Source organism: Oerskovia sp. Root918, assembly GCF_001428945.1.
Classification (GTDB): Bacteria; Actinomycetota; Actinomycetes; order Actinomycetales; family Cellulomonadaceae; genus Oerskovia; species Oerskovia enterophila.
In genome coordinates this window covers 57,672-115,342 of sequence record NZ_LMJG01000004.1, presented here as the reverse complement: position 1 = coordinate 115,342, position 57,671 = coordinate 57,672, and the positions used below count along the sequence as shown (strand labels likewise).

Here is a 57,671-nt window from a genome sequence, read left to right as displayed (position 1 = left end):
TGGGCGGCGGCTCGCCGATCGCGGCCGCGCGCGCACGCAGGACCGCGAAGGCCGCGGCCGCGGCCGTGCGCACCATGGGCGCGCTGACCGTCCGGTCCGCGCGCGCCGACAGCCTGTCCCGCACCTCGGCCGCCGAGCGTCGGGACGCCGCGATCACCAGGACGCGTGCCGGGTCGACGCCCTCGCTCAGCGCCTGCGCGGCGACCTCGATGGCCACGGTCGTCTTGCCCGTCCCGGGAGCCCCGACGACCAGGGTCGCCGGTTCCGTGCGCGCCGCGTCGAGCGCGGCCCGCTGGGTCGCGTCGAGCCGGACGGGCGCCGTGGAGGCGGTGTCCGGCAGGACGAGGCGGAGGTCCGGGTGGTGCAGCACGGGAAGATCTCATCACGAGCCACCCACACTCCGGTGCCCCCGGCGAGGGCCCCACCCGAGCCCGCTCCGGCGTCCCGGGCGGCGCCACCGGCAGCCGCTGGAAGAACACCCTGCCCGGCTACCCGAGCGTCGGCCACCCGTTGGGCAGGCAGCCCTCGGTCGACATCGACTGCTGCACCATGACGGGGGCGAGCGTCCCGGGCGCGGGGCAGCTCACGTGCCGGTGACCCAGCACGTGCCCGACCTCGTGGTTCACCAGGTAGTGCCGGTAGAGCCCCATGTCGCCGTCGAAGTCGGAGGCCCCCTCGACCCAGCGCGAGAAGTTGAGGATCGCCGCACCCGTCACACCGCACGAGTACGTCCCGCCGGTCTTGAGCGGGGCGCACATCCGGTCGGTCGTCGCCGGGCTCGCCAGGACCACGCGGATGCTCGCGTCACCTCCCGTCCGGGCGAACGTCACACCGTCGACCGGTCCCCAGCCCCGTGGGTCGTTGAGGGTCGCCATGACGGCCGCCGCGAACGTCTCGCCGTCCACGGGCAGCCCCGCCTCGACCTCGATCCGCACGGTCTTGACCGTCCCGGCCCCCGGCGCCGCGACCTCCGCGGGCACGACCACGAGCGCGCCGCCCAGGTCCGGCACCACCTCGGTCCCGACCAGGCCCGACCCCGCCTCGATCTCCCGTTCGAGCACGAGAGGAAGCGACCCGGGTCCGTCGAGCCCCAGCTGGGGGTCGCGGACGGACCGGCTCGCGACGTCCTCACCCCGGGGCTCGGGCGCCCCGCCGGTCGCGTCGCCGGCATCCTCCGTCGTGTCGCCCGCCGCGGGGGTCCCGTCGCCCGCCTGCCCGACGGCGCCGCTCACCGGGGCATCCGGCCCGCCGTCCGCCACCGCGCCGGCGGCGGCACCGGGCGCTCCCGGCAGGAGCGCCCCCGCACCGAGCCCCCCGGCCCCGAGTCCCGCCAGCAGCCCGACCGACGCGAGGACGAGAGCAGGACCACGCCGCATCCCGCGTCTGCGGACCCGTCCCAGACGCGCCCGGGCGCGCGACCTGCGCGAGGTGCGCGGCGCCGTCGGGCTGGAGAACGAGTCCTGACCTGCACCTTCATGCCACTGCGGGGCGCCCTCCGGGCGTCCCCTCGATCCGTCGTGGGGGGCTTCCGGGGGCATCACGTGTCCATGATCGCACCGCCCGTCACGGCCCGTCGCCGCTGCCCGTACTATCGCCGCATGTCGGGGGTCGCAGAGAAGTCGAGAACCACACGGTCCATACCCGTGCGCATGCCGCGGGACGAACGGCGCGCGCAGCTGCTCGCCGTCGCCGAGCGTCTGTTCTCCGACCACGGCTACCACCACATCACCATGGACGACATCGCGGACGGCGCCGGGGTCAGCAAGCCCGTGCTCTACCGGCACTTCCCGTCCAAGCTCGACCTCTACATGGCCCTGGTCGACGAGCAGGGCGCGGCCCTGGTCCGCTCGGTGCGGGCCGTCCTGGCGCCGTTCCGCTCCGCGGCCCCCGGCACGTCGTCCGAGGACCTCGACGCCCTCGCGGTCGACGGGCTCGCCGTGATCGAGGGGATCGTGCGGGCCTACGTCGACTACGCGCGGTCGGCCGGCCCGTCGGCCGGGCTCCTGTTCGAGTCCGACGTCATGCGCGACCCGGGTGTCCGGGCCCGCGTGCTCGAACCCGACGAGGTCAACGCGCGCGAGTTCGCCGAGGTCCTCGGCCGGCTCACGTCGCTCACCGAGCAGGAGGCGCTCGTGGTCGCCCGGACCTGCACCGCGATCGCCCGGACCGCGGCGACCGAGGCCGTCCGCGCCGGGAGCGACGTGACGACCGCCGAGCTCACCCGCCTGCTGCCCGCGCTCGCCTGGCGAGGCGTCCACGGGATGCTCCGCCGCGACGCCTGACGGGTCGGGGTCGCGGGAGGCCCTCAGCAGGGCCCGCGCGCGCCCTCACCAGCGCGGGAGCACCGGAGGTCCTCGGGAATCTCGTTAGTATCGGAGGAGTTGTCGACCAGTGGCCGGCGGGATCACCCGCGGGCGACGCTCGCGAAGGAGAATCACGTGGAAGTCACCATCGGTGTGCAGAACTTGGCCCGCGAGCTCGTGATCGAGACGGAGGAGACCACGGAGGCTGTCGCCGCCGCCGTCTCGGCCGCCCTGGCGGGCGGTCCGGCACTCGAGCTGCTCGACTCGCGCGGTCGCCGCGTCATCGTCCCGACGTCGTCGATCGGCTACGTGGAGATCGGTACCGAGGAGCAGCGTCGGGTGGGCTTCGGCTCCCTCTGAGAGCTCACGCAGAACGAGGGCGGTGCCCCGGCCGGTCGGCCGGGGCACCGCCCTCGTTCTGCGTCGCGACGGTCGCTGGGCGCTCAGGCCGCGAGGCTGTGCACCACCCGCTCAGGCCGCGAGGCCGACCCGGACCGCTCAGGCCGCGAGGCCCAACCGCCCCATCCTGCGCGTGTGCTCCGCCGTCAGCTGCGAGAAGACCCACGCCTGGCGGTCAGCGGCCGTCCCCGTCGCGTCTGCGGCTCCCGGGGTCCCCGCCTCGGTACGGTGCCCCGCGCCGTCCGCGAGGAGCCTGCTCAGCCCCTCACGCTCGGAGAGCAGCGTCTGCACCAGCCCGAGCGCCTCGCCCACGAGCCGCCGTCCCCACAGGGCGAGCCGCGACGCGAGCACGGGGTCCGCCGCCGCGGCGTCCGCGATGACGGTGGCCGAACGCTCGGAGTCGACGCCGTCCGAGAGGATCTCGAGGACCAGGTCGCGCGACTCGTCGTCGAGCCCGTCCGCAGCGAGGCGGCAGAAGTCGTCGGCGACACCGTGACCGACGTACCCCTTGAGCACGCCTTCCCACCAGGTGCTCGACGGCGTCCGCGCCTCGAAGTCGTCGAAGATGCCGTCGAACGCGCCCATCTCGGCCTCGGGGTCGGCGCCCAGGTCGGCGATGCGCTCGAGGACGCGCTCGTGGCGCGCGAGCATCTTGCCTGCGTGGCGCGAGAGCTGGTGGCGCTGCGCGAGGGTCGGAGCGTGCGCCGCGTCGGCCGCGAGACGGCCGAAGGTCGCGAGCTCGGTGTAGGCGATGAGGCCCAGCAGACCGATCGCGTCACGGTCCGTGGCGAGCTTCTCGGTAGCGACGGACGGGTCGTGGTGCTGCGGCTCGCTCATCGGGTCAGGATAGTCGAGTCACGCCGAGCGTCCCCGTCGTGGGACGCGACATGACGGGCAATGATCGGCTTGACGGGTGCCGTCCGATAGTATGGGGGGGTACATCGGTTGCCCGGTCGTCCGAATCCCCGGTCCCCGGTGGGTGCTCGTGAGCCCCACCCCGTGCCGAAAGACTTGCGAACGACACTGCACGACGCCGACCTCGGTCGGTGCGCGCGGGCGGAACCGGGGTTCGCGCCTCACGGCCGACGACCCCCGACGACGTCTTCGCGGCGAATACCCACGATCGGCTGCCGGCCACTAGGCGCGAGAGACCGTACCTGCCTGGGATCTTCCCGGAGCATCGTGGACCCGCCAACCGTCGGGTCGATCACGCACGTGCGGGGCCTCGCGCCAGACATCAGAACCACGAGGCACCAGTGACCACCACCGAAACACCTGTCGAGCCCACCGAGCTCGACCTCACCCCTGCCGAGGCCCCTGTCGACGACGCACAGGGCACGCTCTCGTCGAGCGTCCAGGCCAAGGACGTCTCCTTCGCGGACTTCGGTGTCCGCCCGGAGATCGTCGAGGCGCTGGCCGACGCCGGCATCACCCACCCGTTCCCCATCCAGGCCATGACCCTGCCCGTCGCGATGTCGGGGCACGACATCATCGGCCAGGCCAAGACCGGCACCGGCAAGACGCTGGGCTTCGGCGTGCCGCTGCTGCACCGCGTCATCGCCCCGGGCGAGGAGGGCTTCGACCAGCTCCCCGCACCGGGCAAGCCGCAGGCCCTCGTCATCGTGCCGACCCGTGAGCTCGCCGTCCAGGTCGCCGGCGACCTCGAGGCCGCCTCGGCCAAGCGCAGCGTCCGCATCATCCAGCTCTACGGCGGCCGTGCGTACGAGCCGCAGATCGCGACGCTCAACGCGGGCGTCGAGGTCGTCGTCGGCACCCCCGGGCGCATGATCGACCTCATGAACCAGGGCCACCTCAACCTCACGCGCGCTCGCTGCGTCGTGCTCGACGAGGCCGACGAGATGCTCGACCTGGGCTTCCTGCCCGACGTCGAGAAGCTCCTCTCCCGCACGCCCGCGGCCCGCCACACCATGCTCTTCTCGGCGACCATGCCGGGCGCGGTCGTCTCGATGGCCCGCCGCTACATGACGCAGCCGACGCACATCCGGGCCAACGACCCGGACGACGGCGGCCAGACCGTCAAGAACATCAAGCAGGTCGTCTACCGCGCGCACGCGCTCGACAAGGTCGAGGTCCTCGCGCGCATCCTCCAGTCGGAGGGCCGCGGCCTGACGATCGTATTCGCGCGCACCAAGCGCACGGCCGCCAAGGTCGCCGACGAGCTCGCCGACCGCGGTTTCGCGTCAGGCGCGATCCACGGCGACCTGGGCCAGGGCGCCCGCGAGCAGGCGCTGCGCGCCTTCCGCTCGGGCAAGATCGACGTGCTCGTCGCGACCGACGTCGCGGCCCGTGGCATCGACGTCGACGACGTCACGCACGTCGTGAACTACCAGTGCCCCGAGGACGAGAAGACCTACCTGCACCGCACGGGCCGTACGGGCCGCGCGGGTAACAAGGGCACGGCCGTCACGTTCGTCGACTGGGACGACGTGCCCCGCTGGTCGCTCATCAACAAGGCCCTGGACCTGAACATCCCGGAGCCCGTCGAGACGTACTCGACCTCCCCGCACCTGTACTCGGACCTGAACATCCCCGAGGGCACCAAGGGCCGACTGCCCAAGTCCGCGCAGACCCGCGCGGGCCTGGACGCCGAGAAGCTCGAGGACCTGGGCGAGACCGGCAAGCGCGGCGGCTCGCCGTCGTCCGCGCGCGGCGGTCGCGACGCAGGCCGCGACGCGGGCCGCTCGGGCTCGCGCGACGCCGGCCGGTCGGGTGGCCGCGACAGCGGTCGCAGCAGCTCGCGCGACGCCGGCCGGTCCGGTGGACGTGAGGGTGGCCGCAGCTCCGAGGGCGCGCAGCGTTCCTCGGCACCGGCCGTCTCCACGGGTGCGGAGCAGGCTCCGCGCGCCGAGGCTCCGGCCGCCGGGGCGTCCGCGGACGGCGCTCCGTCGCGTCCCCGCCGCCAGCGCAACCGTCGCCGCACGCACGGCGGCTCGGGCGCCGGCACCACGGGGGCGCCGGCTCCGGCCGAGTGACCCTCGACGCACGACACCGACGGCGGGCCGTCGCTCCTCGGAGCGGCGGCCCGCCGTCGTCCCGGGAACCGTCACGCGCGCGGGCGCAGCGGCGGCGTGCCCGACGCGTCGGGGCTAGCGTGGATCCATGGAACCTCGCGTCAGCCTGATCACCCTGGGGGTGCGCGACGTCGCCCGGGCACGCGCCTTCTACGTCGACGGGCTGGGCTGGGCACCCGTCAACGAGGTGCTGGGCGAGGTCGTCTTCCTCCAGGTCGGTCACGGCCTGCTGCTGTCGCTGTGGCGCCGGGCCGACCTCCTCGAAGAGGCCGGTCCCGGCATCCACGAGGGGCACCACGGTCCCGAGCCCGTGACGCCCGTCGCGCTCGCGCACAACGTCGGCTCGCCCGCCGAGGTGGACGACGTCCTAGCGAGCGCGCTCGCCGCAGGAGGCTCCGTCGTCGTGCACGCGCAGGTGCGCGCCTGGGGCGGCTACTCGGGGTACTTCGCGGACCCGGACGGGTTCCGCTGGGAGGTCGCCCACAACCCGGGCCTCGTGGTGTCCGACGACGGACGGGTCACGTTCGTCGCGGCCGAGCCCGACCCCGGGGCCTGGTAGGTCCCGGCGGGACGCCTCAGCCGAGGCGGGTGCGGCCCCTCACGCCGTCACGGGGCCCAGTCCACGTCGGCGACCTGGTTCCACCCGATGCCCGCTGCGGTCCAGCGCGGGGACACCTGGACGAGCCGGTCACGGAAGTCCGGATAGCTACGGTCGGCCTGCTCCGACCACGCGACCTCTGCCGTCGCCGGCAGCCGAGGGAAGAGCATGAAGTCGGTGTACGTGTCGACGGGCACGAACACGTCGGTGCTCGTCGGCAGGCCCGCGAGGCTGTCGGGGTAGGAGCGGTCGGACCACAGCAGCACCTCGACGCCCGCCATGTCGGACTCGTCCGCCAGGGTGCTCTTTCCGTCGGGCGAGGTGAGCTCGGTCGCGGGGTCCCAGTCGTACGCCTCCTCGAGCGTGATGCGCGAGGCCCACTCCAGGCCGTACGGGGTGTCCTCGTCGTACTTCATGTCGAGGTACGTGCGGTCGGCGGGCGACATGATGAGCCGGGCGCCCTTGTCGAGCGCGGCCTGGACGTCGACCAGGTCCGCGTTCGTCGCCTCCCCGCCGATGACCCCGCGCAGCCGCTCCCCCACGCCCCAGTACTGGATCAGCGCGCCGGGAGGCAGCTCCTCGGACGCCCCCCACTGGTGCCAGCCGATCACGGTCTTGCCGTGGCCTGTCGCGATCTCGTTCGCGGCCTCGGCGTAGCTCTGGTACCAGCCGGGCGGGCTGGGCGCCTCGTCGCCGCCCAGGTGCAGGTACGGGCCGGGGTTCTGCCCCGCGACGGACGCGAGGACCGTCTCGAGGAAGCCCTGGACGTTGCCCAGGTTCTCGTCGCTCGCGCAGACGATCGGGTTGTTGACCTCGGGGCCCCAGTACAGCGGGGTCGGGACGCCGTCGCAGGTGAGCGAGCCGAGCGACGCCTGCGCCGCGAGGGTGTGCCCCGGCCCGTCGATCTCCGGGACGACCGTCATGTACTTGTCGCGCGCGTACGCGACGATCTCCGCGTACTCGTCCGCGGTGTAGTACCAGCGCTCACCGTCCCCCGTCCCGGGCTCCCACCCCTCCTGCGTGGTGGAGCCGACCTCGGTGAGCTCGGGCAGTGCGTCGACCGCGATGCGCCACCCCTGGTCGTCCGTCAGGTGCAGGTGGAGCGCGTTGAGCTTGTACGTCGACGCGTGGTCGACGAACCGCTTGACGGACTCGACCGGGTAGAAGCGGCGCGCGACGTCGAGCATCGCGCCGCGGTAGGCGAACCGGGGCTCGTCGGAGATGGTGACCGCCGGGGCGGTCCACCCGCCCGCAGGCGCCTCCTGGACCGTGGTCGCCTCGAGCTCCGGCGGGAAGAGCTGGCGCAACGTCTGCACGCCACGGAACAGACCGGGAGGCGACGTGGCGGTCAGGACGATCTGCTCGTCGTCGACCGTGAGCTCGTAGGCGTCGACACCCGTGTCGTCGAGCAGGCCGTCCCGCTCCCAGACGACCTCGGTGTCCGGCACGAGCTCGAGACGGATCTCACCCACGGCGCCGTCGACCGCCGGGCCGAGCGGCAGGTCGAAACCCGTCGCGGTCCCGAGGCGCTCGGCGAGCTCCTCACCGACGTGGTGGACGTCCGGGGCCATGACCTCGGGCGTGACCAGCGCAATCGTGGAGTCCGCGTCGAGCACGAACGCGCCTCCCCCGTCGACCCTCACGTCCGTGGGCACCGGCACGAGCCCGAGGCCGGCCGAGGCGACGTCCTTCTCCTCGGGAGTGCATCCCGCGACGAGCGAGACGGTCAGGACGGCGAGGGCGATCCCGGTCGTGAGGGCGACGGGTCGACGGCGACGCGGTGAGTTCACCAGCACTCCTTCGATACTCATGACGGAAGGATGCGGCGCCCCTCCGGGGCTCACCCTAGGACGTGGGTGCGATACCAGGACGGGGACGTCCGTACCGATCGGGTAACGCCCGTCGGGCTCGCGGATCGTCGCGCGTCGACGCGCCTGGACGCGCCTGGACAGCACGACGCCCGCGAGACCTGATGGTCTCGCGGGCGTCGGGGCGCTACGGTCGGCCGGGCGTCAGCTGGCCGCCTGGACGAACGCGGTGACGGCGTCCGCGACGAGCTGCACCGCGATGGCCGCGAGCAGCAGACCCGCGATGCGGGTCACGAGGATCGTGCCCGAGTCCCCGAGGACACGGTGGATGACGTTCGCGAAGCGCATGGCCAGGAAGAGCGTGATGTGGACCGCGACGACGCCCGCCGCGATCGCGACCCAGTCCGCAGCGGACCCGTCGGCTCGCTGGACGAACACCATGGTCGCGACGATCGCACCGGGGCCCGCGAGGAGCGGCGTGCCGAGCGGGACCAGGGCGACGTTGACGCCCTTGTTGCCCGACGGCGTCGGCTCCTCCATCTTTCCCGTGAGCAGCTCCATCGCGACCAGCAGCAGGAGGAGCCCGCCGGACGCCTTGAGCGCCGGGAGCGAGATGCCCATGTAGTTGAGGATCTGCTGGCCGAACACCGCGAACGACACGATCACGCCGAACGCGACGAGGATCGCGGTCCTGGCGGCCTGGTTGCGCTGCTTGGCACCCATGGCGCTCGTCAGGCCCAGGAAGATCGGTACCGTCCCGGGAGGGTCCATGATCACGAACAGCGTGATGAACACCTCGGTGAAGAGGCGGAGGTCCATGATGTCGTTCACGACATCACCGCCCGCGCCGTCATCGGATCACGTCCAACGTGCCTAGCTCCTCGATCGTCTCCAGCACTCGTGGTGCTGTCGTGTTCTCGCCGAGCCGGTTCGGTTTGCCGGCTCCGTGGTAGTCGCTCGAACCCGTCACGAAGAGGCCCAGGGTGTGGGCGATGTCCTCGAGACGGGCAACTTGCTGTGCGCTGTGGTCGCGGTGGTGCACCTCGAGCCCCAGCAGTCCTGCGTCGGCCATCTGCTCGATGACCGCGTCCGGCACCACGCGTCCTCGCCCGTCGGCGCCCGGGTGGGCGAAGACGGGCACCCCACCGGCCGCGCGCACCGCGCGCACGGCGTCCAGGACGTCAGGGGCGTAGTGCGGCACGTAGTAGCCCGTGCCGGGGTGCAGGATCGTGGCGAATGCCGCCGAACGGTCGCTGACGTGGCCGGTGGCCACCAGGGCGTCCGCGATGTGCGGGCGTCCGATCGTGGTCCCCTCCTCGGTCTGCGACAGGACATCTTCCCACGTCAGCGGGTAGTCCTCGCCGATCCGCTCGACCATGCGCCGGGCCCGCGAGACGCGGTCGACACGCGTGCGCTCGGTCTCGGCCAGCAGGTCGGGGTGCGTGGGGTCGTGCAGGTAGCTCAGCAGGTGCACCGAGACGTGCCCCGAGCGGGCCGAGATCTCCGCGCCCCGCACCAGCGCGATGCCGCTGCGGGTGGCCGCTTGCGCGGCGTCTGCCCAGCCCGCGGTCGTGTCGTGGTCGGTGAGGGCCACGACGTCGAGCCCTGCGGCGGCTGCGTCCTCGACGACCTGCGCCGGGGCGTCGGTCCCGTCGGACGCCGTGGAGTGGGTGTGGAGGTCGATGAGCACCCCCTCAGGATAGTGAGCGCGCGCGTCGAGGCCCGCCGGGAGGGGCCCGACGACGGCGCTCACCGAGGCGGACGGGTCCGGCGGGTCTGCTGCGGCCTGCGTGCCGCACGGCACCGCGAGGCCACCTAGAGAGGCAGGGCCCTGTCCTCGACGACGCTCTTCATGACGAGCGTCGAGCTGAGGCGCATCACGCCGGGCAGGGTCGAGAGCCGTTCGTCGTACAGCACCTGGAAGCCCGGCAGGTCGCTCGCGACGACGCGCAGGAGGTAGTCGGGGTCGCCGAAGAGGCGCTGGGCCTGCAGGACGTTCGGCACCTCGACGACCGCGGTCTCGAACGCCTCGAGCGTCTCCCGGGTCGCAGACTGCATGGTCACGAAGAGGAGCGCCTCGAAGGTCAGCCCGACCGAGCTCGCGTCGAGGTGCGCGCGGTAGCCGCTGATGACCCCGGAGCGCTCGAGCGCCCGCAGCCGCCGGTGGCACGGCGAGACGCTCAGGCGGACCCGTTCGGCGAGCTCGGTGAGCGTGAGCCGGCCGTCCTGCTGCAGCTCGGCAAGAATCTGCCGGTCGATGTCGTCCATGCACGAGATCTTTCCACCTCATCGTGATTCAGAGCAAGAAGTTGGAAGCACCTTTGCCCGGTTCCGACCTAACGTTGCTCTCGCGCCGGAGGTCGGCGCCCATGCCCCTGGAGGAACGATGCCCGTCGCCACGATCGCCGCTTTCTGGGCGGTGTCGCTCGTCTTCGTCGTGACACCCGGGGCCGACTGGGCGTACGCGATCACGGCCGGCCTGCGCCACCGGTCGGTCCTGCCCGCTGTGGGTGGGATGCTGGCCGGCCACCTCGCGGCCGCGCTCGTCGTCGCCGCCGGGGTCGGCGTCCTGGTGTCCCGCTCCCCGGCTCTCCTGACGGTCCTGACGATGCTCGGTGCGGCGTACATCGCGTGGCTCGGCGTGACGATGCTCGCCCGCCCGGGTGGTCCTGTCACCGAGAGGGAAGACGTCGCCGGGTCGTGGGTACGCCAGGCCGCGAAAGGACTCGGGACGAGCGGGCTCAACCCCAAGGTCCTCCTGCTGTTCCTGGCGCTGCTGCCGCAGTTCACCGACCCGGCGGGGCGCTGGCCCGTCGGCGCGCAGATCGCGGCGCTGGGCGCGGTGCACATGGTCGGCTGCGCAGTCGTCTACCTGCTCGTGGCGTTCGGGGCACGGCACGTCCTGCGCTCCCGTCCCGGCGCGGCGCGCGTCGTCACGCGGGTCTCGGGCGTCGCGATGATCCTGATCGGTACCGCGCTCGTCCTCGAGCAGGCGATCGGCTGACGGCCTCGTCCCAAGGCCCGCACAGGACGTTCACGGGAGGCTCCCCGTGCTTTCGCACTGCTCCCAGGTGGCGCTGGCAGCATCCGAAGCGATGCGAAACAGCCAGCCCTCCCTCCGGGCCTCCGCCTTCCCGTCCGACCCGTCGATCGACCTCCTCCCGAGCCTCGCGCAGGCGTCCTCGGCCGGGACCCCTGCCGCCGTCGTGTTCGTGCACGGCGTGCGCACCTCGAACGCGATCTGGGGGCGTCAGCTCGCCCACGTGCGCGAGGCGGGCCACCTCGCGGTCGCGGTCGACCTGCCGGGGCACGGCGAGCGCAGCGACGAGCGGTTCACGCTCGCACGGGCCTTCGAGATCCTGGACGATGCCGTCGCGTCCTTCCCCGACGACGTCCCCGTCGTCGTGGTCGGGATGTCGCTCGGCGGCTACACGTCGCTCGCGTACGCGGCGAGCCACCCCGACCGGCTCGCGGGCATCGTGGCGTGCGCGTGCAGCGCCGACCCGCGCGGCAAGCCCGTCGCGCTCTTCCGCGAGGCCGCGAGCCTCATGGACGCTGCGGGCACCGCGACCCGTCGCGCGCTGGGCCGCGTCCAGGACGTGCTGCGCGCCGGAAGGTCGCTGCCGGGTGGAGCACGCGCCTCGGCCCAGCTCACCGGGGCCGGCACGTTCGCCGACCCGCGGCTCCCCGGCCGGCCCGCGTGGCAGGTCGTGACCGACGTGCTGCACGAGCTCGCGGGCCGCTCCTCGCGCGCCGACCTCCGCGCCGCCAAGGTGCCGGTCTGGCTCATCAACGGCCAGCGCGACCACCTGCGCCTCGACGAGAAGCGCTACCTCGACACGGCCCCCGACACAGCCCTCGTGGTCGTGCCGCGCGCGGGCCACGACGTCAACCTCGACGCCCCCGACGCGTTCAACGACGCGCTCTCGCGGGCGCTGGGCGACCTCACGAGCCGCTGGTCCCCCGCTCGACGCCTCGAGCCGGTCGGCGCGGCCGCGTGACACGACCGTCCTGAGCGCCACGCCCGGCGACCCCGGGCCGTGACGACCCAGGACCGACAAGGCCCCAGGCACCCGAGGCGAGAACCGCCGTCGGGCACCTGGGGCCTTCTTCTTGCTTCCTGCTCACCTCCCGCACCGGCACGTGCGGGCCGGCGTCAGCCGCAGGACGTCGCCGGGTAGGCGACCTCCACCGTGCGCGGCTCGGCGCCCGGGAGCGTCACCGTGACGCTCGCCGTCCCGGCCTCGACCGAGCCCGAGCGCGCGTTGAACGTCTGCGCGGCGCTCTTGCCGGGCTGCAGCCCGTGGAACGACTTCGTCCCGAACGGCGTCGCCAGGACGACGTCGACCGCGGTGTCGGCCGAGCTCGTGGCCTTGACCGACACCTGGGCGTTCTTGCCCGCGCAGCGCACCGTCGCGGTGACCTCGACGGGCAGCGGCGGGAGCGGCGCCGACAGGCTCGGGATGCGGTCCGCGGGCGCGGTGCCCCACGTGAGGCCCGCGCTCGAGTCGGCCAGGTCGAACTCGAGCGTGCCGCCGTCCTGGATCGCCGAGGCGTCCATCCACGCGGCCGTGTGCTCGGCACCGTCGAGCGTGACGCCCGAGACGTAGCTCGGCAGGTCCTCGTTGGCCCCCTCGGCCGAGATGGCGAACGTCGTGCCCGCGTCGGTCGTGACGGTCGCGGACTGGACCTTGGGCGCGTTGAGCGCGAGCATGCCCGAGCCCGGCAGGACGGGCTCGAACCCGAGCGCGGCCATGACGTACCAGGCGGCCAGGGTGCCCAGGTCGTCGTTGCCGACGCCCCCGCCCGGCGTGTTCGGGAACCGGTTGAGGTTCGCAGCCAGCACGTCGTTCGTCTTCCACGGCTGCCCGACGTACCCGTAGAGCCACGCGTTGGTGATCGTCGGCTCGTTGCCCGGGTTGTAGCGGATCGTCTGGTAGTACGAGCTGCCACCGCGCGCCCACGTCGAGGGCGAGACGCCCGGCTTCGCCGCGAGCGCCGGCATGTCGAAGTAGTAGTCGAGACGCTCGACGAACGCGTCCTCACCACCCATCGCCTCGGCCAGACCAGTGACGTCCTGCGGGACCATCCACTGGTACTGCCACGGGACACCCTCGTGGAAGCCCGTGCGCGTGACGTCGGTCAGCTCGGGGAGAGTGACGAACGTACCATCGGGGCGCTTGGCGTTGACCATGCCCTGGAAACCGCCCGAGAGCTGGACGTCCGGGTTCCACAGCGTCTGCCAGTTGCGGCCCTTGGCGAGGAAGGCCTCGGCGTCCTCGGTCTTGCCGAGGCGCTGAGCAGCCGCCCCCAGGCCCGCGTCGGACAGCGCGAACTCGAGCGTCGACGAGCCGCCGTGACGGTACTCCTCGTACTGCCCGCCCAGGCCGCCCTCGTTCTCGGGGTAGAACGGGATGTGGCCGTTCTCGTTGTAGAAGGCCGCGCTCTGGCGACCCACCGACGCGACGCCGGCAGGCGGGGCCGTCGTGGCGTTCTCCACGAGGTAGCCCCAGAGCTCGTCCGAGATGTCGTCGGGCACGGTGCCCATGGCGAAGTTCTCCGCGAGCCACGGCGTGACCGGGTCGCCGGCCATGATGTTGGTCTCGAGCGCGCCCAGCGACCAGCGGGGCAGCCAGCCGCCCTCGACGCGGTGCTGGTACATCGAGCGGACGATGTCCTCGGCGCGCTCGGGGAGCAGCAGGGCGTGCAGCGTCGCCTGGGTGCGGTACGTGTCCCAGAGCGAGAAGTTCTGGTAGTAGTCCCAGCCGTCGGCCTGGTGCTCCTCGAGGTCCATGCCGCGGTACCGGCCGTCGACGTCGTTGCCGATCGTCGGGGACAGCAGCGTCTTGTAGAGCTGGGTGTAGAAGATCGTGCGCTTCTCGGGCGAGGCCTCGATGTCGACGCGGCCCAGCTCGGTGTTCCAGGCGTCGCGCGCCTCCTCGCGGATCTCGTCGAACCCGACCTGGACGCCGTCGCGCACGGCCTCGGCCTCACGGTTGCCGCGAGCGCCGTCTACGCTCACGAAGGACACGCCCACGCTCACCTCGACGTCGCGGTCCGTGGTCGTGTCGAACACCGCGACGGCGCCGTTGCGGCCCGTCGTGACCTGGCTCGTGGTCGAGCCCGCGGTGTAGGCGCCGGTGGTGCCCCACGTGCCCGACGAGGACACGGGGCGGTCGAACGTGGCACTGAAGAAGTAGCGCTGCTTGGCGGGCGTGCCGCCGCAGAAGCCGCCGTTGTCGACCCAGCCCTCGAGCGTGTGGTCGTCGACCCACGTGACCGAGCTGGCGCCCGCGTCGCGCAGCGTCTGCCCGACGTTGAACGACAGGTGCGACGTGGTCGAGGCCGGGAACGTGTACCGGTGCGCACCCACGCGGGTGGTCGCGGTGAGCTCTGCGTGCACGTCGTTGGCGAGCGTGACCTCGTAGAAGCCGGCGACCGCCTTCTCGGTGCTCGCCTGGTCCTTGATCGCGATGGGGGTCCGGGCCGTGCGCGGGGCCGCGGTGGTGTCCGGGGTCACGAGCAGCTCGCCCGCCGCGGGGCAGCCTGCGCTGTTGACGTGCCGGTGGCTGAAGCCCCAGACCCGCCCGGCGTTCTTGCTGTAGGAGGTCGAGGCGTAGGAGTTGGAGTTGTCCGGGCTGAGCTGGACCATGCCGAACGGGACCGTGGCGCCGGGGTAGGCGTTGCCCTCGCTCTCCGTCCCGACGAAGGGGTTCACCTCGAGGGAGTGGTCCACGGGCGGGCGCGGTTCAGACGGGTCCTGCGGAACTGCGGCGACCGGGGAGGCGATGCCCGCCCCGATCAGCAGCGCGAGCCCCGCGGAGAGCGTGGCGAGTCGTGATCGTCTCATGTGTGTTCGTCCTCTTCGACGTCCGAGCGGGCAGCGATGCCCACGACGCTCAGGCCTCGTCCGGCGCGCACCGGTGCGCGGTCCGGCGCCCGTCCGACGACGACGTGGGGTCGCGAGAGCGGCTGGCACCGGTGCCGGACGACGAGCGTCCGCGGCCCAGCATTCCCGCGAATGACTGCGCTGTCAATTATGAATGACAGCGCAGTCATCTTTTGCTGCGGCAGGGCTGCTCGACGGCCGCACGCGCTCCCCGACAGCACCCGGAGCACACCCGAGCGCCGTCCGGGGTGCGCCACGCGTCACGCCACCTCTGCGCCCGAGGGGTGCTCCGCCGTCGGGCCGCACGCGCCCTCCCAGCGACCGATGGGAGACTGGTGGCCATGAGCAACGACACCACCCCCGTCAGCGCCCCGGCCGCGGAGTCCGAGCAGGAGATCGCCGCCCGGAACGACAACCGGTCGCACCGGCCCGACTCCGAGGCCTTCAAGGCGTTCATCACGAGCGGCTGGGCGCCGCGCGCGAGCAGCGACGTCGAGGCCGGCGCCGCCGCCCCGTACACCGCCGCCCGCCGCGCCGAGCTGTCCGCAGGCTTCGCGGGTGCGCGCCTCGTGATCCCCGCCGGCCCGCTCAAGGTCCGCTCGAACGACACCGACTACCGGTTCCGCCCGCACTCGGCGTTCGCGCACCTCACGGGCCTCGGCACCGACCAGGAGCCCGACGCGGTCCTGGTCCTGCACCCCGTCGAGCCCGGCACGGGCGACGACGGCTCGAACCACCACGCCGTCCTCTACGTGCGCCCCCTCGCGGCGCGCGACACCGACGAGTTCTACGCCGACTCGCGCTACGGCGAGTTCTGGGTCGGGGCCCGCCCCAGCCTCGACGACGTCACGACCCTCACCGGGATCGAGGCGGCTCACGTCGACGAGCTGCGCGACGCGCTGGCCAAGGACGTCGGCGAGCACGTGGTGCTGCTCGTCGTCACGGGGGCGGACGAGAACATCGAGGCCCTGGTCGAGGCCATCCGCCTCGAGAACGGCCAGGCCGACGACGCCGCCGCGGACGCCACGCTCGTCGAGGCCGCCTCCGAGCTGCGCCTGGTCAAGGACGCGCTCGAGGTCGCGCACATGCGCGAGGCCGTCGACGCGACGATCGCGGGCTTCGCGGAGGTCGTACGCAACCTGCCGCGCGCGACCGGGCACCGCCGCGGCGAGCGCGTCATCGAGACGACGTTCGACGCGCACGCCCGCCTCGAGGGCAACACGGTCGGCTACGAGACCATCGCCGCCGCGGGCGAGCACGCCACGACGCTCCACTGGATCCGCAACGACGGCCAGGTCCGCACGGGCGAGCTCGTGCTGCTCGACGCCGGCGTCGAGGTCGACTCGCTCTACACGGCCGACGTCACGCGCACGCTGCCCGTCGACGGCACCTACACCGACGTCCAGCGCCGCATCTACACCGCGGTGCTCGACGCCGCCGACGCGGCCTTCGCGGTCGCCGTCCCCGGGGCCCGCTTCCGCGACATCCACGCGGCCGCGATGGAGGTCATCGCCGAGCGTCTCGCCGAGTGGGGCCTGCTGCCCGCGACCGCCGAGGAGTCCCTCGCCCCCGAGGGCCAGTTCCACCGCCGCTGGATGGTGCACGGCACGAGCCACCACCTGGGCCTCGACGTGCACGACTGCGCGCAGGCGCGCCGCGACCTGTACGTCGACGGCGTCCTGGAGCCCGGCATGGTCTTCACGATCGAGCCCGGCCTGTACTTCAAGAGCGACGACCTGACGGTCCCCGAGGAGTACCGCGGGATCGGCATCCGCATCGAGGACGACGTCCTGATCACGCAGGACGGCAACGAGAACCTCTCGGCGGCGCTCCCCCGCCGCCCCGAGGACATCGAGGCGTGGATGGCGTCGCTGCGCGACTGAGCGCGGCCAGGCTGTCAGAAGGGGGCCGGGGTACACCCCGGCCCCCTTCTGACGCCCCAGCGTCGCGGGCCGCTCGCGTCCGACCCCGGTACGGCGTCGACACCCCGCGGCTCAGACGGCGCGCGCGACGACGAGCAGCTCGCCGGCCCCCTCTCCGACGGCCTCGCGCCCCCACCCGCCATCGACCTGCTCGACGGCGAACCCCGCCGCCTCGACGCTCCGACGCACCACGTCCTCGGCGCGGAACCGCAGCGTCGCGGTGCTCGTGAGCTCGTCCCCCTCGGGCATCTCGTAGCCGAGCGTGAAGTCGACGACGCCGTCACGCTCGCCCGTGACCTCGCTCCAGGTCTGCACGACGCGGCCGTCGCTCAGCGTCACCGGGTCGCGGTCGTCGGGGGCGTGCCACGCCTCCCAACCACGGTCACGGGGGTCGCGGGTGTCGAAGACGAGGAGCCCGCCCGGCACGAGGGCCTTCCGGAGGTCGGCAAGGACGCCCGCCCACTCGTCGTCGGCGACGAAGAACTGGGCCACGTGGCTCGTCATGAGGGCGACGTCGAACGCGTCCGCGGGCGCGTCGGCGGACGTCCCGTGGACCCAGGTCACGGCCTCACCACCGGGACGTCGCCGGGCCGCGTCGAGAGCCGCGCCCGCGGGGTCGATGCCCGTCACCTCGTGCCCGGCGTCCGCGAGCGCCACGGTCAGCCGACCCGTGCCGCACCCGAGGTCGAGCACCCGCCCGCCCGGGCCCTCGGCCGCGCGGGCGAGGAAGTAGTCGTCGTCCGGACCCCAGGTGTTCTGGGCGTCGTAGACCTCGACGAGGCGGGCGTGACGGAACTCGGCCTGGTGCGTGGCGGGCTGCATGCCGTCACGGTATCCGGCCGTCCGTGCGCGGGTCACGGGAAATCCACCTCTTGTGTACGTCACACACAGTGCGTATGGTCTACACAGTGTAGGAGGTACACAACAGTCTGCGACGCACACGGAGGTAGCGATGCCCGACCCGATGATCGACGTCCGGGGACTCACGAGGTCCTACGGATCCCACGCCGTCCTGCAGGGCGTGGACCTGTCCGTCCGACGAGGCGAGATCTTCGCCCTCCTCGGACCCAACGGCGCGGGCAAGACGACCGCCGTCAACATCCTCACGACCCTCGTCCGCCCCGACGCCGGGACCGCGACCATCGCGGGGCACGACGTCGTCCGCCAGGCCGCGCGGGTCCGCGAGGTCATCGCGCTCACGGGCCAGTACGCCTCGGTCGACGAGTTCCAGACCGGCGAGGAGAACCTCGCGATGATGGCCAGGCTCGCGCACCTGCCGCGAGCAGCCGTCAGGGCCCGCACGGCCGAGCTCCTCGACCGCTTCGACCTCACGGACGCCGCCCGGCGCCGCGTCGAGACGTACTCGGGCGGCATGCGCCGGCGTCTCGACCTCGCGATCAGCCTGGTCGCGAGCCCGCAGGTCCTGATCCTCGACGAGCCGACCACCGGTCTGGACCCGCAGTCTCGTTCCGAGCTCTGGGACGTGGTCCGCGAGCTCGCGGCCGACGGCATCACGGTCCTGCTCACGACCCAGTACCTCGAGGAGGCGGACCGGCTCGCCGACACCATCGCGGTGCTCGACGGCGGGCGGATCGTCGCCCGCGGGACCGCGAGCGAGCTCAAGGCCCTCGTCCCCGGCCAGCACGTGCGGGTCGACGTCGAGGACTCCCACGCGCTCGCGTCCGTCCAGCAGATCGGCCTCGAGATCTCCGGGGTCGACGAGAAGGACCTCGCGGCGCTGGTCCCGACGACGGACCCGCTCCGCACGGTCCGCGACGTCCTGGCGCGGGCCGACGAGCGCGGCATCCCCGTGACGGGCGTGTCCGTGGTCAAGCCCTCGCTCGACGACGTGTTCCTCGCCCTCACGGGATCACGCGCCGCGCGGGCCACGATCCAGGCGCAGGGCACCCCGACCACCCCGTCCGCCCCCACCCAGCCCGCGGTCTCCCCCGCGACGACGAAGGCAGGCCTGCGATGAGCACCACGGCACCGACCACCACGCGGCGCCCCGCACCGGGACGCCCCTCGCGCACGGCACCGGCCCGCGTCGGCCAGTCCCCCACGACCGCGCTGCGCGACGTCTCGGCCATGACGGGCCGCGAGCTGCGGCGCACGCTGCGCAGCGTCGACGGGCTGGTCACGGCCCTCATGCTGCCCGTCCTCATCATGCTCGTGTTCGTCATCGTGTTCGGCGGGGCGATCGAGGACGACGGGAGCTACGTCGACTACGTCGTGCCCGGGATCCTGGTCCTGTGCCTGGGCTTCGGTTCGGCGACGGCCGCGCTCTCGGTGGCCCAGGACATGACGAGCGGCACGATCAACCGCTTCAAGACCCTGCCGATCTTCGGCCCCTCGGTCCTGTGGGCGCACGTCCTGGCCAGCACGGTCCGCAACCTCGTGTCGGCCACGCTCGTCCTGCTCGTGGCCGTCGCGCTCGGTTTCAGTCCCGGGGCCGACCTGGGCGGCTGGGTGGGCGTCGCGGGCTACCTCGCCCTCATGGTCCTCGCGTTCACGTGGCTGAGCTGCCTCGCCGGCCTGGTCCTGAGCGTCGACGCCGCGGCGAGCTTCAACATGTTCTTCCTGTTCGTGCCGTACCTGTCGAGCGGGTTCGTGCCGGTCGAGACCATGCCGACGTGGCTGCACGGCTTCGCGATGCACCAGCCGTTCACACCCATCATCGAGACGTTGCGCGCGCTGCTCTCGGGGACATCGACCGCGGGGCAGCTCGGGCCGGCGCTCGCGTGGCTCGTGGGCATGTTCGCGGTCTCGTGCGCCGCGGCGTCGATCCTCTACCGGCGCCGGACGGCGCACTGAGGGCGCTCGACCCGTGCGGCCGACGCCGTTCCCGCCCGTCTCCGCCCGGGCGGCGATCACGACCGGAGCAGCGATGATGTACCCATGACGGACACCACCGATCCCGGCCTGCCCCACGCCATCGCCCTGGCGTGGGGCGTGGCCGAGAACCCGCAGCGCGGCCCTCGTCGCGAGCTGAGCATCGAGCGGATCGTCGAGCAGGCCATCGAGATCGCCGACGCCGAGGGGCTCGGGGCGCTCTCGATGAGCAAGCTCGCGGCGGCCCTGGGGTACACGACCATGTCGCTGTACCGGTACGTCACGAGCAAGGACGACCTGCTGCTCCTCATGCAGGAGCAGGCGATCGACGTCGACCTCCCCTCGGGGGCGCAACCCGAGCTCACCGCGGTCCTGGAGGGGCGGATCCCCGCAGGGGACGAACCCACGTGGCGGCGTGGCCTGCGCGAGTTCGCGCTCGCGTCGCTCGCGGTCTACGAGGCCCACCCCTGGTTCCTCGACGTCGCGGTCCAGGGGGTCCCGCTCACGCCCAACAACCTCCGGTTCGTCGACCTGGGCCTGCGCGCGATGCACGGCACCTCGCTGTCCGACGCCGACAAGCTCGCGATGATCATGCTCGTCACGAGCTACGCGCAGAGCGCCGCCCGGATCCAGCGCGAGCTGCGCGGGGCCCGGCAGGACCCGGCAGGGCGCGACGTGAGCGGGGCCGCGTACGCCGAGGTCTTCTCCGAGCTCGTGACGCCCGAACGCTTCCCGTACCTGCACCCCGTGGTCGCCTCGGGCGCCTACCTGAGCGAGGACGACGGGGTCGACGACGTCGTGTTCGGCCTCGAGCGGGTCCTCGACGGGATCGGGGTCTACGTCGAGCGGACGCCCGCCGAGCGCGCCGAGTCCCCGCTCCCCCCGCACGAGGAGCGCGAGGCCGCCGAGCTCTATGCGCGCGACGCCAAGGTGAAGGAGGCGTCCAAGGCTCGTCGCGAGGCCGAGAAGGCCGTGCGCGAGGCCGAGAAGCGCCTCAAGGAGGCACGCAAGCGCGAGCGGGACGCCGCGAAGGCCGCCGCGGAACGGGCAGCCCGCGACTGAGCCCCGCTGAGTTGTCAGAAGGTGGCCGGGGTATGCCCCGGCCACCTTCTGACAACTCAGCGATCGTGGGTGACCGCGGCTACCCCGGGGACGACGCCCCGCGAACGCGGGTTCGGGCCGTCATGCGCTGCGCGGTCTCGCCCCCTGGCTCGGATCACCGTGCCTCCACGCGAGCAAGCGGACCTACCGCGTGCCCGACGACGTCTCGTCGGTCGCGCCGTCGGCCGCAGCCTGGGCGTCGGTCGCCGGAGCGGGGTGCCCCTCGACTGGCGCGCCGTCGGCAGGAGCGGGGGGCGTGAGGTCGCTGCGCATGGCCCCGTAGCGCGGCGCGCCCGAGGGCGTCGTCCAGCGCGGGTCGGGCGTCCTGGCCGGAGGTGCCGGCTGGGCCGGCGCGTCGGCCGGCTGGACCGGCGTCGCGACGGGAGCCGGAGCGTGCGGGGCCGTCGGCTGCTGGGTCCCCCACGTCTGCCCCGGCTGCCCCGGCTGCTGGCCGGGAGCCTGGCCCCACTGGCCCGGCTGCGCGGGCGGACCCGCGACCGGCGGGACCTGGCGCGCGATGGCCGCGGCGCCGTCGGGCATCTGGGACAGGAGGCGGCGTGCGTCGCCCGCGCGCTCCGCGAGGCACAGCAGCGAGTACGACGAGGCGACGATCTGGCTCGACGAGGTGAAGTCACGCTTGCCGCCCGTGAGCGAGTACGACAGCACCGAGAACAGCAGGCCGAAGCCCGCACCCAGTCCGATCGCCGCGAGCATCAGGCCGCCGCCGCTGTTGAACATGTAGAGCAGCAGGCCCACGAACAGGCCGAACCACGCACCGGACGCGAGGCCCGCGAGCGCCACCCGACCGTACGTGAGGCGGCCCATGACGCGCTCGACCATGCGCAGGTCGGTGCCGACGATGGTCACGTACTCGACGGCGAACTTGTTGTCGGAGAGGTAGTCGACGGCCTTCTGCGCCTCGAGGTAGGTCGCGTAGGACGCGATCTGCTCCCCGCTCGGCGGCGTCGGGACCTTGGGCGCGGAATTGGGACGAGTCATGCTCATCTGCCCAGTCTCCCGTACAAGTCGGCAGGAGGCGAGGGCGTTCACTCAGGGGGTATCAGCGAGGCAGAGGGCGGACGTCGGGGAAGAGGGCCGGCACCCTCTCCCCCGACGACGCCCCTCGGCCTCCCGGGAGAACCCCGTCAGGCCGCGTTCAGCACACCCAGCAGCCGCACGACCTCGTCGCGCATCGCGTCGCGGCCCGCACCGAGGTACTTGCGCGGGTCGACGACGGTCGGGTTCTGCTCGAGATAGGTGCGCAGCGCCCGCGTCAGGGTGTTGTTGAGGTGGGTCGAGATGTTGATCTTGGTCATCCCCTCCTCGACGGCACGCGTGAGGTCGGCGTCGGCGACGCCCGAGGACCCGTGCAGCACGAGGGGCACCGGCACGACCGCCCGCAGCTCGGCGATCCGCTCGAAGTCGAGCGAGGCCGTGCGATCCGTCATGGCGTGCGACGAGCCGACCGCGACCGCGAGCGCGTCGACGCCGGTCGCGGCGACGAACGCGACGGCCTCGGTCGGGTCGGTGCGCACGCCCGGGGCGTGCACCCCGTCCTTGCCCCCGACCTTGCCGAGCTCGGCCTCGACGAAGACCCCGCGGGCGTGGGCCTCGCGCACGACGTCGGCGGTCGCCTCGACGTTCGCCTCGTAGTCGAGGGCCGAACCGTCGTACATGACCGAGCCCATGCCCAGCTCGATGGCCTCGCTCACGAGGGCGCGGTCCTCGGCGTGGTCCAGGTGCACCACGACGGGTGCGCTCGACGCACGGGCGATCGCGAGCGTCGCGAGCGCGATCGGCTCGAGCCCGCCGTGGTACTTCGCGGCGTTCTGGCTGATCTGCAGGACGACGCCCGTGCCGGCGCGTGCGGCCGCGGCCACGAAGGCCTCGGCGTGCTCGACCTGGATCACGTTGAAGGCGCCGACCCCCCGGCGCTCGGCGCGGGCTCGGTCGATCAGCTGGCTGGCGGTGACGAGCGGCATTCAGTCCTCCGTGGTTCTCGGGGTGTCGTTCACGTTCTCGGTCAGGACGCGGTCGGCGAGCCGCCGCACGTCCTCGGGGTCGACCTCGCCCGCGACCGGCTGCAGCACGGCTGCGGCCGACGTGGCGACGGTCAGGGCGAGGCGCTCGGCCCAGGGCAGTCCGACGCTCACCGCGAGGGCCGCCATGGCGGCGTCGCCGGCTCCCGTCGGGTTGCCGTGCACGGGGGCGTCGAGCCGGGCCCTCGCCGCAGGGGCCGTGGAGCCCGGCGCGAACGCCGCGAGCCCCTTCTCACCGTCGGTCACGACGACGTCCCGCGCGCCCAGCGCCTGGAGCGCGGCCACGCCCTGTGTCAGGTCGTGCGTCCCGGTCGCCTCGGCGAGCTCGGCCCGGTTGGGCTTGATCAGGTCGGCGCCCGCCTCGGCGGCCCAGAGCAGACCCGGCCCCGAGACGTCGACGTGGACCGGGCAGCCGGCCTCGTGCAGCGCGCGCACCAGGTCGGTGAACCGGGCCTGCGTCGTGCCCGGTGGGAGCGAGCCGGAGATCGTCACGACCGGACGGTCCGCCCCGAGGGCGACCGCGGTGCGGACGAGCAGACCCCACTCCTCCTCGGTGAGCACGGCCCCCGGCTCGTTGAGGACCGTGGGGTGACCTCCGTCGTCGGGCCCCGCGTGCTCGGGGACGACCGCGACCGCCTGCCGCAGCGCGCCCGCGACCGGCACGAGCGACGCGGGCTGGCCCGCGGCCTCGAGGTCCGCCGCGAACGCTGGCGCGAGGAGGCCACCCACGGGGGCGACCGCGACCGAGTCCCCGCCCAGCGCGCGCACGACGCGCGCGACGTTGACCCCCTTGCCGCCCGCGCGGGCGGCGACCGACCGGACGCGCAGCGCCTCGCCCGGGTCCAGGCGGTCGACCCCGTACGTGACGTCCCACGCGGGGTTGGGCGTGAGGCACAGGACGCGGACCTGCCCGGGGCCCGTCACAGCGACTCCAGCGCGGCCGCGCTCACGGCGTCCCACGCGAGGACCGTCGCACCGTACGTGCCGGCCGCCGGTCCCAGCGTGGCCGGGACGAGCCGGGGCGCCGGGTGGATCGTGAGGTACGAGCGCACCGCGGCGTCGAGCGGGACCATGAGGTCGTCGCCCGCGCGCACGAGCCCTCCACCGATCACCACGACGGGCAGCGCCAGGACACGGACCATCTCGGCGACGAGCTCGCCGAGGCGGTCGACCGCGCGGTCCCAGACCTCGCGGGCCACCGCGTCGCCCGCGTGGGCGCGCGCCAGGACCTCGGCGGAGCCGGGCACCTCGTCGGTCGTCGCGCCCGTGAGCTCGCGATAGCTGCGCGCCATGCCCGCGGCCGACGCGAACGTCTCCGCGCACCCGGTGCCGCCGCACGGGCATGGCGCCCCGCCGTGCGCGCCACCGTGCCCGATCTCGCCCGCGTACCCGCCGCCCACGTAGACCTGACCGTGCAGGACGACCGCCGCAGCGATGCCCGTGCCGATCGACACGTAGGCGTGGTCGGGCGCTCCGCGGCCCGCGCCCAGGCGGGCCTCGGCGAGGCCCCCCGCGCGCACGTCGTGGCCGAAGCCCACGGGCAGGCCCGTCGCGTCCGCGACGACCTGCCGCAGCGGCAGGTCGACCCAGTCGAGGTTCTCGGCGCTCACCACGAGGCCCGCCGACTCGTCGACCGTGCCCGGCACCGCGAGGCCCACGCCCAGGACCTGGTACCCCGCGGGTACCTCGGCGCGCAGGGCCTCGACGGCCGCCAGGACCGCGGCGAGCGAGGCCTCGGGGCCCTCGGCCGCACGGGTGGGGGTGACCCGCTCGACGAGGATCTGGTCGAGCCCGTCCGGGTCGGTGCCGCGCGTGACGAGCACGGACTTGATGTCGGTCCCGCCGACGTCGAGCGCGATCACCGCCGGGCGCAGGCCTGCCCCCGTCGCTCCCGCCGCCGCCCCTCCGTGGGACGGCGACAGGAGCTCCGGGACGGCGGGGAAGGCGACCTGCTCTTCCCCGACCATCATGATGCCGAGTCCTCCAGGATGATCGAGCGCGTCAGGTGACGCGGGGCGTCGGGGTCCAGGCCCTTGCGCTCGGCGTTCGCGACAGACAGGAGCTGGCAGCGCACGAGCGTGAGCTGCGCGTCCTCGTCGAAGCGCACCACGAGGGCCCCCGTGCGCTCGATGTCCTCGACCAGGCCCGGGACCTCGGCGCCGAGCAGGATCACGGCGCTCGTCTCGTCGGAGATGCTGATGGGCCCGTGGCGGTAGTCCATGGCGGGGTACGCCTCGGCCCAGGCGAGCGACGCCTCGCGCATCTTGAGCCCAGCCTCGTTCGCGAGCCCCACGGCCATGCCGCGACCCAGGAACGTGAACTGGGTACGGGCCAGCACGGCCTCGGGGACCTCCCAGCCCACGACCTCCTCGGCTGCGGTCGCGAGAGACTCGATGTCGTCGCCCAGGCCTGCGCGCAGGAGCGTGAGCGCGGCCGTCGCGAACCGGGTCTGGACCACGGACTGCTCGTCGGCGAAGGGCATCACGACCACGTCGTCCGCTGCGCTCGCGCCGGGCGAGGTCGGGTCGCCGACGATCGCCAGGGTGCGCTGCTTGCCGTCGAGCACCTCGAGGAGGTGCAGGATCTCGGTGGTCGTCCCGGAACGGGTGATCGCCACCACGCGGTCGTACTCACGGCCCACCGGGTACTCGCTGCCGGCGAACGCGTCCGTGACCCCCTGACCCAGCTCCTCGCGGCGGGCCGCGTAGGCCTGGGCGATGAACCAGGACGTGCCGCAACCGACGATCGCGACGCGCTCGCCCGGCTGCGGGAGGACCGCGGAGCTCTCGGCGGCGAGGCGGGCCGCCTCGCGCCAGACCTGGGGCTGGCTCGCGATCTCGACGCTGACGTGGGAGGTGCTCATGGTGATGTCAAACCCTTCTGGTGTGGCCACCGGGCTGCGCGGTCGGCGCGGTCCGGCGTCCGTCGTGGTGCGGACGTGTGAGGCGGGAGCGGCGGGGTCTCGTCCTAGACGACGATGACCTCGACGCCTGCGTCCCGCAGGGGCGCGAGCTGTTCCTCGGTCGCGCCCGAGTCGGTGACGAGCGTGGTGATCCGGGAGATGTCGCAGATCTGCGCGAACGAGCGCTCGCCGACCTTGTCGGAGGTCCCGACGGCGATCACGTGGCGCGAGTGCTCGACGAGCGCGGACGTGACCCCGGCCTCGTCGGGGTCACCGCACGTGAGCCCCGCCTGGGCGTCGATGCCGACCATGCCGAGCACGAGCACGTCGAGCCACAGGGTGCGGGCCATGCTCACGGCCATGGGGCCCGTGAGCTCGTAGGACTGGGCGCGCGCCGTGCCGCCCAGGCACACCGTGCGCAGCTGCGGGCGCAGGACGAGCTCAGCGGCGATGTTGAGCGCGCTCGTCACGATCGTGTAGACGTGCTCGCCGTTGCGGGCCGCGTGCTCGGACCCCTGGTCCGAGAGCTCGCCGAGCGCCTTGGCGACCAGGGTCGTGGTGCGCCCGCCGTTGAACCCGATGACGGCCTGGTCCGCGTGGCGCTGCGTGACCAGGTGGGCCGCCGCCTCCGCGAGACGCTGACGGTCGTCGAGCTGCTTGCCGTACCGGCCGGGCAGGCCGTACGCGACCGAGGCCGCGACGATCCCCCCGTGGGTACGGTGCGCGAGCTGCCGGTCCGCCATCTGGTCGAAGTCCCGGCGCACGGTCGACTCCGAGGTGCCGAACAGCTCTGCCACCTCGGTGACAGAGAGGCGGCGGCGGTCCGCCAGGAGCGCGAGCATGCGCTCCCAGCGGACCGACTTGCTGAGTCCGCCCGACGGCTCCGCGGCAGCGCCGCCGAGCTCGTGGGTCGCGTCCTCGATGCGTGTCACTTGATGCTCCCTGCGGTCAGACCTCCGACGAGACGCTTCTCGATGATCGCGAAGAGGATGATGACAGGCACGATGGCGACGATCGAGACGCCGAACACGTACTGCCACGCCGAGTCGTACTGACCCACGAACTTCGTCAGCGCCACGGACAGCGGCTGGTTGCCGGCCGTCGAGAGAATGACGAGGCTGGCGGCGAACTCGTTCCACGCAGCGACGAAGGTGAAGATGATCGCCGTCACGATACCGGGCCAGACCAACGGCAGGTTGATGCGGAACAGCGTCGCCCACCGCCCCGCTCCGTCGATCTGCGCGGCCTCGTCGATCTCCTGCGGGACGCTCGCGAAGAAGCTGTGCATGATCCACACCGCGAACGCCAGGTTGAAGGCCGCGTTGACCAGGATCATCGCGAGCCAGGTGTCGACGATCCCGAACGCGAGGAACTGCCGGAAGAGGCCCGCGACGAGCACTGCGGGCTGGAGCATCTGCGTGACCAGCACGAGGAACAGGAAGGCCATGCGCCCCGGGAACCGGAAGCGTGCCGTGAAGTACGCGGCCGGCAGGGCCACGATCAGGACCAGGACCGTCGCCGCGACCGAGATGACGATCGTGGAGACGAGGTTCTGCGGGAGCGGCGTCTCCGGGGTGGACCACATGGTGACGTAGTTGTCGGGGTGCCACTGCTCGGGGAAGTACGTCGGCGGGATCCGCAGGATCTCCGCCCGGCTCTTGAGCGAGCCGAACAGCATGATGCCGTAGGGCAGCAGGAAGAGCAGCGCCACGAGGATGCCCGCGACGACCCGTCCGGGGATCGACCCGCCCGAGCCGGGGCCCCCGGTCGCATACCTCGACGGCTTCTTGAGGGGCTGCGCGGGGCGAGCGTCCGGCTCGCGCGTCAGGACTCCGTTGCTCACTCGTCCACTCCCTTCATCGGCTTGACGATGCGCATGTAGAGCGCGATGACCGCGATCACGATCACGAAGTTCACGACCGACAGCGCGCTCGCCTGGTCGACCGCGCGGTCGGACTGGATGAGCTTGAAGATGAGCGTGGTCGTGGTGTCCGCGTCGTATCCCGGGATCGACCCCGTCATGAGGCGCAGGATCGGCAGCGAGTTGAAGACGTTGATGATGTTGATGATCGCGGCGACCGCGAGAGCGGGCTTGAGCTGCGGCAGGATGATCGAGAAGTAGACCTGCCGGTGCGAGGCGCCGTCCATGCGTGCCGCCTCGACCACGTCGCTCGGGATCGACTGGAGCCCCGCGAGGAGCGTGTACGTGGTGAAGGGCAGCGAGACGAACACCGCGACGACGATCGCGACGACGAACGCGGACGTCGCGTTCTTGGTGAAGCCGAAGTCCGGGCTGTCGAGGATGCCCACGTCCGCCAGGAACTGGTTGATGATGCCGTAGTTGGGCTGGAGCCCGTAGTAGACGACGGTCGTGGTCATCACGACGCTCGCGGCCCACGGCACGATGACCGCGAGGCGGACGATCTGCCGGCCGGGGAACTGCTTGTTGAGGAAGTTGGACAGCGCGAGCGACAGGACGACCGTGAGGGCGACGACGGCGACGACCCACACCGCGGTGTTCGCGAGCACGCGAGGCAGCGCGGGGATCGCGAAGACGTCCAGGTAGTTCTGGAACCCGGCGCTCCCCCGGTCGATGCCCGACTGCGAGATGTCACGGGTCGAGCTGAAGACCATGTACCCCGCAGGGAACAGGACGATCAGGATGATCAGCGCGAGGCTGGGGCCGATCCAGGGAAGCGCGGAGAGCAGCTCCCGGAACGAGCGGCGCGGCCGCTCGGGTGAACCGGCGGCGGGCGCCGGGGCGGTGGTGGTGGTCGAGCTCATCGAGGTCCTTCGGTGCCGGGTCCCTGGTCCCCGCGGCACGGGCGACGCCTCGGCCCCCACCCCGCGCACAGGCCTGCCCCGCTCCCTCGTGGTCACGGTGTCCGACGACGGAGCCGCCCCCGCGGACCGGCGGCCGCTCGGGTGAACCGGCGGCGGGCGCCGGGGCGGTGGTGGTGGTCGAGCTCATCGAGGTCCTTCGGTGCCGGGTCCCTGGTCCCCGCGGCACGGGCCGGTCGAGCCGGCCGTGCCGCGGGGACCAGGGACTGCTGGACGGGCAGTTACCGGTCCGGGGTCAGGAGTCGCCCTTGGCCTGGATCTCCTGGAGGACCGCCGCTGCGTCCTTGCCCTGCGCGACCTGGCCGATGAGCGACTGGATCGCGCCCTGCGTGGCCGACCACTTCGGGTTCGTCGACGGGTAGAACTGCGCGTCGGGCAGCAGAGCGAGGAACGGCGCGATGGACTCCTTGGTCGCGAGCTCCTCCGAGCCGGACTTCGTCACGGGGATGAAGCCCTCGGCGTCGACCCACGGCACGTACACGTCGGGCGTGTAGTAGTAGTCGAGGAACTTCTTGATCGCGTCCTGCTTCTTGCCGTCGTTCTTGAAGGCCATCAGGTGGTCGGCGACGCCCAGCGTCACGGGCGAGCCGTCCTTGGTGGCGATCGGCGCGGTGCCGTAGTTCAGGTCGGGGTTCTTCTCGGCGATCTGACCGATCGTGGGCGGCAGGCCGACGATCATGCCGATCTTGCCCTGGATGAACGTGTCGATGAGGGGCGTGCGGTCGGACGCACCGGCGTCGGGCTGCGTGAGGCCGCTCGTGGCGAGCTTCTGGAAGAACTGGGTCGCCTCGAGGTTCTCGGGGGTGTCGACCGTGATCTCCGACGCGTCGCCGTAGCCGCCACCGCCGCCGAAGAACCAGATGCCGGCCTCGGCCTGGGCCTCCTCCGAGCCGAGCGGCAGGCCGTAGCCGTACACGTCGCCCAGCGCCGAGATCTTGGTCGCGGCGGCCTCGAGCTCGTCCCACGTGGTGGGGGGCGCCGTGACGCCCGCCTTCTCGAAGATGTCCTTGTTGTAGAACATGGTGCGGGCCGAGGCGATGAGCGGCAGGCCGTACTGCGTGCCGTCGATCGAGGCGTTCTCGACGAAGGACTCCTGGAAGTCCGCGACGGTGTCGGGCGAGAGGACCTCGTCGGCCGAGTAGAGCAGGTCGTCCTCGACGAACCCGGCGAAGGCGTCGATGTTGAGGATGTCGGGGGCCTGGTTCGACTGGACCTTGGTCCGGACCACGTCGTTGATGTTGTCCCAGGACTGGACCTCGAGCTTGACGTCGATGTCCGTGTTCTCTGCCTCGAAGCCCTTGATCACGTCCTCCCAGAGCGACTTCGTCTGGTCGGAGTAGGTGGGAACCAGGAGGTTCAGGGTCGTGGCGCCGTCGGCCGCCGTGCTGTCGCTGCCGCTGTCGCCGCCGAAGCCGCACGCCGAGAGGGCGAGGCCCGCGACGATCGTCATGCTGACGAGCCGGATCGGGTTCTTCATGAGTACTTCCTCCGCTTCATTGCATTGAGGTGTTGCTCGAGCTGTGTCGCGGCAGGGTGCTCTGCCGCGATGAGGGCTCCGTCACGTTCCGTCACCAAGAATGACAGATCATGATCGATTGCGCCTCGTTGGTTCCAGATTCAAGCAGGTTGCACTCGTCTAGTCCAGTGGTCTCCGCGAGAATCAGGTCACGACTTGGCCACGGTCCGCGGGTTCCCCGGCTCGCCCGCTCCGTCCGGCCCGTCGGGGCGCCACCCCGACGGGCGGTGCGTAGTCTTGCGACGTGAGTGCAACTACCCGCGTCTTCGTCGCGCGCCTGGCCGGTACGGCGGTGTTCGATCCCCTCGGTGACCAGGTCGGACGCGTGCGCGACGTCGTCGTCCTCCTCCGCCCCAAGGGGGCTCCCCGCGCGGTGGGCCTCGTGGTCGAGGTCCCCGGGCGACGGCGCGTGTTCCTGCCCCTGACCCGCGTCACGAGCATCGACGCCGGGCAGGTCATCAGCACCGGTCTCGTCAACATGCGCCGCTTCGAGCAGCGCGCCATGGAGACCCTCGCGGTCAGCGAGCTCCTCGACCGCACCGTGCAGTTCGTCGACGGGTCGGGTTCCGCGACCGTCGAGGACCTCTCGATCGAGAAGCAGCGCACGGGCGACTGGCTCGTCAACCAGCTCTTCGTGCGCCGTCACACGACCCCCAACGCGCTCGGCATCCGGCGGCGGGGCGACGCGTTCGTGGTCGAGATCGGCGCGGTCACGGGGCTCGCCGGCACACCCGAGACCCAGGGGGCCGCCCGCCTGCTCGCGGCCTACGACGACCTCAAGCCCGCCGACCTCGCCGACGTCCTGCACGACCTGGGCGACACGCGCCGCCTCGAGGTCGCCACGGCCCTCGACAACGAGCGTCTCGCCGACGTCCTGGAGGAGCTCCCCGAGGACGACCAGGTCGCGATCCTCTCCGGCCTCGACACCGACCGCGCCGCCGACGTCCTGGAGGCCATGCAGCCCGACGACGCCGCCGACCTCCTCCACGAGCTCCCGCAGGAGCAGGCCGCCGAGCTCCTCGAGCTCATGGAGCCCGAGGAGGCGCGGGACGTGCGCCGCCTGCTCGCCTACGGCGAGGACACCGCGGGCGGTCTCATGACGACCGAGCCCGTGATCCTGGGCCCCGAGACCACGATCGCCACGGCGCTCGCCCAGATCCGCCGCAAGGACGTGCCCCCGGCGCTCGCCGCGATGGTGTTCGTCGTGCGCCCGCCGCTCGAGACCCCCACGGGCCGCTTCCTCGGCATCGTGCACTTCCAGAAGCTCCTGCGAGAGCCCCCGCACGTCTCGGTCGGGTCGGTGCTCGACTCGGACATCGAGTGGGTGCGCCCCGACGCGCCGCTCGGGCGCGTCACGCGTCTGCTCGCGGCCTACGACCTGCTGGCACTGCCCGTGCTCGACGACGAGAAGCGCCTGCTGGGCGCGATCAGCGTCGACGACGTGCTCGACCACATGCTCCCGGACGACTGGCGTGAGACCGACGACGAGTCCGAGGAGACGAGCCTGGGCACCCAGACCCCCGCGTCGTCCGCGTTCCCCGTCCGCCGAGGAGGTCACCGTGGCTGAGCGCCTCGACACCCCCAAGGCCGCGCGCCGCACCCTGCTGCCCCGCGTGCGGGTCGAGCAGGACGCGTTCGGCAAGATCTCCGAGGGCATCGCCCGTTTCATGGGCACCCCGCGGTTCCTGCTCTACATGACGGTCTTCTGCCTCCTGTGGCTCGGGTTCAACACGTGGGGACCCGAGTCCCTGCGGTTCGACTCGGCCGCGCTGGGCTTCACGGCGCTGACCCTGATGCTCTCGCTCCAGGCGTCCTACTCGGCACCGCTCATCCTGCTCGCGCAGAACCGCCAGACGGACCGCGACCGCGTGAGCGCCGAGCAGGACCGCCAGCGCGGCGAGCGCAACCTCGCGGACACCGAGTACCTCGCACGGGAGATGGCGGCCCTGCGTATCGCGCTGAGCGAGGTCGCGACGCGCGACTTCGTCCGCTCCGAGATCCGCAACCTGCTCGAGGAGCTCGACGAGAAGGAGACCGAGCGCGCGGAGGCCGCCCGCGCCGACGGGGCGGAGCGCCCGGGGCTCGACTCGCCGCTCCCCCGGACCGCGCAGCCACCGCGGAGCGGGACGCGCGACGCGCGCCGGTCCTCGGGAGGCGCCCGTCGCGCGGACGCCCCGCCCGAGCCGCGCTGACGCGACCGGCCGTGCGGTGATCCCGCTACCTGCAGGTCCGGTCCGCCCCGACGCGAGCGGACGGGCGTCTACTGCGTCTCCTGCCCCGCGACCGCGCGCAGGCGGTCCGCGAGCGCCGCGTCCCCGCGGACGACCAGACCGTCCCGCTCTCCGCGTCCCCAGAGCCACAGGTCGAGGTCCCACGCCGCGCCCGAGACCTGCGTGGTCGTCGATCCCGGCAGGTCCACGAGCTGCGCCGAGTCGAGGTCGTACGCGGTGCCCGACTCGGGCCCGGTGCCCGTGAGGCGCCCGAACGCGAGCTCCCACGAGCGGGGCGTCTCGCCGGGGCCGTCGACCGCGACAGCGACCGTGCTCCCGTCGGGGGTGAAGGTCGCCCACTCGGGGATGCCGTCGACCAGCACGCGCAGGATCTCGTCGACCCCGTCCGCGGCCACCTCGGGGTCGGCGCTCGTGATGTCCCGGCCGGCGGTCTGCTCGGCGTCCACCCGGTGGACGAGCGCCTCGTGCGCCTGCCGGCGAGCGACCCACCCGACGGTGCGGCCCGCGTCGTGCCACGACCAGCACGGCTCGGCGGGGTCACGGCCCGCGAGCGCGGCGAGCAGCCTGGCGGTGGCCTCGGCGGCGAGCGTCGGCAGGGCCGCGTCGTCGTCGGGCCGCGGGAGCGTGCGCACGTCGTCGCCGTCGAGCCCGCGCCCTTCCGCGGGCCCGACGACGGCGCTCCAGAAGTCCTGCACCTCGGCCAGGTGGTACGTCAGGTCCGCCGCGCCCCACTCGGGACAGGCCGGTACGCGGGCGTCCGGCCGTGCCGCGCGGACGGCGTCGAGGAAGAGTGCCGAGTCACGGGCGATCGAGGCGAGGGCGTCCATCCTCGAACGCTAGACGCCCGCTTAGGATGGGGCCATGGCTGGCGGCTCCGCAACACCCACGACCGATGCACTCGAGGACCTCGTCCGGACGGCTCTGACCCAGGTCATGGACCCGGAGATCCGGCGCCCCGTGACCGAGCTGGGGATGGTGCGCTCGGTCGACGTGAGCATCGACGCGGCTGCCGCGGGGGGTGCGCACGTCGTGGTCGGCATCGACCTGACGGTCGCGGGCTGCCCCATGAAGTCGACCCTGGTCAAGGACGTCACGGCCGCTGCGCAGACCGTGGCGGGCGTCGGGAAGGTCGACGTCGACCTGGGCGTCATGAGCGCCGAGCAGCGGACGGCGCTGCGCACCATGCTGCGCGGGGGCGTCGGCGAGCCCGAGATCCCCTTCGCCAAGCCGGACTCGTTGACCAAGGTCTACGCGATCGCCTCGGGCAAGGGCGGCGTGGGCAAGTCGTCGGTGACAGCCAACCTCGCGGTCGCGCTCGCCGCGGACGGCCTCAACGTGGGCGTGGTCGACGCCGACATCTACGGTTTCTCGATCCCGCGCATGCTGGGCGTGGACCGGGCTCCGACGCGCGTGGACAACATGCTGCTGCCGCCCGTCGCGCACGGGGTCAAGGTCGTCTCGATCGGCATGTTCGTGCCGCAGGGGCAGCCCGTGATCTGGCGCGGTCCCATGCTGCACCGTGCGCTCCAGCAGTTCCTCGCGGACGTCTACTGGGGCGACCTGGACGTGCTCCTGCTCGACCTGCCGCCGGGCACGGGCGACATCGCGATCTCGGTCGCCCAGCTCCTGCCGTCGAGCGAGATCGTGGTGGTCACCACGCCGCAGGTCGCTGCCGCGGAGGTCGCCGAGCGCGCGGGGTCGATCGCGACGCAGACGCAGCAGGGCGTGCTCGGCGTCGTCGAGAACATGTCGTGGCTCGAGCAGCCGGACGGGTCCCGGCTCGAGCTGTTCGGGTCCGGCGGCGGGGCGAGGGTCGCCGAGAACCTCTCGAAGGCGACGGGCAGCCCCGTCGAGCTCCTCGGGCAGGTCCCGCTCGACGTGACCCTGCGCGAGGCCGGTGACGCCGGTACACCTGTCGTGCTGACGAACCCCTCGTCGCCGGCCGCGGTCGCGCTGCGCCAGGTCGCGACGCACCTCGCGACGCGCAGCCGCGGGCTCGCCGGCCGCCGCCTCGGGCTCTCGCCCGTCTAGGTCGCAGCGCACCCGAGAGCACACCCTGCGCGCACGGGCCCGGTCCGCACGGACCGGGCCCGTCGTCGTCGGACCTCCGGCCGACCGCGCGCACCGGCTGCCGGACGGCCGTCCCGCGACACGGGACGGCTGCCCTCGCGGAACACTCCGCGAAACGGCGACCGGACGTCTGGACACCCCTCGTCTCGACCGGTGTATGGTGCGCAGATCGTTTGTCAGAAGTGCGACCAATGAGGGTTGTCCAGGGGGACGCAGGCAGACATCACGGCAGGAACCTGACCTGATCGTGATCTTTCGCGCATCCATCTCATACCTGAGGTGGATACGTGGGCGCTCGCCCACCCCCTAGTCTTCCCAGAGCATGCCTGGACCTTGAGCTGTCGGCTCATCGGATTTCACCTGGAGACCTGCCGTGGGCGTCACACGCCGGATCATCTTTCCTACCCTTCGTCTCGTGATCTGGGCGGTGATCGCGGTGACCCTGGTGGTGATCGCGTTCAAGTCGGCCCCCCAGGCGGCGGGCGACGCCGAGTTCCCGTCGGCCGTCGTGACCCTTCCGCAGGTGGAGGTCGCCAAGGGCCCCATCACCAACACCGTGACCCTCACGGGCTCGGTCGTCGCGGACCCTGCCGGCCAGGAGAAGGTGACCCAGGTCGGCAAGGTCACCGCCGTGCACGCCAAGGTCGGTGACGTCGTCGAGGCCGGTGCCCCGCTCCTCGAGGTCACGCTCGAGACGCCGCAGGACCCTCTCGTCACCACGAACAAGGAGACGGGCGAGGAGAAGGTCACCGAGCGCAAGCCCAAGGTCACCCGGACCACCATGAAGGCCGGCTCGGCCGGGACCGTCGCGACGTTCACCGCGATCAAGGACCAGGAGGTGAGCGTCGGCGAGACGTTCGCCTCGGTGTCCCCCGGGACGTTGTCGGTGACCGCGTCCATGCTCCCCGAGCAGCAGTTCCGTCTCCTGACGATCCCCACCGAGGCGACGGTCACGGTCACGGGTGGCCCCGCCCCGTTCACCTGCACCGCGCTGCGCATGGGCACGGCGGCAGCCGCCCCGGCGGCGGGCACCGAGGAGCCGGGCACCGAGCCCGGCGCGACGCCCTCGGCGTCGATCACGTGCGCCGTCCCGGCAGGCACGGTCGTGTTCGCGGGACTGGCCGCCAAGCTCGAGGTGACCGCGGGCTCGGCCGAGGACGCCCTGCTGGTCCCCATCACCGCGGTCCAGGGCTCGGTCGAGACGGGCAACGTGTGGGTCGTCGCCGAGGACGGTACGAACACCGAGAAGGCCGTGAAGCTCGGCATCACCGACGGCACGCAGGTGCAGATCGTCGAGGGGCTCGCCGAGGGCGACCTGGTCCTCGAGTTCGTGCCCGGCCAGGACGTCGCGCCGGTCGACGAGGGCATGATGTACGGGGGCTCGGCCGGATGAGCCTGCTCGAGCTGCACGGCGTGACCCGGTCGGTCCGCCTGCCCGACGACCGGATCCTGGAGATCCTGCGCGGGATCGACCTCACGGTCGACGCGGGCGAGCACGTCTCGATCGTCGGGCGTTCGGGGACCGGCAAGTCGACCCTCCTGAACATCCTGGGCTTGCTGGACACGCCCACGGCAGGCGAGTTCCTGCTCGACGGCGTCCCGATCGGCCGCCTGTCCGGCCGGGTCCGCGCGCGCCGGCGCGGGGCGGACTTCGGTTTCGTGTTCCAGCAGTTCAACCTGCTCCAGGCGCGCACCGCGCTGGAGAACGTCGCCGCGCCCCTGCTCTACGCGCAGGGCAAGCAGTTCTGGAACCGCAAGACGCTCGCCGCCGAGATGCTCGAGCGCGTGGGCCTGGGCGACCGTCTCGACACCATGCCCGAGAAGCTCTCGGGCGGCGAGCAGCAGCGCGTGGCCATCGCCCGCGCGCTCGTCCGCGGCCCCCGCGTGATCCTCGCCGACGAGCCCACGGGCGCGCTCGACGTGGTCCGCCCTCATCGCCATCACCCACGACCTCGCGGTCGCCTCGCGCGCCAAGCGCCACTTCCGCCTCGCGGAGGGCGTCCTCACTCCCATCGCGATCGGCGCCCGCAGCGCGGGTTCGCTCGACGGGCTGGGCACGGCCGTGGAGCACGTGCCCGACGGCGAGGACCACCAGGCCGAGCACGTCGCCGTCCCGCTGGGCACGGTGGCGTCGTCCGCGCCCCTCGCCGACGCGACCGGGGTCCGCGCGCCCTCCGGCGCGGGCGACTCGATCGACGACCTCTTCGGCGACTCGGTGGTGGCCTCGTGACCGGATTCTTCGGAGCCCTGGCGGAAGCCTGGGACGAGCTGCGGGTCCACAAGCTCCGCGTGCTTCTCGCCCTGGTCGGCGTCGCCGTGGCGGTCTGCGCCATCACGACCATCACCGCGGCAGGCGACATGCTGCGCCAGGTCTCGGCCGAGTCCAACGAGCGCTGGAGCGGACGCCCCGCGACGCTCAACGTCAGTGCGTACCCGACGGGACAGGAGATGCCGGGGATCGAGGAGTACGTCGCGGCGTACGACGACATCGTGGCCCGGTACGAGGTCGAGTACTCGTCCATGGTCATGTGGACCCAGACCCCGTTCCGTTTCCCCGGCGGGACCCTCCAGGCCCAGACCAACGCCGTCAGCGCCGACTGGGCGACCATGCACCGGTTCGTGGTAGACGGCGGCCGGTGGTTCACCGAGGCCGACGAGGAGAACCTGTCCCCCGCCCTCGTGGTCAACCAGTCGTTCCTCGATACCCTCGGCCAGCGCATCGAGGACCACCCGACCATCGTGATCGGGGGCGAGAACCCGGTCCTGGCGACGGTCGTCGGCTCCTACCCGGACAGCTGGCCCGGCGAAGGCCCGTCCGCCTACATGCTCGTGGAGTCCCACCTGCGGTGGGCCTCCCCCGAGGCGCTCATGAGCTCCGGCGTGCCGTCGCTCGAGCTCTGGGTCCCCCCGGACACGGTCGACGTGCTCACCGACGCCGTCCGCCGCGACCTGACGGGGGCGATCCCCGGGACGCAGGTCGACGTCAACCGCATGGACAGCCCCGACATGAGCATGATCGACGGCGCGACCAAGTGGGTCATCCTCGGGGTCAGTGCGATCGCCCTGCTGCTCGGCGGGCTGGGGCTCGTCAACATCGCGCTCGTGACCGTCCGGTACCGGATCCGTGAGATCGGCATCCGACGCAGCTTCGGCGCCTCGTCCGGCCGGGTCTTCTTCTCGGTGCTCATGGAGAGCGTCGTCGCCACGGTCGTGGCCGGGGTCGTGGGCGTCTCGCTCGCGGTCGTGATCCTGCACAACGTCCCGCTCGACACGCTCATGGGCTCGACGGTCCAGGACCGTCCCGGCTTCCCGGTCTCGGCGGCCGTCACGGGCATGGTCGCCGCGGTGAGCGTCGGTGCGCTCGCCGGGCTGATCCCCGCGCTCGTCGCGGTCCGGGTCAAGGTGATCGACGCCATCCGGTACTGATCCACGCGGGCCCCACGAGTCCACGGCCGTCCACCGTCCTGGTGGACGGCCGTCACGCGTCCCGGCCCACGACGCCGAAAGCGCTCACCATCGAGCATGTTCGCTCTTGTTGCTTTCTGTTCGAATGTGTCACCATGGCAGCATGCTCGCCTCCCAGCGCCACGAACGCATCCTCGCGGGGCTCCGCGACCACGGAGCCGTCAGGATCGCCGACCTGACCCAGGAGCTCGGCGTCTCGGACATGACCGTGCGCCGCGACCTCCTCGAGCTCGCCGAGCAGGGACTGCTCCGCAAGGTCCACGGAGGCGCGGTCTCCCCGCAGGCCACGTCGCACGAGCCCGGGTTCGAGGCCAAGAGCGCGCTCGCTCTCGACGAGAAGCGCGCGATCGCCCGCGCCGCCGTCCGCCTCGTCTCCCCCGGCTCCTCGATCGCCCTGTCGGCAGGCACCACGACGCACCTGCTCGCTGTCGAGATCGCCGCAGACCCGCGGCTGCGCCCCCTGACCGTCGTGACCAACTCGCTCCCGGTCGCCGAAGCCCTGCACCGCGCGGGCGACCCGCAGCTCGAGACCGTGCTCACGGGCGGGTCGCGCACGCCGTCGGACGCTCTGGTCGGTCCCCTCACCGAGGCCGCGCTCGCGAGCCTGCGCGTCGACCAGACCTTCCTGGGCGCGCACGGCGTGAGCGTCGAGGCGGGGCTGACGACGCCCAACCTCGACGAGGCCGCGACCGACCGCGCCCTCGTCGCGATCGCGGGACGCACCGTCGTGCTCGCCGACCACACCAAGTGGCGCACCACGGGCCTGAGCGTGTTCGCACGGCTCGACCAGGTCGACGTGCTCGTGACCGACGACGCCCTCCCGACCTCCGACCAGGAGGCCGCGCGCGACGTCGTCGAGCAGCTCCTGGTCGCCTCTCCGCCCGATGGTCCGCCGGCCCCGCAGTCACAGCCCGCCCAGACCCCACCCACCCCCGCACCCCAGGACGGTCGTACCTCCCGATGAACCAGCACCTGCGCCGCACCCCGACCCGCCTGGCCGACGGCCGCGAGCTCGTCTACTTCGACGACTCGCCCGCGTACGTCGCGGGCGAGCTCACGCGTCGGCTCGACGACCCCCGGCCGCTGGGCGACCGGTTCGCCGCCGTGACCGGTCCCGACGGGCACGAGCACCCCTACACGGGCCCCGAGATGCGCCTCGACCCGCTCTCGGGCGACTGGATCCCGATGGCCGCGCACCGCATGAACCGCACGTTCCTGCCCGCTGCGGACTCGTGCCCGCTGTGCCCGGCCCGCCCCGGCGCGGCCTACTCGGACGGCGAGGTCCCGGACACCGACTACGACGTCGTGGTCTTCGAGAACCGCTTCCCGTCGCTGCAGTTCGTGCCGGGCGTCTCCGACGTCGAAGGAGCGCTCGAGGGCGAGGGGACCCTCGAGACCCGCGCTCCGGCGTCGGGCCGCTGCGAGGTCATCGTCTTCTCGAGCGACCACTCCTCGTCGTTCGGCGCGCTGCCACCGCAGCGCGTGCGCACCATCATCGACGCGTGGGCCGACCGCACCGAGGCCCTCGGACGCGAACCCGGCGTCGAGCAGGTCTTCTGCTTCGAGAACCGCGGGCAGGAGATCGGCGTCACCCTGCACCACCCGCACGGCCAGATCTACGGCTACCCGTACATCACGCCCACGACCCGCGCGATGCTCGAGCAGGCCCGCGCGCACCACGAGCGCACGGGCGGCAACCTGCTGCGCGACGTCCTCGACGCCGAGCTCGCGGACGGCCGCCGGATCGTCCTGGAGACCGAGCACTGGGTCGCCTACGTGCCCTTCGCGGCCCGGTGGCCCGTCGAGGTGCACGTCGCGCCGCGCCGGGACGTGCCCGACCTCCCCGCGCTCACCGACGCCGAGCGGGACGACCTCGCGGTCGCCTACCTCGAGCTCCTGCGCCGCCTCGACCTGTTCTTCGAGGGGCCCGACGGCGCGCCCGTCCCCCTGCCCTACATCGCTGCCTGGCACCAGGCCCCGGTGCGCGAGGGGCGCGAGCTCTCGCGCCTGCACCTGCAGGTCTTCTCGGTGCTGCGCGCACCGGGCAAGCTCAAGTACCTCGCGGGCTCGGAGTCGGGCATGGGCGCGTGGGTCAGCGACACGACCCCCGAGCGGATCGCTGCGCGCCTGCAGGCGCTCGCCCCGGCCCCGGCGGCACAGTGGGTCGAGTCCTGGCCCGACGACGTCGGTGCGGACCGCGTCCGGCAGGCCTTCGCGGCGGCGTACCCCGCGGACGGCACGGAAGGCGGGGACGAGGCGGACGGCGCCCCCGAGGTCCGCGTCTACGCCGCGCCGGGGCGCGTCAACATCATCGGCGAGCACACCGACTACAACGCCGGGCTGTGCCTGCCCATCGCGCTCCCCCACCGCACGTACGTCGCGCTGCGCCCCCGGACCGACTCGGTCGTGCGTCTCGCGTCGGCCCAGGAGCCCGGTGCCGCGTGGACCGGGCGGCTCGAGGACGTCGCGCCCGGAGCCGTGACCGGCTGGGCCGCGTACGTGGCCGGGGTCGCCTGGGCGCTCGGGCAGCACCTCGAGGCGACCGGCGGTTCGGCCGGGACCATCCGGGGCTTCGACGCCGTGGTCGACTCGTGCGTGCCCTACGGCGCGGGCCTGTCGTCGTCGGCCGCGCTCGAGTGCTCGGTCGCGGTCGGGATCGACGACGTCGCCGGCCTGGGTCTCGCGGCCACCGACGCCGGGCGGGCGACGCTCGCAGCCGCCGCGATCCGCGCCGAGAACGAGGTCGCGGGCGCCCCGACGGGCGGCATGGACCAGTCGGCCTCGCTGCGCTGCGCCCCGGGCCACGCGCTGCTCCTCGACTGCCGGCCGGGGCTCGACCCGGTCGACGCCGTCGAGCAGATCCCGTTCGACCTCGCGGCCGAGGGGCTCGCGCTGCTCGTGATCGACACCCGGGCCGAGCACGCCCTGGTCGACGGCCAGTACGCGCAGCGACGGGCGACGTGCGAGGCGGCCGCCGCGACCCTGGGGCTCGCGAACCTGCGCGAGCTCGCGGACTCGGTCATCGCTGCCGGCGCTGCCGAGGGAGACGCGGCGACCCGCGAGGCCGCGGCCGCCGAGGCCCTCGCCGCGGCGCTCGACCGGCTGCCCGACGACGTCTCGCGCCGCCGGGTGCGTCACGTCGTGACCGAGATCGCCCGGACCCAGGACCTGGTGTCGCTGCTGCGCGCGGGGCGAGCCTCCGACGTCGGGCCGCTCATGGACGCGTCCCACGCGTCCCTGCGCGACGACTACGAGGTCTCCGCGACCGAGCTCGACGTCGCGGTCGAGGCTGCACGCGACGCCGGCGCGCTGGGAGCCCGCATGACGGGCGGCGGTTTCGGGGGGTCCGCGATCGCACTGGTCCCGGCCGAGCGTGCGTCCGCGGTCGCGGACGCCGTGGCCGGCGCCTTCGCCCGCGCGGGCCTCGGGGCGCCCGGGTTCCTCCTGGCCGTGCCGTCAGCCCCGGCCGGCGCCTGCTGACGCACCGCTGCCCACGAGGGTGCGCGGCGAGGGCTCCTCGCCGCGCGCCCCGTCCGGCTCGACGCCGCGGCCTGGGCCCCTCCGCCCGCCCGGGAACCACCAGTTCCAGCGTCCCAGCAGCGACATCGAGGCCGGGAGCAGCAGGCCGCGGACGATCGTGACGTCGAGCAGGACCGCGACGGCCATCCCCACACCGATCTCCTTCATCGCCACGAGGTCGCCCAACGCGAAGCCCGCGAACACGATCCCGATCGACACGGCTGCGACCGTGATGACAGGACCCGACGCCACGACGCCCGCGAGGACGGCCCGGTCGTTCGCGCGGCGGTCGTCCCCGGTCCGTCGACGCCACTCCTCCGAGATGCGGGCGAGGAGGAACACCTCGTAGTCCATCGACAGGCCGAACAGGAAGACGAACAGCAGCGCGGGACTCGTGGCGTCGATCGTGCCCGTGGGCTCGAAGCCCAGGAACCGCGCGCCCCAGCCCCACTGGAAGACCGCGACGAGCACCCCGAGCGACGCGGTCAGCGCGAGCAGGTTCAGGACCAGCGCCTTGAGCGGGACCACGACCGACCGGGTGAGCCAGCCCAGCAGGAGCATGGCGGGCAGCACGACCGCGGCGAACGCCCACGGGAGCCGGTCCCGCGACTGCTGGGTCGCGTCGACGAGCTCGGCCGCCGGGCCCGCGACCTGCACCGAGAACGGCACGTCGAGCCCTCGGACGTACCGGACCACGGACTGCGCCTCCTCGCCCGTGGCCGTGCCGTCGGGGGTCACCTCCGCGACCGTCACGTCGGGCGGGAAGTCCTCCAGGTGCTGGACGTCCTCGACGCCCGGCAGCCCGTAGACCGCGTCGAGCAGCGACCGGACCTGCGGGTCCTCGACGGAGGCCCCCAGGAGGAGAGTGACGGGCTGGACCCCCAGGACGTCGAAGTCCTGCTCGACCTTCTCCTGCGCGACCCGCTCCTGCGTGCCCGGCGGGAGCGACCGTGCGTCCGAGCTCCCCAGCGTGAGCGAGGCCAGCGGGGCGCTCAGGAGCAAGAGGACGGCCGCTGAGCCCAGGGTGACCGCGACCGGTCGGCGCTGGGCGAACGACGCCGACCGCGCGAGCAGCCCGGCTCCCGTCCCCGTCCGGCGGCGTGCCCAGGTCCGGGTCCGCGGGGCCGGGATCGACGCGTGCAGCACCGCGACCAGGGCCGGTACGAGCGTGATCCCCGCGACCGTCGTCAGACCGACCACGAGCAGGCCGCCCAGCGCCATGCTCGCGAGCAGCGGGTCGGCGAGCACGAGCAGCCCCGTGAGCGCCGACGCGACGGCCAGCCCCGACACGAGGACCGCCCGTCCCGCGGTCGATACCGTCCTCGCCATCAGCTCCTCGAGCGTGGCCCCAGGGGCCAGGTCCCGCTCCTCCCGGAACCGCACGACGACCAGAAGGCTGTAGTCGACGGCCAGGCCCAGGCCCAGGAGGGTCACCACGTTGACCGCGAACTCGCTCACGGGAACCATGCCGGCCAGGGCGCTCAGCGCCAGGAGCGAGGCCGCGATCGACGCGAGCGCGGCGGCGACGGGCAGCAGCCCTGCGCGCAGGCCGCCCAGCACGAGCACGAGGACCACGCACAGCACCACGAGAGCGACCGACTCGCCCACGACCGCGTCGGCCGTGGCGATGTCGGCGAACGTCCGCTCGGCCATGAGCTCGCCGCCCACGACGACCTCGGGCGCGTCGATCGTCTGCAGGACCGCCACCACGCGGTCTCCGACCGCGAGGGCCTGCTCGTCCGTGAGGTCGAGCTCGAGCTCGACCACGACGAGCGAGCTGAGCCCGTCGTCCGAGATCAGGCCGCCCGACGTGAACGCGTCCGTGACCTCCAGGACCCCAGGGATCTCACGGACCTCCTGCATGACGCGGTACCCGCTCTCGAGGAGAGACGGAGTGAAGAAGTCGACGCCGCCGACGACGGCCGTGAGCGTCTGCCCCTGCGGGTCGAGCTCGTCGAGCAGCGCCTGCGCCTGCGCGGCGGGCGCACCGGCGGGCAGGCTGTCGACCGCGGTCGTGCGGTCGAAGACCCCGCCGCCGATCACCGCCCCCAGGAGAGCGAGCGTGACCCACAGGGCCAGGACGAGAGCTCGGAGACGGACCGTGACCCGACCAAGGTGCGCGAGCATGGTCGACTACCTCTCGACGACAGACGGAGCGTCGTCGTCGACGCCCCGGCAGATGGTGACAGACGCCGCACGACGAGGGCAAACCTGCGGTGCGGCGGTCGTGCGGGGGTGATACCGGGTGGTGCGCGGTCTCGCTGCGCCGAGTGCACGATGCGGCGGCGTCCCGCCTGGCGAGTCGCCGCCGCATCATGCACCTGGCGCGGGGTCGCTTGCTGCCGACCCCACGGGGCGGCGGCCGGTCATGCCGGCCGCCGCCCGGTCACGCGTCAGCCGCAGCTCGACGCGTCGTAGGTCGTCTCGACCACGACCTCCTTGCCTCCGGAAGTCGCCGTCACGGTCGCGGTCCCGGCCTCGATCGAGGTCGAGCGCGTCGCGAACGTCTGCTGGGCCGACTTGCCCGGCAGGACGCCGGTCATGGTCTTCTTGCCGAACGGTGTGCTGAGCACGACGTCGACGGGCACCGTGTCGTCGTTGACGGCACGCACGTTGAGCGTGACCTTGCCGGCCACGCACTTGGGCTGGACGGTCACGGACACCGCGAGCTCGGGCTCGGGCTCGGCACCCAGGTCCTTGACGCGGATGTTCCGGTAGGAGACCGTCTCACCGGCGCCGTGGTTCTGGATGCCGATGAAGCCGCTCGACAGGTCGCGCGCCGGGTCGGTGCTCGTGAAGTCGTTGACGAGCACGTCGTTGAGGTAGATCCGGATGCGGTCTCCCTCGACGCGGATGTCGTACGCGTTCCACTGCCCCACGGGCTTGAGCGCCGCGGTCACGGCCGCTGCGTCAGCGCCCTGGAACGTGTAGATCGCTCCCGTGGTGCGGTCGGCCGCGTCGCTCGCGTCGATCTGGATCTCGTAGCCCTGGTTGACCGCGACCCACGGGTCGTTGCCCGGGTTCGGGAATCCGACGAACACGCCGCCGTTGTCGTCCTTGACGAGCTTCCAGTCGAGCTTGAGCGAGTACTCCTCGAGCTCCTGGGCCGTGTACCAGAGCAGACCCATGCCACCGTTGGTGCGGATCGAGCAGTCGTCCTGGCGGCCGAACGTCCCGGAGCCCGCGAGCTTCCAGTCGGCCAGGCTCGCGAGGGTGCCGTCGAAGATGCCGCGGTAACCGTCCTCGACGTCGGCCGGGGAGCAGATGTCGGGGTTCTGCCCGATCGACAGCACGTCCAGGTTCACGTTGCCCTGGTCACCCTGGTCGTACTTGAGGGTGATCGTGTTGTGTCCCGCGGCGAGGTCGACGTCACGCGTGATCGTGTCCCACACCTTCCAGTCGCCGGTCGTGGGGAGGGTCCACGGACCGACCTTCTGACCGTTGACGTAGAGCGAGACGTCCTTGGCGCGCAGCTCGGTGTACGGGTGGATGCCGTTCGCGTAGCGCAGGTTGAGCGGGTAGGTGCCCGCCTCGGGAACCGTCACGGCGAACGTGCGGCCGGAGCCGACGTTCTGCATCCCGGCGGCGAAGCCGGAGCCGGAGTAGTTGCTGTGGTCCGAGCCGAGGCTCGAGCTGCCGAGCGGCTGCGCCTCCTCGGCCTCGTACCAGCCGCGGTCTGCCGGGGCGACGTAGCCCGGCAGCGAGTTGAGCGTGTACCAGGCCTCGGTGCTCAGGAGCTCGGTACCCTCGTCCGAGGCGAACGGACGCGGCGAACGCAGGTGCACGACGTGGCCGGGCTTGAGACCGTCGACCTTGAGCGTGACCGTCGTCCGGTCCTCGGACACCGTGGCGTCGGTGACGAACAGCGGCGACTCGTCGACCTTGGGTCCGCCGTACTGCTGCGTCGGCACGTAGCGCCACTGCTTGAGCGCGTAGGCGTCGGCCAGCTTCGCCACGACGGCGTCGGACACCGGATCGGTGTACTCGATCTCGAACCCGCCCTCGACGACGCGCATCTCCTTCATGTCGAACGAGTCCTCGTTGACCAAGGAGAGCTTCTGCAGGCCGAACCGCAGCTTGCCGGACTCGCCCCAGTTGCCGCCCTCGCCCGTGCCGCCGACGTACAGCGCGCCGTCGGGGCCCGTGATGACACGGTTGGCGCCGACCTCGAGGCCCGCGGTGTGGCGGAAGACCGCACCCTGGAACTCGCCGTCGACCTTCTCGAGGAACGCGCGCTGGAGTCCGCCGTAGGTGACGTCACCGAGGAGCATCTGCCCGGCGAACTCGCCGTCCTCGACGAGGATCGGGTTGCCCGGGGAGTTGGCGATCTCGTTCTGCGGGAGCCACAGCGCGGGCTGTGACACAGGGTTCGCGTCGAACTTCCCGGCAGGGGTCGTGAAGTGGTTGAAGAACTTGTCCTGCTCGATGTGGACGAGCTTGTTCGCAGGGAGCCACGCGCCCTGGTTGTCCGTCCCGAAGATCGCACCCTCGGGGCCGAAGCCGATCCCGTTCGGGGTGCGCAGGCCGCCCGCGACGTAGGTGACCTCACCCGTCGCACGGTCGATCTTGATCGACGTGCCACGGTTGGCTGCAGGCTGCGGGGTGGTCGTCGCGCCGCCGTTGTCGATCGCGACCGAGAGGTTGACGTAGAAGTAGTTCTCGTCGTGGATCAGGCCGAACGCGAACTCGTGGAAGTTGCCGCCGTCGGGCCATCCGGCGATCTTGGTGTGCGTGTCGTAGAAGCCGTCGCCGTCCGGGTCGGTGAGCTGCGTGAGCTGGTACCGCTCGGAGACGAAGATCGAGTCCTCGATGACCTCGATGCCCATGGGGTTGAGGAGCTGGTCGGCGACCTTCGTCACCGTGACGTCCTCGGGGCCGGTCGCGTCGATCACGCCGTCGAGGAGGTACACCTCGCCCGACGTCGGGTTGGGCCGCCAGCCACCGGAGCTCACGTCACCCGTGGTCACCACGGCCAGCTTCTCGTCCGGGGTGAACGCGAGGCCCGAGACCTTGGGCTCGAAGCCCGCAGGACGCAGGTCGACGAGCTCGTAGTTCGGGTTGACGGTGTCCAGGCGCAGGCCGTCGCCCGAGGTGTCCGTCGCACCCTCGCAGTACTTGTTGCCGGGCGCGGTCACGCGCACGACGTTGGCCTCGGTGCTCAGCACCGACGTGGGGACGACCACGAACGACGTGGCTCCGGGGGTCTTCCACGCGAGCGTCAGGCGCTGCTTGTCCGTCCCCTCGTAGTACTCGACGCGCAGGTCGTGAGCGCCCGCGGTCAGGGTGATCGCGCCCTCGACCGAGGTCGAGTCGTTCGGGCCGTCGTTCTCGAGCACGAGCTGGTCGTCGACATAGACCAGAGCGCCGTCGTCGTTCGTCACGCGGAACGAGTACTCGCCCTCAGCAGGCACCGTGAGCGTCGCGAGGGCGTGGGAGATGAAGCGGTCGGACGCACCGAACTGCTCCGGGGTGCTCCAGTCGATCGTCGGCATGAGCTTGTCGACGTTGGGCGTGGTTCCCGACTTGAGGGTGCACACCGAGCCGGGGTCCTGCGCGAGCTGGAAGGTCCGCAGCGTGACGCCGGGCTCCATCTCGGTCTCGGCAGCCTGAGCGGATGGAAGCGTCCCGACGAAGGCGAGGGGGACGAGCAGAGAGGCCCCGAGCAGGCCGGAGAGGCCTCTTCGATGGCGTGAGGGGATTCGCACTGGAGATCTTCCTCCTTGAAGACGGGTCAGCGATGACTTCTCGGACCCTAGGGAGGCTTTTGCTTGCTGTCAACCAAAAGTTGCAAGTTGTTAGACAGATCGAGGGTGAGATCGGCCCTGCGCGCCGAGTGCATGATTCCGCAGCGACACGCCCGGCGAGCCGCTGCAGGATCATGCACTCATCGCGGGTCGCGGCTCGTGTCGTGGTGGATCGCGACGAACACCGACCACGGCTCGCCGTCAGCCACCGGCTCGCGCTGCCGGAAGTCCTCGAGCACCTCGTTGAGGCGTCGCGAGAGCTCCTCCCGGCCTTCGGCATCGAGCCGCAGCCCGAGTCGCCCCATGTCGACGCTCGCCGGGTCGGCCACCGACAGCTCCTCGAGGAAGGCATCGAGCAGCACCTGCTGCCCGCCGGGTCCCAGGTCGGCGGTCCACGACCTGCCCGTCGCGAGGTACGGCACCTCTCTCGCCCCGCGCGCTCCGGTGCGCGCAGGCTGCGCGGCCAGGAACCCCCGCGCCACGAGCGTCCGGACGTGATGGAGCGTCGTCGCCGGATTCTTGCCGAGGATCTGGGCGATCTCCTTGTTGGTCCGCGGCTCGTCGAGGCAGATGCGCAGGATCCGCAGCCGCAGGGTCGACGCGAGCGCGCGCGCATCGGCGTCCCGCTCGGCGGCCGAGTCGCCTGCCGTCGGCAGGTCGACGATCGGCACATGGGCACCGCGGCCCGTGGTCGCGGCGACGGGTCCGGTCGCGGGTTCCTGCTCTGCAGAGGGGGTCGTACGGTCCGGGATCACCTCTACAGGCTAACTGATTGACATTTCTCAATCACTTGCCGCACGCTGTTCCGCATGACGTCCGACGAACCGCAGGTACGCACCGCTGCGTCTCCGCGCAGCCTGATCCACCACCGCGACTTCCGCTACCTGTGGGGCGGAGACGCGCTGGGGCAGCTCGGCGCGCAGCTCACCGGCTTCGTCCTCCCGATCTTCGCCGTGTCCCACCTGCACGCGACCGAGTGGCAGATGGGTGCCCTCAACGCGGCGGAGACCGCGGCGTTCCTGCTCCTCAGCCTGCCGGCCGGGGCGTGGGTCGACCGCATGCGCAAGCGCCGCGTGCTCGTCGCGGCCGACCTCGCCCGCGCGACGATCCTCTCGGTCGTGGTCGTCGCGGCCCTCACGGGGAACGCGAGCATGGCGCTGCTCATCGGTGCCGCCGTGATCATCAGCACCTTCAGCCTCTTCTTCGACGTCGCGCACCAGAGCTACGTGCCCGGCCTCGTCGGGCTCGACCACGTCGTCGAGGGCAACTCCAAGCTCCAGGCGACCCAGTCCGTCGCGATGATCGCCGGCCCCGCGATCGGCGGCGTCGCGCTGCGCGTGCTGTCCGCTCCCCTCGTGATGGTCGCGACCGTCGGCACCTACCTCGCGAGCGCGTTCGCGATGGCGCGGATCAGCCACCGTGAGGACCTGCCCAGCCCGGAGAACCGGCGTCCGCTGCGCACCGAGATCGCCGAGGGGCTGCGCTTCGTCGCGAGCGAACCGTTGCTCCGACGGATCCTCGCCTGCACGTCGCTCAGCAACCTGGGCGGGGCGATCGGCAACGCGGTCGTGGTCATCTTCGCCCTGCGCACGCTCGACGTCGGGACCGCGACCTACGGCGTCGTGCTCTCGGCGAGCGCCGCCGGCGGGCTCCTCGGCGCGGTCCTGGCCGACCGCGCGTCCCGCTGGGTCGGACCCGCCCGGATCATCCCCGTCTCGGCGGTGTTCACCGGCCTGTCCTACGCCATCACGCCCGCCGCGGCCGTCGTGGCGGTCACGGGCGCCGGGTCCACGCTGGTCCCAGTCGTGCTCGTGGTCGGAGGCTTCGTGTTCAACCTGGCGGTCGTCGTCTACAACGTCGCGCAGGTGAGCTTCCGTCAGCGGCTGTGCCCGCCCGCGCTGCTGGGCCGCATGAACGCCTCGGCCCGTTTCATCGTGTGGGGCCCCATCCCGATCGGCGGGCTGCTCGGCGGGTGGATCGGGACCGTGTGGGGCGTGGCTCCAGCGCTCTGGATCGGGGCCGTCGTCATGACGCTGGGCGCGCTGCCGGTCCTCCTGTCGCCGCTGTCACGCATGACCGAGCTGCCGGTCCCGGCCCACGACTGACCCCGGACGGGACGGGTCAGAGGTCGTACGTCGCGACCAGCGCGGCGTGGTCGCTCCAGCGGCTCTCGTAGTCGTCGGCGCGGTCGACCTCGACCTTGACCGCGTGCTCGGCCAGGGCCGGGGACGCGAGCTGGTAGTCGATGCGCCAGCCCGAGTCGTTGACGAAGGCTTGACCGCGCCAGGACCACCAGGTGAACGGGCCGGGCCCCTCGCCACCGTGACGCCGCCCGAGGTCCACGAACCCCAGGTCGTCGAACCAGGTGTCGAGGTAGGCCCGCTCCTCGGGCAGGAAGCCCGCGGACTTCTGGTTGCCCTTCCAGTTCTTGATGTCGACGTTCTTGTGCGCGATGTTCAGGTCACCTGCCACGACGACGAGGCCCCCCGCGGCCGAGAGCTCCCGCAGGCGCTCGGTGACCTTCTCCAGGTAGGCGTACTTCTCGTCCATCTTGGGCGTGCCGGCCGTGCCGGAGTGGATGTAGGTCGAGACGACCGTGAGCTTCTCGCCGGAGGGCAGCTCGAGGTCCGCCTCGACCCAGCGGCCCGTGTCCACGGGCGGCTCCGGCTCGCCCTTGCCCAGACCGATCCGCACGGCCGTCACGGGCAGTCGCGACGCCACCGCGACACCTGCCCGACCCTTGATGTCACACGCCTGGTGGGCAATGTGCCAGCCTTCGCCCAGGAGCTCGTTCAGGATCTCGTCAGGCGCGCGGACCTCCTGGAGGAGCATGACGTCCGGGGTCCGCGAGGCGACCCAGGCGTCCATCCCTCGACGGTAGGCGGCGCGGATCCCGTTCACATTGGCAGTAGCGATCGTCAGCACCCGGCCATCAAACCCCACGCCACCCACACGGGCGAAAACGGGGACGCGAGACGCTCGTCACGACACCTGCGCCACGTTGTCAGAAGCACACCGGGCCATCCACCGGCCCAGTTCTGACAACTAGTCCGTGCCCGTGACCCGTGGACCATCACCCCGTCGCTCGCCCCGCCAACCCCGCGACGCGCAACGCCAAGTTGTCAGAACCACACCGGGCTATCCACCGGCCCAGTTCTGACAACTCATCCGTGGCGGACACCGCCAGCCCCGCCAGCCCCGCCAACATCAGCGCACCATCACCATCACCCTCGCGCTGACGGACCAGCGGGAAGCACCGCCTCACGGAAGCGCCCCGCGAGCACGACCGTCGCGAGCGCCAGCAGGGCCAGCACCCCGAACCCCAGCCGCAGCGCGTCGGTCGTCGCGAAGACCCCCGTCATCGCTCCACCGAGCACGGCGCCGACGTAGGTGAAGATGTTGAGCCGGGCCACGGCCCGGTCGGTCGCCTCCTCGACGGTCGGAGCAGCTCCGACCACGTCAGCGGCGGCACCGTCGGCCGCAGCACCGTCGGCCGCAGCACCATCGGTCACCGCGCCGCGCCCTCCTTCCCCGAGGTCGTCACCCGACCCCGCCCGAGCAGCATCAGCCACCCGAGCCCCCTCGTCCGCCCGCGCACCCGGCGGCACCTCCGCGTCCGGCCCGTCGACCCGCACCCCGGTCCGCACCCCGACCCGCGCCGCCGCGACCGACTCCGCGGCCCGGTCGCCCGCGGCCGAGAACGCCATGGGAGCCACGACCCCGAGCCCCAGCCCGGTCGCCGCGAACCCGAGGACCGCGAGCGGCCACACCGGCGAGACCGCGACGAGCCCGAGCCCCACGACCCCCACCGAACCGCCGAGAGCCACGACGCGCACGCGCCCCCAGCGCTCGACCGCGCGGTCCCCCAGGAGCCGCGAGCAGATCAGCGTCGCCTGGTAGGCGCCGAACCCCAGCGGCCCGACGACGGCGCTCGCCCCGAGCACGTCCTGCAGAAAGGTCGCGCCCCAGCTCGAGACCGCGGAGTCCGCGACCGGGAAGGCCAGCATCGCGAGGCCGAGCACGATCACGGTCCCCGCCCCGACCATGCCCGTCGCGCCGCGAGCGCTCTGCACGGCGGGAACCACCGCGCCGCCAGGCCCGTCGCCCTCGTCGACCACCCCGGGACCGCCGCCCGTCCCGCTGACGGGACCGGCGCCGTCGGGCAGCGCGCGCACTCCGCTCCCGGCCGGACCCGGAGCCCCCGCGACCGCGACCGCCGCGGTCCGCGAGAGCAGCCCGGCCCGCAGCACGAGCACCGTGACCGCCACGACAGCCGCGACCAGCGCCAAGGACACGGGCAGCGCGATCCCCAGCCCCGCCGCCCCCGACACCGAGAGCGACCCGACGACCCCGCCCGCGGCGTTGGCCGCGAAGAACGACGCGATGAGGCTGCGCCCGTAGGCGCGCTGCACGTCGATGCCCTGCATCGACGTCGAGGCGTCGACCGACCCGAGCGCCACGCCGTACACCGCGAACGCGAGGAAGAACGTCGCGAGCAGCCCGGCCCCCGCGCTCAGCCCGACCGCGAGGATCCCGGCGGCTGCCACCAGGAGCCCACCGGTCACGACGCGCGCCGACCCGAACCGGGCGGCGAACCACCCGGACAGCGCGCTGCCCGTCCCCGCGCACACGCAGACCCCGAGGATCACGAGCGTGATGACGTCTGGGCCGATGCCGAGGTAGCGCTCGTACGTGGGGACGTTGGTCAGCATCACGGCGAAGCCGAAGCCCTGCGCCGCGTAGGCGGCCGTGGCGCTCCAGCGCGCGCGGCGCACGGGACGGGGGACGACGAGGGGGGCGGGGACGACGGCAACGGTGCCGTCGTCTCCCCCTGCCCGGGACGCGGGGGTCATGGCGGAACACTAGTCCTGCTCGGGCGCACAGCACGACAGGGCGTCAGAAAAGACAGGACGGGCGCGACCCGCAGGTCGCGCCCGTCCTGACGTGCCCGAGGAACCGCAGGCTCAGGCGGTGATCCCCGCAGCACGCTCGGCCGAGTCGACGACGTTGGCGAGGAGCATCGCGCGCGTCATGGGCCCGACGCCGCCGGGGTTCGGGGAGATCCAGCCCGCGACCTCGGCCACGGCCGGGTCGGCGTCACCGACGACGCGGCTCTTGCCGGTCTCCTCGTCGACCTCGCGCGAGACGCCCACGTCGATCACGACGGCGCCCGGCTTGACCATGTCGCGCGTGATGATGCCCTTGACGCCCGCGGCGGCCACGACGACGTCGGCCCGCCGGACGAGCGAGGCCAGGTCCTGGGTGCCCGTGTGCGTGAGGGTCACGGTCGCGTTGACCGCACGGCGCGTGAGGAGCAGGCCGATCGAGCGGCCCACGGTCACGCCGCGGCCCACGACCACGACCTCCTTGCCCACGAGCGAGATCCCGTGGCGCTCGATGAGCTCGATGATGCCGCGCGGCGTGCAGGGCAGCGGCGAGGTGACCTCCTCGTTGACGCGCAGCACGAGGCGGCCGAGGTTGGTCGGGTGCAGCCCGTCGGCGTCCTTGTCGGGGTCGATGAGCTCGAGCACGCGGTTGGTGTCGATGCCCTTCGGCAGCGGGAGCTGCACGATGTAGCCCGTGCACGCGGGGTCGTCGTTGAGGCGGCGGACCGCGGCCTCGATCTCCTCCTGCGTGGCCTCGGCGGGCAGGTCCTCACGGATCGACGACAGCCCGATCTCGGCGCAGTCGCGGTGCTTGCCCGCGACGTACCACTGCGAACCGGGGTCGTCGCCGACCAGGAGCGTGCCGAGTCCCGGCACGACGCCCCGCTCGGCGAGGCCGACGAGGCGGGTCTTGAGCTCGGACTTGATGGCGGCGGCCGTGGCCTTGCCGTCCAGGATCTGCGCGGTCATGGGGCTCCTCAGGGTCTGGCGGGGACGAACAGGCCGCTGGGTGCGGGGTACTTGACGCGGATCGGGCGGATCAGCGACAAGTGCTCCGCACCCAGCGGCTCACGGGTGACTACTGCGACAGACCCGGGTACAGCGGGAAGTCCGCCGTCAGCTTTCGCACGCGAGCGCTCAGGCCCTCGACGTCGGCGCCCGCACCGGCCTTGAGCGTGGCCGCGATGATCTCGGCGACCTCGGTGAACTCCTCGTCGCCGAAGCCACGCGTCGCGAGCGCGGGCGTACCGATGCGCAGGCCCGACGTGACGCGCGGGGGACGCGGGTCGAACGGCACGGCGTTGCGGTTCACGGTGATGCCCACGGCGTGCAGGAGGTCCTCTGCCTGCTGGCCGTCGAGCTCCGAGTGGCGCAGGTCCACGAGCACCAGGTGGACGTCGGTGCCGCCCGTCAGGACGGACACGCCCTTCTCGGCGACGTCGGGCTGGGCCAGGCGGTCCGCGATGATGCTCGCGCCGCGCAGCGTGCGCTCCTGACGGTCCTTGAACGCGTCGGAGCCGGCGATCTTGAAGGACACGGCCTTCGCGGCGACGACGTGCATGAGCGGGCCGCCCTGCTGGCCCGGGAACACGGCGGAGTCGATCTTCTTGGCGAACTCCTCCTTGGACAGGATGAAGCCCGAGCGGGGGCCGCCGATGGTCTTGTGGACCGTCGAGGACACGACGTCGGCGTAGGGCACCGGGGACGGGTGCAGACCCGCGGCGACGAGCCCGGCGAAGTGCGCCATGTCGACCCAGAGCTTGGCGCCGACCTCGTCCGCGATCTCGCGGAACGCCGCGAAGTCGATGTGGCGCGGGTACGCGGACCAGCCGGCGATGATCACGTCGGGGCGGGTCTCGAGGGCCGTCTTGCGGACCTCGTCCATCTCGATGCGGTACGACTGCGGGTCCACGCCGTACGCGGAGACGTCGTACAGCTTGCCCGAGAAGTTGATCTTCATGCCGTGCGTGAGGTGGCCGCCGTGCGCCAGCTCGAGGCCGAGGATCTTGTCGCCCTTGTTGATGAGGGCGTGCAGCACGGCCGCGTTGGCGGTCGCGCCCGAGTGGGGCTGGACGTTGGCGTGCTCGGCGCCGAACAGCGACTTGGCGCGCGCGATCGCGAGGTTCTCGGCGACGTCGACCTGCTCGCAGCCCCCGTAGTAGCGGCGGCCCGGGTAGCCCTCGGCGTACTTGTTCGTCAGGACGGAGCCCTGCGCCTGCAGGACGGCGCGCGGCACGAAGTTCTCCGACGCGATCATCTCGAGGGTGTCGCGCTGACGTGCGAGCTCCCCGTCGAGGACCGCGGCGATCTCCGGGTCGACCTCGAGCAGGGACTGGTTCAGGACGTTGTCCGGCTGGGCGCTCATGCGTCTCCTTGGGTTCTGTCTGCGGATGACGGTCTCGTGGGGAGGCGTGCTCTATCCGGGCACGTCCCCACAGGGGGCGACCCGGGGCCCAGGCGAACGACCCGTCGTCTACACAGCATGCCGCTCCCCGGTGGTGATCCACCATCCCCGTCCGTCCCGCGGCCTCCCCGGAGGGCGGCGTGCGGGGCGCGGGTGCGCCAGTCGCGACGTGCACGATCCTAGCCCACGTCGGTGGGCGGCGGCAGGTGGTCCGCATCACGCCGGGTCCCGGTCTCGTCGCGGCCGGCTCAGGCCCGACGGCGGAGCGCCCGTCAGGTGGTCGTGCCACCCTGAGCCTCGCCCCCGGCGGGCAGGTCCGACGCCCACGCGCCCGTGGCGCGCTCCGCCGTCGGGCGTCCGGGCACGGCACAGCGGGGTGCGCGCGGCTCTCGCCGCACGCACCCCGCTGTGCCGGTCACGTCAGGACGGGTGTGCGCCCGTCCTGACGTCCCCCCACCGCGACTCCCCCACGACGGATCAGGAGAGTGCGGCGCGCCTCTTGCTCAGCAGGTCGAACGCGACCGCGAGGAGCAGGACCAGGCCCTTGATCGCCTGCTGCCAGGCGGCGTCGACCGCCATGATCGACAGCCCCATGTTGAGCACGCCCATGATGAGCGCACCGATCATGGCCCCGGACACGCGCCCCACGCCGCCCGCGACCGCGGTGCCGCCGATGAAGCACGCGGCGATCGCGTCGAGCTCGTAGTTCATGCCCGCAGCGGCCACGCCGGCCCCGGCGCGCGAGGTCGTGATGACGGCCGCGACCGCGGCCAGGACACCCATGTTGACGAAGATGCCGAAGTCGACCCGGCGCGAGTTGACGCCCGACAGGACCGCGGCGTGCCGGTTCCCGCCGATCGCGTAGACGTGCCGACCGAACACGCTGCGGTTGAGCACGAACGAGTACGCGATGATGAGGATGCCCACGATGAGCAGGACGATCGGCGTGCCGCCCGAGCTGAGCGAGAGCCAGTACGTCACGACACCGATGAGCACCGCGGCCAGGACGATCTTGACGACGAACGCGGGCAGCGGCTCGACCGCGAGCTCGTGGCGACGCAGCGAGGTCCGCGAGCGCCACTGGGCGATCGCGAAGGCCACGATCCCGATCGCGCCGATCACGAGGGTCACGACGTCGAGGTTCCCGACGAACCCGAACCAGTTGGGCACCGAGCCGTTGCTGATCGCGATGAACCCGCTCGGCAGGCCCGCGACCGTGGTGCCGACCAGGACGATCGCCAGGCCACGGAAGATGAGCATGCCCGCGAGCGTCACGATGAACGCGGGGATGCCGACGTACGCGACCCAGAAGCCCTGCCACATCCCGACGAGCGCCCCGACCCCGAGGGACAGGACCACGGCGAGGAGCCACGGCAGGTCCCACTGGCTCATCATGATGGCGCACAGGCCGCCCACGAACGCGACGACCGAGCCGACCGACAGGTCGATGTGCCCCGCGACGATCACCATGACCATGCCGATCGCGAGGATCATCACGTAGGCGTTCTGCTGGATGAGGCTCGCGACGTTGTTCGGGTAGAGCAGTCGTCCGTCCGTGAGGACCTGGAACAGCAGGACGATCACGAGCAGTGCCGCGACGATGCCGTACTGGCGGACGTTGCGGCCGAGGTATTCCCTGACGGCGTTCATCGGACGGTGACTCCCTTGTCCATGGTCATGTAGTGCATCAGTGCTTCTTGGGTGGCGTCGGCGCGCGCGACCTCGCCGGTGATCCGGCCCTGGCTCATCGCGTAGACACGGTCGCACAGGCCGATGAGCTCGGGGAGCTCGGAGGAGATGACGACGACGGCCTTGCCGGCGTCGGCGAGCGCGTTGATGATCGCGTAGATCTCGTACTTGGCGCCCACGTCGATGCCGCGGGTCGGCTCGTCGAGGATCAGGACGTCGGGGTCGGAGTAGACCCACTTCGACAGGACGACCTTCTGCTGGTTGCCGCCTGAGAGCTTCCCGACGACGGCCTCGACCGTCGGGGCCTTGATCCGGAAGTCGGTGCGGTAGCGCTCGGCGACCTGGGTCTCGGCCTGCGAGTCGACGACGCCCCAGCGCGAGACCTTGCCCAGCGCCGAGGCCGAGATGTTCTCGCGGATGGTCTGGATGAGGTTGAGCCCGTACCGCTTGCGGTCCTCGGTCGCGTAGGCCAGCCCGTGGGCGATGGCCTCCTTGACGCTGCGCGTGCGGACGAGGGTCCCGTTCTTGTAGACGCTGCCGGAGATCCTGGAGCCGTACGAGTGGCCGAACACGCTCATCGCGAGCTCGGTGCGCCCTGCGCCCATGAGGCCGGCCATGCCGACGATCTCGCCCGCCCGCACGTGCAGGTTCGCGTGGTCGACGACGACGCGGTCGGTGTCGATCGGGTGGTGGACCGTCCAGTCCTCGATGCGCAGGACCTCCTCGCCGATGGTCGGCTCGTGGTCCGGGAAACGGCTGTCGAGCGAGCGTCCGACCATGCCGCGGATGATGCGGTCCTCGGTCACGGGCTCGGCGCCGTGCAGGTCGAGCGTCTCGATCGTCGCGCCGTCGCGGATGATCGTCACGCGGTCGGCGATCGCGGCGATCTCGTTGAGCTTGTGGGAGATGATGATGCAGGTGATCCCGTGGCTGCGGAACTCGTCGATCAGCTTGAGCAGGTGGGCGCTGTCCTCGTCGTTGAGCGCCGCGGTGGGCTCGTCGAGGATGAGCAGGTCCACGCGCTTGGACAGCGCCTTGGCGATCTCGACGAGCTGCTGCTTGCCGACCCCGATGTCCATGGCCTTGGTCGCGGGGTTCTCCCAGAGCCCCACGCGCTCGAGCAGCGCTGCGGCCTCGCTCGTGGTGCGGTGCCAGTCGACGATCCCCGCGGAGGCCTTCTCGTTGCCGAGGAAGATGTTCTCCGCGATCGACAGGTGCGGCACGAGCGCCAGCTCCTGGTGGATGATCACGATCCCGCGGGCCTCGCTGTCCCGGATGGTCCGGAACTCGCACGTCTCGCCGTCCATGACGATCGTGCCCTCGTAGGTGCCGTGCGGGTAGACGCCCGACAGCACCTTCATCAGGGTCGACTTGCCGGCCCCGTTCTCCCCGCAGATCGCGTGGACCTCGCCCCGACGCACGTCCAGCGTGACGTCCTGCAAGGCCTTGACGCCGGGGAACTCCTTGGTGATCCCCCGCAT

46 protein-coding genes and 2 pseudogenes (2 of these 48 cut by a window edge) are annotated in these 57,671 nt (G+C 72.3%); 20 read left to right on the top strand and 28 right to left on the bottom strand.

The window, feature by feature from the left end:
• Both ASE27_RS06505 and ASE27_RS06500 read right to left on the bottom strand, forming a co-directional pair.
• Positions 1-370, bottom strand: partial view of a UrvD/REP family ATP-dependent DNA helicase gene (locus tag ASE27_RS06505; protein WP_235535370.1) — the start only. 3,077 nt of this gene lie to the left of the window's left edge; 370 of the gene's 3,447 nt are visible here — the first part of the coding sequence; it begins with the start codon at positions 368-370; its stop codon lies beyond the left edge, outside the window.
• A 118-nt stretch (positions 371-488) separates the two neighbouring features.
• Positions 489-1,376, bottom strand: coding sequence for a DUF3152 domain-containing protein (locus ASE27_RS06500; protein WP_056647749.1), 888 nt, complete (start codon positions 1,374-1,376; stop codon positions 489-491).
• A 222-nt stretch (positions 1,377-1,598) separates the two neighbouring features.
• Here ASE27_RS06500 and ASE27_RS06495 point away from each other — a divergent pair, with 222 nt between their 5' ends.
• Positions 1,599-2,282: a TetR/AcrR family transcriptional regulator gene (locus ASE27_RS06495; protein WP_056647934.1), complete on the top strand. Its 684-nt coding sequence runs from the start codon at positions 1,599-1,601 to the stop codon at positions 2,280-2,282.
• Positions 2,283-2,438: 156 nt separating this feature from the next.
• A complete protein-coding gene (locus ASE27_RS06490) occupies positions 2,439-2,663 on the top strand; it encodes a DUF3107 domain-containing protein (protein ID WP_056647744.1) in 225 nt (74 codons plus the stop codon).
• 138 nt (positions 2,664-2,801) lie between these two features.
• Here ASE27_RS06490 and ASE27_RS06485 read toward each other — a convergent pair whose 3' ends face one another.
• The gene (locus ASE27_RS06485) at positions 2,802-3,539 is read right to left on the bottom strand and encodes a ferritin-like fold-containing protein (protein ID WP_056647741.1); all 738 of its coding nucleotides are present in this window, start codon (positions 3,537-3,539) and stop codon (positions 2,802-2,804) included.
• 419 nt (positions 3,540-3,958) lie between these two features.
• Between ASE27_RS06485 and ASE27_RS06480 the strand changes: the two genes are divergently transcribed.
• Together ASE27_RS06480 and ASE27_RS06475 are read left to right on the top strand one after the other, a co-directional pair.
• Complete coding sequence (locus tag ASE27_RS06480) at positions 3,959-5,695, top strand: DEAD/DEAH box helicase (RefSeq protein ID WP_056647737.1); 1,737 nt, start codon at positions 3,959-3,961, stop codon at positions 5,693-5,695.
• 127 nt (positions 5,696-5,822) lie between these two features.
• Positions 5,823-6,293, top strand: coding sequence for a VOC family protein (locus tag ASE27_RS06475; RefSeq protein WP_056647734.1), 471 nt, complete (start codon positions 5,823-5,825; stop codon positions 6,291-6,293).
• Positions 6,294-6,340: 47 nt separating this feature from the next.
• Here ASE27_RS06475 and ASE27_RS06470 read toward each other — a convergent pair whose 3' ends face one another.
• The 4 genes from ASE27_RS06470 to ASE27_RS06455 all read right to left on the bottom strand — a co-directional run bounded on the left by ASE27_RS06470 (position 6,341) and on the right by ASE27_RS06455 (position 10,408).
• Complete coding sequence (locus ASE27_RS06470) at positions 6,341-8,143, bottom strand: beta-N-acetylhexosaminidase (RefSeq protein WP_082608626.1); 1,803 nt, start codon at positions 8,141-8,143, stop codon at positions 6,341-6,343.
• Positions 8,144-8,344: 201 nt separating this feature from the next.
• A complete protein-coding gene (locus tag ASE27_RS06465; protein WP_225220218.1) occupies positions 8,345-8,959 on the bottom strand; it encodes a MarC family protein in 615 nt (204 codons plus the stop codon).
• 31 nt (positions 8,960-8,990) lie between these two features.
• Positions 8,991-9,830, bottom strand: a complete 840-nt coding sequence (locus tag ASE27_RS06460) for a PHP domain-containing protein (RefSeq protein WP_056647931.1) — start codon at positions 9,828-9,830, stop codon at positions 8,991-8,993.
• Between the two features lie 125 nt (positions 9,831-9,955).
• Complete coding sequence (locus tag ASE27_RS06455; protein ID WP_056647725.1) at positions 9,956-10,408, bottom strand: Lrp/AsnC family transcriptional regulator; 453 nt, start codon at positions 10,406-10,408, stop codon at positions 9,956-9,958.
• Positions 10,409-10,526: 118 nt separating this feature from the next.
• Here ASE27_RS06455 and ASE27_RS06450 point away from each other — a divergent pair, with 118 nt between their 5' ends.
• Entirely contained in the window at positions 10,527-11,144 is a 618-nt protein-coding gene (locus ASE27_RS06450) for a LysE family translocator (RefSeq protein ID WP_056647721.1), read from the top strand.
• 91 nt (positions 11,145-11,235) lie between these two features.
• Complete coding sequence (locus ASE27_RS06445) at positions 11,236-12,141, top strand: alpha/beta fold hydrolase (RefSeq protein ID WP_082608625.1); 906 nt, start codon at positions 11,236-11,238, stop codon at positions 12,139-12,141.
• Between the two features lie 155 nt (positions 12,142-12,296).
• On the opposite strand, the gene ASE27_RS06440 is transcribed toward ASE27_RS06445, so the two are convergent.
• Positions 12,297-14,990 carry a GH92 family glycosyl hydrolase gene (locus tag ASE27_RS06440; protein WP_082608624.1) on the bottom strand — a complete coding sequence of 898 codons (2,694 nt, stop codon included), beginning with the start codon at positions 14,988-14,990 and terminating at the stop codon, positions 12,297-12,299.
• 380 nt (positions 14,991-15,370) lie between these two features.
• On the opposite strand from ASE27_RS06440, the gene ASE27_RS06435 reads away from it, so the two are divergent.
• Positions 15,371-16,912 carry an aminopeptidase P family protein gene (locus ASE27_RS06435; RefSeq protein WP_056647714.1) on the top strand — a complete coding sequence of 514 codons (1,542 nt, stop codon included), beginning with the start codon at positions 15,371-15,373 and terminating at the stop codon, positions 16,910-16,912.
• Between the two features lie 111 nt (positions 16,913-17,023).
• On the opposite strand, the gene ASE27_RS06430 is transcribed toward ASE27_RS06435, so the two are convergent.
• Positions 17,024-17,773, bottom strand: a complete 750-nt coding sequence (locus tag ASE27_RS06430) for a bifunctional 2-polyprenyl-6-hydroxyphenol methylase/3-demethylubiquinol 3-O-methyltransferase UbiG (RefSeq protein ID WP_056647925.1) — start codon at positions 17,771-17,773, stop codon at positions 17,024-17,026.
• 130 nt (positions 17,774-17,903) lie between these two features.
• On the opposite strand from ASE27_RS06430, the gene ASE27_RS06425 reads away from it, so the two are divergent.
• The 3 genes from ASE27_RS06425 to ASE27_RS06415 all read left to right on the top strand — a co-directional run bounded on the left by ASE27_RS06425 (position 17,904) and on the right by ASE27_RS06415 (position 20,845).
• Positions 17,904-18,929 carry an ATP-binding cassette domain-containing protein gene (locus ASE27_RS06425; RefSeq protein WP_082608623.1) on the top strand — a complete coding sequence of 342 codons (1,026 nt, stop codon included), beginning with the start codon at positions 17,904-17,906 and terminating at the stop codon, positions 18,927-18,929.
• The gene (locus tag ASE27_RS06420) at positions 18,926-19,765 is read left to right on the top strand and encodes an ABC transporter permease (RefSeq protein ID WP_082608622.1); all 840 of its coding nucleotides are present in this window, start codon (positions 18,926-18,928) and stop codon (positions 19,763-19,765) included. The genes ASE27_RS06425 and ASE27_RS06420 overlap by 4 nt, the downstream gene beginning before the upstream one ends.
• 84 nt (positions 19,766-19,849) lie before the next feature.
• Positions 19,850-20,845, top strand: coding sequence for a TetR/AcrR family transcriptional regulator (locus tag ASE27_RS06415; protein ID WP_056647711.1), 996 nt, complete (start codon positions 19,850-19,852; stop codon positions 20,843-20,845).
• Positions 20,846-21,028: 183 nt separating this feature from the next.
• On the opposite strand, the gene ASE27_RS06410 is transcribed toward ASE27_RS06415, so the two are convergent.
• From ASE27_RS06410 to ASE27_RS06370, 9 genes are all read right to left on the bottom strand, one after another.
• On the bottom strand, positions 21,029-21,889 hold the full coding sequence (locus ASE27_RS06410; RefSeq protein ID WP_056647708.1) for a general stress protein: 861 nt from the start codon (positions 21,887-21,889) through the stop codon (positions 21,029-21,031).
• Between the two features lie 140 nt (positions 21,890-22,029).
• Positions 22,030-22,866, bottom strand: coding sequence for a class II fructose-bisphosphate aldolase (locus ASE27_RS06405; RefSeq protein ID WP_056647705.1), 837 nt, complete (start codon positions 22,864-22,866; stop codon positions 22,030-22,032).
• Positions 22,867-23,847 carry a 1-phosphofructokinase family hexose kinase gene (locus tag ASE27_RS06400; RefSeq protein ID WP_056647702.1) on the bottom strand — a complete coding sequence of 327 codons (981 nt, stop codon included), beginning with the start codon at positions 23,845-23,847 and terminating at the stop codon, positions 22,867-22,869.
• On the bottom strand, positions 23,844-24,893 hold the full coding sequence (locus tag ASE27_RS06395) for an ROK family protein (protein WP_082608621.1): 1,050 nt from the start codon (positions 24,891-24,893) through the stop codon (positions 23,844-23,846). Before ASE27_RS06395 ends, ASE27_RS06400 begins: the two co-directional genes overlap by 4 nt.
• Positions 24,890-25,786 (bottom strand): SIS domain-containing protein, encoded by an 897-nt coding sequence (locus tag ASE27_RS06390; RefSeq protein ID WP_056647699.1) that lies wholly within the window; start codon positions 25,784-25,786, stop codon positions 24,890-24,892. Before ASE27_RS06390 ends, ASE27_RS06395 begins: the two co-directional genes overlap by 4 nt.
• Before the next feature lie 104 nt (positions 25,787-25,890).
• Positions 25,891-26,757, bottom strand: coding sequence for a DeoR/GlpR family DNA-binding transcription regulator (locus ASE27_RS06385; RefSeq protein WP_235534247.1), 867 nt, complete (start codon positions 26,755-26,757; stop codon positions 25,891-25,893).
• The gene (locus tag ASE27_RS06380; RefSeq protein WP_235534249.1) at positions 26,754-27,668 is read right to left on the bottom strand and encodes a carbohydrate ABC transporter permease; all 915 of its coding nucleotides are present in this window, start codon (positions 27,666-27,668) and stop codon (positions 26,754-26,756) included. Before ASE27_RS06380 ends, ASE27_RS06385 begins: the two co-directional genes overlap by 4 nt.
• Positions 27,665-28,609 carry a carbohydrate ABC transporter permease gene (locus tag ASE27_RS06375; protein ID WP_056647697.1) on the bottom strand — a complete coding sequence of 315 codons (945 nt, stop codon included), beginning with the start codon at positions 28,607-28,609 and terminating at the stop codon, positions 27,665-27,667. Before ASE27_RS06375 ends, ASE27_RS06380 begins: the two co-directional genes overlap by 4 nt.
• A gap of 292 nt (positions 28,610-28,901) precedes the next feature.
• Positions 28,902-30,143, bottom strand: coding sequence for an extracellular solute-binding protein (locus ASE27_RS06370; protein WP_056647694.1), 1,242 nt, complete (start codon positions 30,141-30,143; stop codon positions 28,902-28,904).
• A gap of 283 nt (positions 30,144-30,426) precedes the next feature.
• Between ASE27_RS06370 and ASE27_RS06365 the strand changes: the two genes are divergently transcribed.
• Complete coding sequence (locus ASE27_RS06365; RefSeq protein WP_056647690.1) at positions 30,427-31,749, top strand: magnesium transporter MgtE N-terminal domain-containing protein; 1,323 nt, start codon at positions 30,427-30,429, stop codon at positions 31,747-31,749.
• A complete protein-coding gene (locus ASE27_RS06360; protein ID WP_056647689.1) occupies positions 31,742-32,374 on the top strand; it encodes a DUF1003 domain-containing protein in 633 nt (210 codons plus the stop codon). The genes ASE27_RS06365 and ASE27_RS06360 overlap by 8 nt, the downstream gene beginning before the upstream one ends.
• Positions 32,375-32,442: 68 nt before the next feature.
• On the opposite strand, the gene ASE27_RS06355 is transcribed toward ASE27_RS06360, so the two are convergent.
• Positions 32,443-33,240: a maleylpyruvate isomerase N-terminal domain-containing protein gene (locus ASE27_RS06355; protein WP_056647685.1), complete on the bottom strand. Its 798-nt coding sequence runs from the start codon at positions 33,238-33,240 to the stop codon at positions 32,443-32,445.
• 34 nt (positions 33,241-33,274) lie between these two features.
• On the opposite strand from ASE27_RS06355, the gene ASE27_RS06350 reads away from it, so the two are divergent.
• From ASE27_RS06350 to galK, 7 genes and pseudogenes are all read left to right on the top strand, one after another.
• Positions 33,275-34,444: an Mrp/NBP35 family ATP-binding protein gene (locus ASE27_RS06350; RefSeq protein WP_056647682.1), complete on the top strand. Its 1,170-nt coding sequence runs from the start codon at positions 33,275-33,277 to the stop codon at positions 34,442-34,444.
• Between the two features lie 454 nt (positions 34,445-34,898).
• The gene (locus tag ASE27_RS06345; protein ID WP_056647680.1) at positions 34,899-35,876 is read left to right on the top strand and encodes an efflux RND transporter periplasmic adaptor subunit; all 978 of its coding nucleotides are present in this window, start codon (positions 34,899-34,901) and stop codon (positions 35,874-35,876) included.
• Positions 35,873-36,497: pseudogene (locus tag ASE27_RS19710) on the top strand (ABC transporter ATP-binding protein); the annotation flags it as partial. The gene ASE27_RS06345 and the pseudogene ASE27_RS19710, both read left to right, overlap by 4 nt.
• 212 nt (positions 36,498-36,709) lie before the next feature.
• Positions 36,710-37,909: an ABC transporter permease gene (locus tag ASE27_RS06340; protein ID WP_056647907.1), complete on the top strand. Its 1,200-nt coding sequence runs from the start codon at positions 36,710-36,712 to the stop codon at positions 37,907-37,909.
• 142 nt (positions 37,910-38,051) lie between these two features.
• Positions 38,052-38,912: a DeoR/GlpR family DNA-binding transcription regulator gene (locus ASE27_RS06335; protein ID WP_200955905.1), complete on the top strand. Its 861-nt coding sequence runs from the start codon at positions 38,052-38,054 to the stop codon at positions 38,910-38,912.
• A pseudogene (gene galT / locus ASE27_RS20850) lies at positions 38,909-40,090 on the top strand (galactose-1-phosphate uridylyltransferase); the annotation flags it as partial. The gene ASE27_RS06335 and the pseudogene galT, both read left to right, overlap by 4 nt.
• Positions 40,064-41,428 (top strand): galactokinase, encoded by a 1,365-nt coding sequence (gene galK, locus ASE27_RS20580; RefSeq protein WP_369818992.1) that lies wholly within the window; start codon positions 40,064-40,066, stop codon positions 41,426-41,428. The pseudogene galT and the gene galK, both read left to right, overlap by 27 nt.
• On the opposite strand, the gene ASE27_RS06325 is transcribed toward galK, so the two are convergent.
• The 3 genes from ASE27_RS06325 to ASE27_RS06315 all read right to left on the bottom strand — a co-directional run bounded on the left by ASE27_RS06325 (position 41,405) and on the right by ASE27_RS06315 (position 47,966).
• Positions 41,405-43,594, bottom strand: coding sequence for an MMPL family transporter (locus ASE27_RS06325; RefSeq protein WP_056647674.1), 2,190 nt, complete (start codon positions 43,592-43,594; stop codon positions 41,405-41,407). The genes galK and ASE27_RS06325 overlap by 24 nt on opposite strands.
• 266 nt (positions 43,595-43,860) lie before the next feature.
• Positions 43,861-47,058, bottom strand: coding sequence for a family 16 glycoside hydrolase (locus ASE27_RS06320; protein WP_200955904.1), 3,198 nt, complete (start codon positions 47,056-47,058; stop codon positions 43,861-43,863).
• Positions 47,059-47,351: 293 nt separating this feature from the next.
• The gene (locus ASE27_RS06315) at positions 47,352-47,966 is read right to left on the bottom strand and encodes a transcriptional regulator (RefSeq protein ID WP_235534251.1); all 615 of its coding nucleotides are present in this window, start codon (positions 47,964-47,966) and stop codon (positions 47,352-47,354) included.
• A 54-nt stretch (positions 47,967-48,020) separates the two neighbouring features.
• Here ASE27_RS06315 and ASE27_RS06310 point away from each other — a divergent pair, with 54 nt between their 5' ends.
• Positions 48,021-49,316 (top strand): MFS transporter, encoded by a 1,296-nt coding sequence (locus ASE27_RS06310; RefSeq protein ID WP_056647671.1) that lies wholly within the window; start codon positions 48,021-48,023, stop codon positions 49,314-49,316.
• 16 nt (positions 49,317-49,332) lie between these two features.
• On the opposite strand, the gene ASE27_RS06305 is transcribed toward ASE27_RS06310, so the two are convergent.
• The 6 genes from ASE27_RS06305 to mmsA form a co-directional block, all read right to left on the bottom strand.
• Positions 49,333-50,136 (bottom strand): exodeoxyribonuclease III, encoded by an 804-nt coding sequence (locus tag ASE27_RS06305; protein ID WP_056647669.1) that lies wholly within the window; start codon positions 50,134-50,136, stop codon positions 49,333-49,335.
• A 299-nt stretch (positions 50,137-50,435) separates the two neighbouring features.
• Positions 50,436-52,064, bottom strand: a complete 1,629-nt coding sequence (locus tag ASE27_RS06300) for an MFS transporter (RefSeq protein ID WP_056647665.1) — start codon at positions 52,062-52,064, stop codon at positions 50,436-50,438.
• Positions 52,065-52,175: 111 nt separating this feature from the next.
• Positions 52,176-53,066: a bifunctional methylenetetrahydrofolate dehydrogenase/methenyltetrahydrofolate cyclohydrolase gene (locus ASE27_RS06295; RefSeq protein ID WP_056647662.1), complete on the bottom strand. Its 891-nt coding sequence runs from the start codon at positions 53,064-53,066 to the stop codon at positions 52,176-52,178.
• A 109-nt stretch (positions 53,067-53,175) separates the two neighbouring features.
• Positions 53,176-54,462 carry a serine hydroxymethyltransferase gene (gene glyA, locus ASE27_RS06290; RefSeq protein ID WP_056647660.1) on the bottom strand — a complete coding sequence of 429 codons (1,287 nt, stop codon included), beginning with the start codon at positions 54,460-54,462 and terminating at the stop codon, positions 53,176-53,178.
• Positions 54,463-54,978: 516 nt separating this feature from the next.
• Positions 54,979-56,151, bottom strand: a complete 1,173-nt coding sequence (mmsB, locus tag ASE27_RS06285) for a multiple monosaccharide ABC transporter permease (protein WP_056647658.1) — start codon at positions 56,149-56,151, stop codon at positions 54,979-54,981.
• Positions 56,148-57,671, bottom strand: partial view of a multiple monosaccharide ABC transporter ATP-binding protein gene (mmsA, locus tag ASE27_RS06280; protein ID WP_056647655.1) — the 3' portion only. It continues 27 nt past the right edge of the window; only the last 1,524 of its 1,551 coding nucleotides appear in the window; its start codon lies off the right edge, out of view — the gene reads right to left on this strand; the stop codon is at positions 56,148-56,150. Before mmsA ends, mmsB begins: the two co-directional genes overlap by 4 nt.

Excerpts from the sequence above, each read along its gene's own strand:
- ASE27_RS06500 (WP_056647749.1), bottom strand. The coding sequence starts at position 1,376 with ATGCGGCGTGGTCCTGCTCTCGTCCTCGCGTCGGTCGGGCTGCTGGCG.
- ASE27_RS06495 (WP_056647934.1), top strand. The coding sequence starts at position 1,599 with ATGTCGGGGGTCGCAGAGAAGTCGAGAACCACACGGTCCATACCCGTG.
- ASE27_RS06485 (WP_056647741.1), bottom strand. The coding sequence starts at position 3,539 with ATGAGCGAGCCGCAGCACCACGACCCGTCCGTCGCTACCGAGAAGCTC.
- ASE27_RS06475 (WP_056647734.1), top strand. The coding sequence starts at position 5,823 with ATGGAACCTCGCGTCAGCCTGATCACCCTGGGGGTGCGCGACGTCGCC.
- ASE27_RS06470 (WP_082608626.1), bottom strand. The coding sequence starts at position 8,143 with ATGAGTATCGAAGGAGTGCTGGTGAACTCACCGCGTCGCCGTCGACCC.
- ASE27_RS06465 (WP_225220218.1), bottom strand. The coding sequence starts at position 8,959 with ATGGACCTCCGCCTCTTCACCGAGGTGTTCATCACGCTGTTCGTGATC.
- ASE27_RS06455 (WP_056647725.1), bottom strand. The coding sequence starts at position 10,408 with ATGGACGACATCGACCGGCAGATTCTTGCCGAGCTGCAGCAGGACGGC.
- ASE27_RS06450 (WP_056647721.1), top strand. The coding sequence starts at position 10,527 with ATGCCCGTCGCCACGATCGCCGCTTTCTGGGCGGTGTCGCTCGTCTTC.
- ASE27_RS06445 (WP_082608625.1), top strand. The coding sequence starts at position 11,236 with ATGCGAAACAGCCAGCCCTCCCTCCGGGCCTCCGCCTTCCCGTCCGAC.
- ASE27_RS06440 (WP_082608624.1), bottom strand. The coding sequence starts at position 14,990 with ATGAGACGATCACGACTCGCCACGCTCTCCGCGGGGCTCGCGCTGCTG.
- ASE27_RS06435 (WP_056647714.1), top strand. The coding sequence starts at position 15,371 with ATGAGCAACGACACCACCCCCGTCAGCGCCCCGGCCGCGGAGTCCGAG.
- ASE27_RS06430 (WP_056647925.1), bottom strand. The coding sequence starts at position 17,773 with ATGCAGCCCGCCACGCACCAGGCCGAGTTCCGTCACGCCCGCCTCGTC.
- ASE27_RS06425 (WP_082608623.1), top strand. The coding sequence starts at position 17,904 with ATGCCCGACCCGATGATCGACGTCCGGGGACTCACGAGGTCCTACGGA.
- ASE27_RS06420 (WP_082608622.1), top strand. The coding sequence starts at position 18,926 with ATGAGCACCACGGCACCGACCACCACGCGGCGCCCCGCACCGGGACGC.
- ASE27_RS06415 (WP_056647711.1), top strand. The coding sequence starts at position 19,850 with ATGACGGACACCACCGATCCCGGCCTGCCCCACGCCATCGCCCTGGCG.
- ASE27_RS06410 (WP_056647708.1), bottom strand. The coding sequence starts at position 21,889 with ATGAGCATGACTCGTCCCAATTCCGCGCCCAAGGTCCCGACGCCGCCG.
- ASE27_RS06405 (WP_056647705.1), bottom strand. The coding sequence starts at position 22,866 with ATGCCGCTCGTCACCGCCAGCCAGCTGATCGACCGAGCCCGCGCCGAG.
- ASE27_RS06395 (WP_082608621.1), bottom strand. The coding sequence starts at position 24,893 with ATGATGGTCGGGGAAGAGCAGGTCGCCTTCCCCGCCGTCCCGGAGCTC.
- ASE27_RS06390 (WP_056647699.1), bottom strand. The coding sequence starts at position 25,786 with ATGAGCACCTCCCACGTCAGCGTCGAGATCGCGAGCCAGCCCCAGGTC.
- ASE27_RS06375 (WP_056647697.1), bottom strand. The coding sequence starts at position 28,609 with ATGAGCTCGACCACCACCACCGCCCCGGCGCCCGCCGCCGGTTCACCC.
- ASE27_RS06370 (WP_056647694.1), bottom strand. The coding sequence starts at position 30,143 with ATGAAGAACCCGATCCGGCTCGTCAGCATGACGATCGTCGCGGGCCTC.
- ASE27_RS06355 (WP_056647685.1), bottom strand. The coding sequence starts at position 33,240 with ATGGACGCCCTCGCCTCGATCGCCCGTGACTCGGCACTCTTCCTCGAC.
- ASE27_RS06350 (WP_056647682.1), top strand. The coding sequence starts at position 33,275 with ATGGCTGGCGGCTCCGCAACACCCACGACCGATGCACTCGAGGACCTC.
- ASE27_RS06335 (WP_200955905.1), top strand. The coding sequence starts at position 38,052 with ATGCTCGCCTCCCAGCGCCACGAACGCATCCTCGCGGGGCTCCGCGAC.
- ASE27_RS06325 (WP_056647674.1), bottom strand. The coding sequence starts at position 43,594 with ATGCTCGCGCACCTTGGTCGGGTCACGGTCCGTCTCCGAGCTCTCGTC.
- ASE27_RS06320 (WP_200955904.1), bottom strand. The coding sequence starts at position 47,058 with ATGGAGCCCGGCGTCACGCTGCGGACCTTCCAGCTCGCGCAGGACCCC.
- ASE27_RS06310 (WP_056647671.1), top strand. The coding sequence starts at position 48,021 with ATGACGTCCGACGAACCGCAGGTACGCACCGCTGCGTCTCCGCGCAGC.
- ASE27_RS06300 (WP_056647665.1), bottom strand. The coding sequence starts at position 52,064 with ATGACCCCCGCGTCCCGGGCAGGGGGAGACGACGGCACCGTTGCCGTC.
- ASE27_RS06295 (WP_056647662.1), bottom strand. The coding sequence starts at position 53,066 with ATGACCGCGCAGATCCTGGACGGCAAGGCCACGGCCGCCGCCATCAAG.
- glyA (WP_056647660.1), bottom strand. The coding sequence starts at position 54,462 with ATGAGCGCCCAGCCGGACAACGTCCTGAACCAGTCCCTGCTCGAGGTC.
- mmsB (WP_056647658.1), bottom strand. The coding sequence starts at position 56,151 with ATGAACGCCGTCAGGGAATACCTCGGCCGCAACGTCCGCCAGTACGGC.